The following is a 57671-nucleotide window of genomic DNA, read 5'->3' on the forward strand; positions in this document are numbered from 1 at the left end:
GCCATCGTGGTGGTTGGCCTCGTGCTCACCGTGTTCGGCATCCGCGTCGACCATGCCGAGGAGATGCAGATGGTGGCCGCCGGCGGCGACGTCAAGCCGTGGGCCGGCCTCACGTCCTTGAACTCGTGGCTGCTCGTGATCGTGTTCGCCTGCTTCGCGTTCATCTTCTCGGTATGGTCGGCCATGGCGCCCACCTACCTGCAGACGCCGCTCGTGGGCATGGACATGGCCGCTGCGAACTCCGTGTCGTCCATCACCACCGTCACCGGCATCGTGGGCTCGCTCATCATCGGCGTGGTGCTCACGAAGGTGAGGAACCAGTCGCTCGTGCTCGTGGGCACCATGGTGCTCTGCACCGTGGCCGGCGTGATCCAGTTCGTGTTCACCGGCCAGGCGGCGATCATCGTGGTGGCCGTGCTCGTGGGCCTGTTCACGAACATCGTGCCACCCGCGCTGTTCTCGAACGCGCAGTGGGCCGCGAAGACCCCGGCCGGCGTGGCGCTGGTCATGGCCGCACTGCCCATCGGCTCGAACTTCGGCGGCATCCCCGCCGCCCCCATCGCCGGCGCCATCGTGGAGTCCACGGGCAGCTGGGCCATGGTGGCCGTGCCGCTGGGCATCGTGGGCGCCGTCGGACTGGTGTGCGCCGTCGTGTTCATGGCACGCTGCGGTAAGTACGCGATGGGCGCCGCGAAGTCCGGCAGCGACGCGCAGTAGGGCGACGGGCACCGGGGAGGCGCGAGGCGCCCCTTCCATCCCCGACGTTTCGCGGGTCCCGGCGCCTCCCCTGGACGCCGCAACCGCCGAAACCAGAGCGGGCCGCAGGTTCAACCTGCGGCCCGCTTGCGTTGGTAGGCTTTCAGTTCCGACCTTCGGAGTCCGCCTCCGCCTTGGTTCCCACCGGGGCGAAGGCGGAGGCGCCGCAGTCGCGGCAGATGCCGGTGGCGGGGTCGACGTCGCCGCCGCAGGCAAGGCAGGGTATGGTCGGGGGCGGAGTGTAGAGCGGGCTGTCCGGGTCGAACTTGCCGCAGCGGCCGCACATCGTACAGGGGTAGCACATGGAGCGCCGCCTATTCCAAACCCACGAGCTCGACCCAGTATTCAAGCGTTTTGCCCGCGTATGGATGGTTGAGGTCGATCTTCACGGCGTCCTCGGTCGCATCGACGATCGAGGCCGGCTTGGCCGCAAGGCCGTCGGCGCTTTGCCACATGACCATCGAGCCCTCCTTTAGGTCGTAACCATGGTCGAGCACCGAGCGCGGGTACCATTGCACGAGCTTCGGATCCGCCGCGCCGTAGCCCTCCTCCGGAGGAATCACGAGCGTGCAGCTCTCGCCCACTTCCAGCATGAGCAATGCCCGCTCGACCCCCTTCGGAACCCGGTGCCCACCGATGCGCACGGCGAGCGGCTCCCCGTCGGATCGGTCGTCGCAAGGGCGATCCCCTCGCACGCCGCCCCGGTAGCGGATGTAAGCCGTCCTGCCCAAACGATCAGTATCCTCCATGGTATCCCGCCTTTCATGCGTTGCCCCGTCAGCACCCCCTCCTCATGCGGCAAGGGCCGGCACAGCCCAGCCCGTGGCCGCCGGCCCGGAGGAACCCGGGCCGGCGGCGGGGATGCGTCGCCCTGACCTACAAGATATCCTCGATCACATCCGACTCGTCTATCTCGCCCACCTTGGCATCGTGGCGGTGTGCGCCGAACGCGGCCACGCCGGTGGCCTTCACCTCCACATGCGCCGCCTGGTGCGCATCGCCCTTGTCCACGTGCACGAACTCCCCGCGCGCCTCACGCGGGAGGTACTGCGGCACGATCAGCAGCTGCTTGGGCTTGTCGGCCAGCCGTTTCGCCAGCTCCTCCACCTCGCCGTAGTACATAACATTAGCCAGGCAGTGGTGCACGCAGATCGGCTCGCGGCCTCGCTCCGTGCGGTCGGCGCACAGGTCGCACAGATCGGTGGGCAGCGGGAAGTAGTTGAAGTTCCAGTTGTCCTCGTCAATGGCCCACGGCCCGTCCGCATGGACCGCGATGCCGGTCTTTCCCACCGGGTAGCCGTGCTCCTCTTTGCACGACACTTGGCATGAGCCGCAGTTCGTGCAGTACTCGTAGTCGATCAGAAGTCCGTACGTTGCCATATCACACCAGCTTTCCGAATTTTTCCCAGACGACGGCCATATCGGTGTCGTAGCTCTCAGAGACGGGCTCGATGTTGCATATCAGGCACTTGTTGGGCGCGCCGAATCCCAGCTTGCCCATATGCCCGTTGGGAAGCAGGTTGTTGATGTTGCAGCGGAAGTTGCCGTACAGGTTGGGCTCGTTGCCGTCCTCTTCGGGGAACCACCAGCCATGCTGCGCGTGCACGGTCTTCTCGTCGACGATCTCGGACACCCGCGCCTTCATGAAGCACTCGCCGAACATGTTCCACATGCGCACCCATTGCCCGTCGCTCACGCCGTAGCGCTGGGCTGTCACCGGGTTGATCTCCATGATGGGGTCGGGGTTCAACTCGCGCAGATAGGGGATCTGGCGATGCTCGGAATGGAAGAAGGCCGTGGTGCGGGCACCCGTCGTCAGGACGAGCGGGTACTCTTCGGCCAGCTCGGGCTTACTCACCGGGCTGAACTCCGGTTCAATGTAGAACGGCAGCGGGTCCTCGCCGAACTGGTTGTACGCGGTCGACCACAGCTCCACGCGCCCGGTGGGTGTGGCGAAGCCGGGCTGGCCGTCGGGGCGCAGCAACCCCTTCTCGTACTTGTAGTAGTCGATGGGCACCTGCGCCACCACGCACTGCGATACGCGGTCGAAGTACTCCCCGTGCTCTTCGACGCCTAAGCGGAACGCCTCCACCAGCTCGTGCTCGTTCGCCCACTTCTCGAAGCGCTCTGGATGCAGGTACTTGCCCAGACGGTACGCCAGTTCCATGTCGGAGGGCAGGTTGCCGCAGTCGATGGCCTTGTGCATGAACCCGGCCGTGACCGTGCAGGGCGCATAGTGCGTGAACACCGTGCCCTCACGCTCGGCCACCGTGGCGATGGGCAGGAACAGGTCGCAGGTCGCCTGGATCGACGCGTTCATGAACGTGTCGATGCCGATGCAGAACTCCAGCGACCGCAGCAGCGCGGCGCGCCAGCGCTTCGGCTCCATGGAGCAGTTCGTCAGCGCGTTGTCGCCCATGTAGAAGCCCATGCGGATAGGATACGGCTCGTCGGTCTCGAGCGTCTCGAGCATGCGGTCGACCTGCGAGTTCAAGATCATGTTGCAGTAGGCCGGGTACTCGGCCATGCCGATCATCTTCTGGAACAGCTCGTCGGGTATGCATTCCTTGTACCCGAAGCCCAGCTCGTTGTGGCCCGCGTCCGAGCCGGGCAGCAGCTGGCCGCCGGGGCGGTCCAGATTGCCGGTGATAGCCTGCAACGAGATGATGCACTGGCTGTTCTGCATGCCGTCGGTCTTCTGGTCGACGGCAAGGCCCCACAGGATGGCGGCCGGCTTGGCCGTGGCATACATGCGGGCGGCAGCGTAGATCTTCTCCACCGGCACCTGGCAGATCTCGGCGGCCTTCTCGGGCGGCATTGTGCGCACGCGCTCGGCCAGCTGGTCGAAGCCGTAGCACCAGTACTCCACGAAGTCGTGGTCGTAGAGGTCCTCCTCGATGATGATGTTCAGCATGGCCATGGCGAGCGCCGTGTCGGTGCCGCTGCGCAGCTGCAGGAGGATGTCGGCGCGGGCGGACAGCCAATTCACGCGCGGGTCGATCTGGATGATGCGCATGCCGCGGCGCATGGCGTCGACCACCGCGTGGCCGAAGAAGCCGTCGGGGTTCGACTCGAGCGGCGCCTTGCCCCATATGACCAGGCATTCCGTTAGCTCGTAGCGCTCGTCGTCCCAGCGCCCGGGCAGCGCGCCGGAATAATCCCATTCGGCGTACGTCGTTCCCGTGATGTAGGCCGCCGCCGCCAAGCGCGGGGTGTAGCAGGCGTAGCCCGACTGCATGTAGCAGTAGTTCGGGGTGCCGAACACCATGGTGGGGTACAGCGACATCGTGCCGCCCTCGCGACCAGTGCCCGACATGCCGATGATGGATTCGGGACCGTACTCGGCGCAGATGCGCTCGTAATTCTCCTTCACGATGCCGAAGGCCTCGTCCCACGAGCACTCTTCCCAGGCATCGGCCTTGCCGCGGTCGGCGCGGTCGCGTTTGAGCGGCACGAGGATGCGCGCCGGATGGTACACGTAGTCCTTCAGCGCGATGCACCGCGGGCACAAACGTCCCTGTGTGACCGGATGGTTCTCGTCCCCCTCGACCTTGACCAGGCGGCCTTCGTCGTTCACATAAAGCTTGAGGCCGCATCCCACCGGATGGCACCCGGGGGGCGACCACGGGCAGGTGCGCGTCACGGTGAGCCCATCCTCCTCGTAGCGCCATGGCTTGCCGACGTCGTTCACCTCGCCCAGCGTGTCAAGCTTCACAACCGCCGCGGCTTTGTAATCTTCTTCCCGCATCTCACTCTCACTCTCCTTCTCGTTTGCCTTGATGCCGTAGCCGGCCCGCAGGGCGGGAGGCCGGGTCGAGCCGAGCCGGGGCGGAGGACAAGAGAACCGTCCCACTGTCCCGTCCCACTGTCCCGTCCCACTGTCCCGCCCGCAGGCCGCGCGCAAGCCCTAGTACCGATAGGGCTTCGGCGCGAACAGCACCTGGTTGGGTTTCTCCGCAAGCTCCCGCGCCAGCTCCTCCACCGGCCCGTACTGCATGACGCCGGCCAGACAGTGGTGCACGCAGCTGGGCTGCTTGCCCTTGGCCGTGCGTTCGGCGCACAGGTCGCACAGGCGGGTGGGAACGGGGATCTTGTTCCAGTTGAACTTCCCGTCCGAGCACTCCCACGGCCCGTCGTCGATCAGGTGGATGCCCCACTGCCCCACGGGGATGCGGTGCTCTTCCTTGCAGGCGACCTCGCACGACTGGCATCCCGTGCAGAACTCGTAGTCGATCAGCAAACCGTAGGCGCCCATCTATTTCACCAACTTTCCGAATCGATCCCACACCTCTTGCAGGTCGGTGTCGTAGTTCCTCTCTGCCGGCTTCACGCTGCACAGCAGGCACTTGAACGGCGAGCCGAAACCCAGCTTGCCAATGTACTTGTGCGGCACGAGCTCGTTGATGTTAGAGCGCCACACCTCGTAGAGGCTCGGCTCCTCGCCGTCCTTCTCGGGGAACCAGAAGCCATGCTGGGCATGCACCACGCCGGGCTTCACGATCTGCGAAACCTTGGCCTTGAGCACGCACTTCCCGAAGGGGTTCTCCACCTCGACCCACTGACCGTCGGCCACGCCGAAGCGCAGGGCGTCGTCGGGGTTGATCTCGATGAGGGGATCCGGGTTCATCTCGCGCAGGTAGGGAATCTGCTTGCCCTCGGAGTGGAAGTAGCAGTACGTGCGCGCACCGGTGGTCAGCACGAGCGGGAATTGCTCGGCGAGCTCGGGCGTGGACACGGGACTTAGCTGGGGCTCCTCGTAATAGGGCAGCGGGTCCTCGCCGAACTGGCGGAACATCGTCGAGTACAGCTCCACGCGGCCCGTCGGCGTGTTGAAGCCCGGCTTGCCGTCGGGGCGCAGCTTGCCCGACTCGTACTTGCGGTAGGACAGCGTCTCCACTTTCTGGTGCACCACTTCCTCGCGCAGCTCCGCGAACGTCTGCTTGTTGTTCAGGCGGTAGTACTCGAGGAAGTCGTAGTAGTCTTCGAAGCGCTCGTAGTTCTCGGGCATGCAGCGCTTGCCGATCTCGTACATGATCTCGCAGTCGCCCTTGCCCTCGCCCACCGTGATCGACTTGTTCACGGCACCGGCCATGATGGGCGACGCGCCGTAGTGCGTGTACACTACGGTGTCGTGCTCGACCGTGGTCGAAAGCGGAAGGAACAGCTCGCAGCACGCCTGGATGGTGGGCGTCATCCACACGTCGATGCCGAAGCACCACTCCAGGTTCTTCACCATGGCGTCGTGCCAGCGCTTGGGCTGCGCGGCGCAGGTGCCGGCGAGGAAGTTCGTGTCCTCGAAGCCGCCCATCTTGAACGCGTACGGCTCGCCTGTCTCCAGCGCATCGAGCACCATGTCGCATTGGGCGTTAAGCACGAGCCCCACGTAGGCCGGGTACTCCTTGATGCCCATGATCTTGCCCTGCAGCTCCGGGCCCAGGTTGTTCCAGCCGAAGCCGAGCTCCAGCCCGTCGTTCACATCGCCGATGAGCTGCCCGCCCGGCACGTCGATGTTGCCGGTGATAGCCTCGAGCGCCAACACGCAGTGGCCGGCCTGCACGCCGTTGGACTTCTGGTCGATGGCCAGGCCCCAGGCGATCTGCGCGGGCTTCGACGTGGCGTACACGCGCGCCGCCTCGCGGATGAGGTCGGCATCGATGCCGCAGATCCCGGCGGCCTTCTCCACCGGCATGTCCCGCACGCGCTCGGCCAGCTGGTCGAAGCCGTAGCACCACTTGTCCACGAAGTCGTGGTCGTAGAGGTCCTCGGAGATGATGACGTTCAGCATGGCCATGCCGAGCGCGGCATCGGTGCCGGGACGTAGGCGCAGGTGCCAATCGGCGCGCGTGGCCACCCAGTTCACACGCGGATCGATGCTCATGAGCTTCGCGCCGCGGCGTATCATGTCAATGGCCGCATGGCCGAACAGGCCGTCGCCGTTGGACGGCAGCGGCTCCTTGCCCCAGAACACGATGAGCTCCGGCAACGTGAACGCCGGATCGTCGTAGCGGCCGGGCAGTCCGCCGGCGTAGTCCATCTCAGGGTAGGTTGCGCCCAGCACGTAGGTGGTGCCGGCCACGCGCGGAATGTAGCACGAGTAGCCCGATTGCGTGTAGCATGCGTTCGGCGTGCCGAGCGCTGAATGGGCGTATGCCGGCAGCATGGGGCCGCCCTCGCGGCCAGTGCCGCCCATGAGCAGGATGGACTCGGCGCCATAGGTCTCCTTGTAGTAAGCAACCTTCTCCGCAATCAGGTCGAATGCCTCGTCCCACGAGATGCGCTCCCATTTGTCCTTGCCGCGGTCCTCGCGGGCGCGCTTCATCGGGTAGCGCATGCGGTCGGGGTTGTACACGTAGTCGGGGATCGTCAGGCACCGTACGCACAGGCGTCCGTTCGTGATCGGATGGTTCTCGTCGCCTTCCACCTTCACCAGCTCGCCCGCATCGTTCACGTAGGTTTTGATGCCGCAGCCGGTAGGATGGCAGCCCGGTGGCGACCAGGCACAGCCGCGTATGACGGTGAGGCCGTCCTCCTCGTAGCGCCACGGCTTGCCGAGGTCGGACGTTCCCTGGCCTTTGAAAATCTTCATGCCCTCTCCTCTTCTCGTCTTTGCATGTCGGCCGTCGGCCGACGCTCCGGCCTACGGGCCGGGCGCGGCGCGAAGCGGCCACGCGCGCCTTCCGGCAGGGGGAGCCCCGGCCGAGCCGCAGCCGGGCATGCCGTCAAGGCTTCGATGATGCTCCTTTCCTTGTCTCGAGCGCCGACGGGCGCGACGCCCCGCTCGGCACAGCGCGCCCCCGCACGATCCGGCTCGCGGCAACGCTGCCTGCATGGCCCCTGCGATGGGGAACATGGCACTGACTGCAATCTAGGCCGCAAACACCCGGCTGGGAATCGTACGCGAATTGCGAAAAACGCCGATACGGCGGGAAACCCCTCGTACTCCACGTCCGAATGACGGTATGGCGACAACGTCTTACCTGATCAGATCGCTGAAAAAGAAACGGTCCCTCGAAAGGGACCGTTTCCGCCGTGCAGCGCCTCGATGCGGCTAGCGCAGCTTGCGCAGGCCGATGAAGAAGATGACGATGCAGATGAGGTAGCATGGCACGAGCACGGCATACGATGCCGTCGCCCATCCGAACGCCGCAACGGCGTTGCCCATGAACATGGCGCCCACGAACATGCCGAGGTTCTGCGTGGTGGCCACGAGCCCGTTCGCCACGGGGACGTCGTCGGGGTCTACCGTGTCGGGCGTGGCCGCCCAGATGATCGAGGGCACGAAGCCGCCCGCGATGCCTGCGAGGATCATGATGCCCCAGTACAGCTCAGGCACCTGGCAGGTGAACACCACGGCGGTGTACGCCACGCCGCCGATGAGAGCGAACAGCAGCACCCACTTGCGCGTCTTCAGCCAGTCGGAGATCTTGCCGCACAGCGGCGCGCAGATAGCGCCCGCCACGCCGAACGCTGAGGCGATGCCCGTGGCCCACACCAGCGTCGTCGCCAGCTGCTCGGTCAGGTACGTGGTCAAGAAGCCGTTGATGGCCATGAACGCAGCCTCGTCGAAGAAGAAGATCATGCCGAGCGCCCAGAGCATCGGGTTCTTGAGGGCGCGCTTGAAGTCGGCCTTGCCGGATACCTGATCCTCCTCGGTCTGATAAGGCCTTTCCGGCTCGCGGTAGAATACGACGAACACGATGCCCACCACGATGTCGAACACGAACGTGCCCCACCACACGGTCTGCCAGGGCAGGGCGAGCGTGTCCACCACGTAGCCGTAGAGCACCGGGCAGATGCACATGGCAAGCGCCACCCACATGGCCCAGATGCCCAGCGGGAAGCCGCGCTTCTCGGGGGCGAACCACGGGGCGATGGCCGAGGCGCCCGCCACGCCCATGACGCCCATGCCGGCGCCCTCGAGGAACCGGCTGACCATGAACACGGTCACGTTTTCGGTGAGCGCGCCCATCGCCGAACCTACTGCGGCGCAGCCGATGGCTATGAGCACGACGTTGCGTATGCCCAGCTTGTTGATGAGACCCGCCGTGGGGAACGCCATGACGAAGCCGAGCACGTAGAACAGGGCGATTACCCATCCCAAGGTGTCGGGACCGAACCCGAACGTCTGCATGACGACCGGCGCGAGCGCGGTCACCTTGGCCATGTTGGCCGGGGCGGTGAAGCCGGCCAAAAACGTCACGGCCAGCACGACCCAGCCGTAACTTGAGTCCGTACTCTTGGTTTTTACTGCCATAAGAGCCCTCCTTCGAGAATGACCGCCATGTCTCCCCTTCGTTTATGGCTCCCCCATAAACAAGATCGCCTCCAGGGCCGCAGAGCCCGGAGCACAGCGCGATTATTCCGCGCAGGAAGGTCGCCTGTGAATTGGCCGCAAATGAGGAAAAGACGCTCGCCGCGGGTAATGAGGCGGCTCTTCGCGGTCTCATGCCGCCCGTACGAGGCCTCGCACCAACGTCACAACGCGCTTGAGGCGGAGGCCTGCTCGGACAGACCGCCCGAGGCCTCCTCGTCGGCAGGCACCTCGATATCCTCGATGAAGTCGAGCAGCTCTTGGCGCGAGTGGATGCCGAACTTGCGGTAGATGTTGTAGATGTGCGTCTTGGCGGTGGACTGCGAGATGTAGAACGTGTCCGTGATGTACTTGGCGTCACGCCCCTTGAGCAAGATCTGCAGTATCTCCCGCTCGCGCGGGGAAAGTCCGTAGCGCTCGCAGGCGATCGCCCTCTTCTGCTGCCACAGCGTCTTGCGCTGGCCCTCGTACTCGAGGTGCGCGCGCGTCTCGTCGTCGAGCCCTGTCTCGATGACCGGCTCGAACGGGTATATCTGGTAGTTCACGCGTATCTGTATCCAGGCGCACACCACGGCTGCCGCCACGCAGGTGGCGTACAGCGCCGAGGGGCTGCCTTCCGACGCCAGGCCGCCAACCGAGAAGAGGACGCCCCCGGCGAAGATGCCCGCGAAGAACACCGAGCCCTCCTGCCCGAACAGCCATACCGGCGAGATCATGTCGAAGCGCGACGTCTCCACCACCGCATTCAAGAGGACGATGACGTTGAGGCTGACGAAACAGGTGTAGAGGCAGACGAGCCCGAGCTGCACCTCGCTGGGAACGGCGGGCAGCGGAAGCAGCAGCAGGGCAGCCGCGAACGCAGGGCTCTTCTTCAGCGCCTCCTTGTAGGTGCGCTCGTCGGTCTGCTCCAAGAGCAGCGAGAAGATGCCCGCGAGCCCAACCGAGGCGCCAAGCGCCACGAGGGCGACGTCGGGGGGATAGCCGAGGAAGAACGCGAGCAGCGAGCCGCCGAGCATGAACCCCAGCATGAGCAGCGTGTGGTTGTTGCCCTTCACCTTGATGCTGCGCCGTTTGGAGTCCTCCGCGCCCACCAAGTCGCTGTAGCGGTAGGGCTTGCGGGAGAACAGGAGCGAGAGGGCGGCGCAGAGCGCCACGGCCACGAACAGCATGGCATAGGCGTACCAGAAGCCCATCTGCGAGAGCATCAGCAACATGACGCCCACGTACATGAACGCAAGGTCGAACACGAGCATGAGAGCCCGCCGTGCCAACCGCTCGAGGAAGCGCCCGTACAAGAAGGCCGTCGCCACGACCCCGACCCCGGCGAGCGAGGCCGCGGCAAGCGGGAGCCCGAAACCGAGCGCGCCCATGGCCGCGAGCGAGGCGACCGTCTGGACGGCGAGGGTCGCGCGCCTCCCCGCCCCGGACTGCAGCGCATCGCAGGCAAGCTGGCCCGCGCGGAGGGCCACGGCTGCAACGAGCGCCATGGACACGGCGACGACGCTGCCGTGTACGAGGCCAGGTGATGCGCACAGCGCCGCAACGAGGATCAGCGCGGCGTTGCCCACGCCCACGCCGAAGCCAAGGCAGCCGTCCACGAGCACGGCCTCGAAATCCCCGCCGTTCTCCCCGATGGGCTTGGCGGGCGCCTCGCAGACATCCTCGCAAGAATACGAAGTATCCATAGCGGTCCCCCTATCTGCGCGAAACTTATATACCAGCGGCAAGATCAGGTTAAAAGCCTGATCATTTGCCCTTTCACCTTACGGCATCGAACGTTTCAGCCACCGGAGAACAACGCGGTTTTTCGGCGGCGGCGCCCTCGAGGCACGCTCATTACGCTCACGCGGGCCTCATCCCCGCCTTCGACTTTACTATCCTGCGCCTGGTCAAACCATCGTACGCGAAGTATGAAACGATTTGCCCGCCTCCTAAGCGAGGTGCTAGCGCATGCGGCAGAGGGCAAGGAGGATCGTGCCCGCAAGCCCGAGCCCCATGAGCACGCCGCCCGCAAGGAACCAATGATCCAAGGACGGGCCGAGGAGCATCTGGACGAGGGACGTTCCCAGGAACTGGCCGACCCCTTGGACCGCGACCATGAGGCCCATGCCGACCGAGGCGAGCTCGGGACGCGGGACGAGCCCGACGAACCCCGATAAGAACAGCCCCACGCCGCCCATGCCGACCAAGCCCATCACCGCCACGGCAATCAACATGAGAGCGCCCGTATCGGTATACAGGAGGAAGGTGCACGGCCCCATCACGGCCGATGCCGCGACCAGCAGGGCCTTGCGCCGTCCCCTGCGATCCGAGATCGCCCCGAACAAGGGCGAGGACGCCACCGATAGCAGCATGGGAGCCGTGCTGACGAGCCCCGACCAGGTAGGGTCGACACCCTGCATCTGCAGGATCGTCGGAACGAAGGAGAGCACGGCCAGGAGGCAGACGTTGAACATCGCGAAACCTCCGAGAAAAAGCAGGATGTCGCGCGTCAGCAGCATCCGCCAAAGCCCCCACGCGGCGCAACCGCGGGATCGTCCGGACGCGGCACCGCTTTTTGCAGCCTTCGCCTCCTCGGCCGCCGTCCGGGCGCGCGGCATCCTGATGGCCGCCAGAACGAGCACGGCGGCCAGAACGGCGCCGATGGCGAACACCGTCCACACTCCCGCGAACCCCATCGCCTCGAACACGGTAGGCGTCACCACGGCGGCCGCCGTGGAGCCCACGCAACCCCAAACGCCCCAGATGCCCATGGCCGTGCCCACCTTGCCCGGATCCACGCACGCCCTGACTACCAAGGGCCCGCACGTGGTCAGAATCGTCAGGGCGACCCCTTCCACCGCACGCGAGGCGACGAGCGCCGCGCTCGAGCCCGCAGCCAGCCCGATACACGATCCGGTCACGGCGATGCCCAACGCCGCAACCATCATGTTCTTCGCGCCGAACCGCTGCGCCAGCAACCCGGACGGCAATGCCGCGAACACGCTCGCCAGCGTGAAGATCGACATGAGCCAGGAAGCCGCCTCGGCATCCATGTCAAAAAGCGCCATGAGAGAGCTTAGGATGGTGGGAACCTTGTATTGGATCATGGCAACCGCTACGCCGGCAGCCAGCAGCACCGTCCCAACCCGAACGGGACTTCGATAGACGCCCTTCTTCTCCCGACGGCCTGCTTCCCTGTCCACGCAGACTCCTCTCTCGATGGTTCGAGAACACGATAGGCGATCGCTCGGCCGCCCGCTATCGAAAGGGAAGTCCGATATCGGCTGGTCGTCTCATACTTCACATACGATAGGCATGCCGTGCGCTTACGTTTACCATCTGATCCAAGCGGAACCGGGATACCAACCGTTGTCGTTCGGGACGGCCGCCCGGCTTCCCCGTGCAACCCCCGCGACAAGGAGGAGAAAACATGGCAGACGAGAAGAAGCCCGTTCAAGACGAGACGGCCGAAAAGAACAAGGAGGCGAAGGCTCCCGTCAGCGAGATCTGCGGGAATGCGGAAGAGGGCGCAGCGGCGCTCGTGGACGACGACAGCGAGATCAGGCCCGTCGAGGGATTCTTCCTCACGTCGCAGCGCTGGCATTAGACGCAGGGCAGCGGATGGCCGCGAGTCGAGAAGGGCCACGTGTCCGGAACAAGGAGGCTTCACCATGCCGAGCAAAGGGCAACGCGTCCGATTCCTGTACCGGGGGAGCTTCCCCGACGGGAGGACGTTCGACGACTGCAAGGGCGTGCCGCACGAGATCGTGCTCGGGCGCAGGCAGGTCATGAAGGCGCTCGAGGAGACGCTTTCCGCCATGGAGCCGGGCGAGGAGCGCATCTTGGAGCTCTCCCCCGCCGAGGCGTACGGCGCCTACGACGAATCGGCGCTGCAGCGCGTGCCCACCTACCGTATTCCGAACGGGGAGAACCTGCCCGTGGGGCAGATGATCGCCTGGAAGACGCCGCGCAGCGCCGAGCCGGTGCCCGCCACCGTCGTGAGCGTAGAGAACCAAGTGGCGACGCTCGACTTCAATCATCCCCTCGCCGGGAAGGACCTCGTCTACTGGGTCAAGCTCATCGACGTTGTGCCGGCGGCGGGCGAACCGACCGCCTGACGATGCACAAGGGCGGTAGCCCGCACTCCGAGGGCCGAGCGGCATCTCGTACGCAAGGGCCAAACGGCCCTCCACCGGCCCTTCCACGCAACAGGGCCCGCTGCTTTCGCGGCGGGCCCCGTTGCTTGCGCGCGGGCGGCGGTCGGCGCTACGCCAGCGCCTGCTCCACGAAGGCGCGGGAGAGCTCGGCGCCCGGCTCTCCCTCGTACTGCGTCATGAGGAAGTGCGTGGCCTTGCGGATCATCGTGGGCGTCTGGCCCAGGTCGTGCGCGATGTAGGCGATGGCCTCCGGGGCGAGCACGGGGCTCTTCCCCTCCTCGGTGTAGTCCTCCATGAGGCCGCGCACGTACTCCTCGAGGCCGGCGTCGTCGAGGGCCTCCATGGTCACTTCCTCGAAGTCGCCCAGCATGCCGCCGAAATCAGACAGGTCGTACTCGGACAGCGGCTTGGTGGAGGTGATGACGGTGTCCAGGCGCCGCTTCAGGCGCTCGCCCAGCAGCAGCTTGCACATCATGGGCCCCATCTCGGGATCGTCGAAGAAGCCCTCGAAGTCGTCCAGGAACAGCACCTCGTAGGTGCCCAGATCCTCGAAGTAGCCGTCGTAGACCTCGGCGCGCATGGCCTCGGGCAGCTCCGAGCAGGGGCGGTAGAGCACCTTCTTCGTGGACAGCAGGTCCTTGTCCAGCTGACGCCCGCGCACGAGCGTCGTCTTGCCGGACTCCTTCGGGCCCACGAGGAATATCTTCTCGGGCTTGTCGTGCGGCTGGGTGATGTTCGCGATGCGCTCGAACGCCTCGCGGTTGCCGTCGGTCTTGACGAACTCGTCCAGTGGCATTCTCATGGTGATGGCTCCCCTTTCGCCTTCTTTGCCTGACCGGCCGCGAAGCCGCGCCGCCGGGGCGCGCTCCGCTGCGATGTACCGCCATTCATAGTAGCAAGGCCGCCGACCCAAGGCGAGTATGAAGGCCGCAACTCATACCAGAAGAGGTATGCCGCTGCGTATGAGCTTCGCCTCCTCCCCCTCCTCCGCTGTCAAATTCCATTTGTCATCCCGCACATTTTCGGCGGCTACTCGCGGCGGGCGGCCGCCCGCACAATGGAGGCGCACCGAGGGGGAAACCCGACATCGTGCGTTCCATCGTTTTACCGACGAGTGAGAGGAGAAGCACATGACCGAGTGGAAGCGGCAAGAGGGCGAGGAGACCATCTTCAGGACCTGCGCGTGGTCGCCTCCGGGATGCCATCCGGTGGGATGCGGTTTGCAGGTGCACGTCAAGGACGGCAAGGTGGTGAAGGTGGAGGGCGATCCGGAGCACCCCATCACCAAGGGGTCGCTCTGCACGCGCTGCCTGGCGCTGCCGGAGTACATCTACCATCCCGACCGCATCACGCACCCGCTGAAGCGCGCCCGCGAGGACCGCGGCAAGGACAAGTGGGAGCAGTGCACCTGGGACGAGGCCACCGACCTCATCGCCGACAACGCCAAGAGGATCACGGAGCAGTACGGCGCCGAGGCCATCTGCGTGTTCGGCGGTACGGGCCGCGAGGGCAACAACTGGTACCCGCAGTGGGCCAACCTCGTGTTCGGCACGCCGAACTCCGTGTACGCCCAGGCCGGCTGGTCGTGCTACGGCCCGCGCATGACGAACACCGCGTTCATGATCGGCGGCGGCTACCCCGAGATCGACTACGCCCAGAAGTTCGAGGACCGCTACGAGCACGAGGGCTGGGTGGCCCCCGAGTGTATCCTCATCTGGGGCAAGGAGCCGCTGCGCTCCAACCCGGACGGCCTGTACGGCCACGCCGTCATCGAGATGGTGCGGCAGTTCGGCACGAAGCTCATCTGCGTCGACCCGCGCGTGACCTGGCTCGGCACGCGCTCCGAGGAAGTGCTGCAGCTGCGCCCCGGCACCGACACGGCGCTGGCCATGGCCTTCATCTACGTCATGGCACACGACGACCTCGTGGACCACGACTTCATCGACAAGTGGTGCTACGGCTACGAGCAGCTCGTCGAGCGCGTGCAGGACATGCCGCCTGCGAAGGCCGCCGAGATCTGCGGCGTGCCCGAGGAGCAGATCTGGCGCGCCGCCCGCCTGTACGGCAACGCCAAGCCCAGCAGCGTGGCCTGGGGCCTCGCCGTGGACGAGAACCCCAACGGCACCCAGCTCGGCCAGTGCCTCATCGCGCTCATGGCCATCACCGGCTTCATCGACGCGCCCGGCGGCACCACGCTCGGCATGGGCGACGACCAGGGCAACGTCGTGCGCGACGGCGGCTCCATCTCGGCCGACGAGAAGGTGGACGACGCCACCGATTCCACGCTGGAGCTGGCCTTCAAGAACGGCATCATGACCGAGGAGACTTGGGGCCGTCGCATCGGCATCGACAAGTACCCGGCTATGGGCTCCATTCTCTGGACCGTCATGCCCGACGAGTTCCTGAAGGCGCTCGAGACCGAGAAGCCCTACAAGATACACATGGCGCACTTCATCTCGTCGAACCCCATCGGCACCGCCATATCCGCCGAGCCGCAGCGCTGGTACGAGGCGCTGAAGAAGCTTGACTTCTGCTGCGCCGCCGACCTGTTCATGAACCCCACTACCATGGCCTGCTGCGACGTGTTCCTGCCCATCGCCACCACCGTCGAGCACGACGGCATGGTGGTCACGCACTACGGCCTGAACTCGTCGTTCTACGGCGCTCAGAACAAGTGCGTGCAGGTGGGCGAATGCAAGTCCGACGTAGAGGCCATGATGGCCGTGGGCAAGAAGATGTACCCCGACTTCTGGAACCGCTTCGAGACGCAGACCGACTACGACAACTTCCACGTCATGCGCTCGTGGCTGCCCTACGAGGAGCTGCGCGAGAAGGTCACGGTCATGTCCAACGAGCCGTACTACAAGTACGAGGTGGGCAAGCTGCGCCCCGACGGCCAGGTGGGCTTCCCCACGAGCACCGGCCGCGTGGAGCTGTACTCCTACATGTACGAGCAGTTCGGCGAGAACCCCCTGCCCTACTACGAGGACCCGGCCTACGGCCCCGAGCGCACGCCCGAGCTCATGGAGAAGTACCCTTACATCCTCACCACAGGCGCCCGCCGGCAGGAGTTCTTCCACTCCGAGCACAAGCAGGTCCCGAGCCTCCGCCAGATCACGCCGTACCCGCAGATCGACCTCAACCCCGCCGACGCCGCGCGCCTCGGCATCGAGGAGGACGACTGGGTGGAGATCGCCTCGCCCTACGGCGCCGTGCGCCAGCGCGCCCACGTGGTGCCCACCATCAAGGAGGGCGTGTGCCATGCCATGCACGGCTGGTGGTACCCCGAGGAGGACGGCGAGGAGCCGAACCTGTTCGGCAACTGGAAGTCGAACATCAACGTGCTCATGCCCAACAGCGTGAACGGCGTCATGGGCTTCGGCAACACGTTCAAGCAGATGATCTGCTCGCTCAAGAAGGTCGAGGGAGAAGGGGGCCCGAACGACCCGGACAGCACCGGCATCTTCCTGGAACCCAGCCGCCAGGCCGAGTTCACCTACCAGCAGGTGTGGCGTCCCACCGACGAGACGCAGCAAGGCTAACCGACAAGACGAAAAGGAGGTAGTGAAAATGACGCAGAAGGCCCTGTACATCGATTACGAGTTCTGCTCCGGCTGCCACAGCTGCGAGGTGGCCTGCCGCAACGAGATCGAATGCGGCATAGACGACTGGGGCATCAAGGTGCTGGAGGACAAGCCCCGCCAGCACGCCGACGGCACCTGGCATTGGGACTACATCGCCCTGCCCGGCGAGCTGTGCGATATGTGCGAGGAGCGCACCGCCGCCGGCAAGCTGCCCGCATGCGTGCAGTCCTGCCAGGCCAAGTGCCTGGAGATCGGCACGATCGAGGAATGCGCCGCCAAGCTCGCGGCCAAGGGCAAGAAAGCCGCGATCCTCGTCCCGTAAGGGGATCGGCCGGCACGGCTTACGGTGACGGGATGCGGGCCCGGCGCAGGGCGGCGGACGCGCATCCCTGCTGACGAGGGAGGTGAAAGCACATGGGGAGCTGTGGAGCGTTCTGCTCGTTCTGCGGGAGGTGCGGCAAGACTGTCGAGAAATCGTTCTCCGGCCCGCGGCCGACCGACGCGGCGCCGCCAGGCGTCTCGGCCCGAAGCGCTTCGACGGGTTCCCCGCAGCGTGCGACCGCCGAGTACGCCGTCGGCGACGTGGCCTCCGACAGGCACGTGCCGACCGAACCGAAGGGGGATTACCGAAGCTCTACCATCCATAACGAAGGAGGGGATACTCTTGAGCGAAAACGCAGCCGCGCTGTCCCGGAGCACCATGGACGGCAAGCAGGTGAAGAAACTCGTCGCCATCGTCGTGGCGGCGCTGGTCTTCCTGTTCTTCCAGTTCGCATGCCCGGTTCCCGCAGGGCTGGAGCGCACCGCCATGTCGGCGGTGGGCATCCTTCTGGCCTGCATCATCCTCTGGGTCACGGAGGCGCTGCCGTTCATCGTCACGGTGGTGCTGATATTCTTCCTCATACCCGTGACCGGCATCCTGCCCTATGCGGCAACCGACACGCAGGCGAGCGTGTTCAACTCGTCCAGCCTACTCGTGCCCATCTACTGCCTGTTCGTGTTCACGGTGTCCGGCGCCGTCATGTCCACGCCCATCCCGTACCGCGTGGCCAGCGCCGCGCTCAAGTTCGCCGGCAACAGCACCACGAAGCTCATCGTGGGCTTCTCGGTGGCCACCTCGGTGCTGTCCATGTTCGTGTCCGACCTGGCCGCGTCCGCCATCTTCATCGGCATCGGCCTGTCCATCGTGGAGGCGAACGGCGGGGTGAAGGGCAAGTCGGGCCTTGCCAAAGCCCTCACCGTGTCCGTTGCCGCGGCAGCTGCCATCGGCGGCATCGGCACACCCATCGGCAACTCGCTGAACATCCTGTGCATGACGCTGGTTGAGACCTACATGGGCGTGCGCGTGACCTTCCTCGCCTGGTGCGCCGTCAACATCCCGCTGGCGCTCGTGGTGTCGGTCATCTCCGGCCTGTGGTGCGCCAAGGCGTTCAAGATCGAGGAGATCAAGCCCGAGGCCCTGTCCGTCGTGTCCGCGAAGCTCGCCGACTACGGCAAGATGACCGCCATCGAGATCAAGCTCATCACCTGGTTCGTCATCGCCTTCGGCCTCATGATCATGAGCACGTGGTTCCCGCAGATCAACTCCATGCTCGTGGCCTTCGCGTTCACCATCATCGCGTTCGTGCCCGGTATCAACCTGTTGAGCAAGGAGCAGTACTACAAGAACATACCGTGGGAGATCATCATGATGATCATCGGCGTGCAGGCGCTCGCCACGGGCCTCGTGGGCACCGGCGTGGCCGCGTGGTTCGTGAACACCGTGCTCGCCGGCGCGTCCTCCTGGCCGCTCCTGCTCGTGGTTCTGGTCATGTGCGTCATCACCATGATCCTGCACATCTGCATCCCTGTGGGCCCGCCCACGGTGTCCGTCGCCGTCCCGCTCATGATAGCGCTCGCCGCCACCACCGGAGTGAACGGCGCCGTCATCGCCTGCATCGGCGGCATCCTGGGCGGCGTGACCACCTGGCTGCCCATCGACTCCATCATGATGATCTGCTACGAGAAGGGCTGGATCAGCATGACGGAGTGGCTGAAGAAGGCGTGGGTGCCCACCGCCGTGCTCTGCGTGCTAAGCGCGCTGTACCTGCCCGCCATGACCGGCCTCATGGGCTACTAGCCCCGCCCCCTCCCGACGGCCCCTCCGGCCGTCGGGAGGCTCCCAATCTGCTGAAACCGTTTTCGCCGTCCGCCCGCGAAAGGAGGCAGCAATGGTCGATTCCGGCTTTGTCGGCACGATCATCGTCGGCATCGCGTTCCTCGCGATGGCCGCGATCGTCGGCAGAAGGCTCAACAAGGGCAAGACGCGGGAGCAGCGGATGCGCGAGCGGTTCGAGGAGTACGACCGCAAGATGGACGAGTTCCGCCGCTAGCCCCCGCTCTTCCGCGAGCCCGACGCGCTTGTTTTCTACCCACACGAAAGAAGGAGAACCGCCATGTGCTTCAGACCAGCCACCACCTCGACGCCCGTTCCCGGAGCGGGGGCACCCGGCGCCCCTGCCGCCCCCGCAGCCCCGGGGGCACCCGGCTCGCCCGCTGCTCCCGGCGCTCCCGCAGCCCCCGGAGCACCCGGCACGCCGAACGCCCCCGGCGCCCCTGCCATCCCCGGCAAAACCGCCCCCGAGAATCCCGACAACTGAGCCGTTCCACGGCAAGCCCCAAGGAGAGGCCCGATGACCACCCCGCAGATAATCTCAATCGCCGTGTTCGCCGCCGTCATGGCCCTGGTCGTGTCCGAGAAGATCCATCGCGCGCTCGCGGCCCTGCTCGGCGCCGTGGTGCTGTTCTGCATCGGCATCGTCGACTTCGATGCCGGCATGGGCTCCATCGACTTCAACACCCTCGGCGTGCTGTGCGGCATGATGATGTTCGTGGCGGTGGTGCGCAAGTCGGGCCTGTTCGAGTACGTGGCCATACGCTCGGCGAAGCTCTGCAAGGGTGACCCGTGGAAGATCATGGCCGCGTTCGTCGTCATCACCGCCCTGTTCTCGGCGCTGCTCGACAACGTGACCACCATCCTGCTCATCGGCCCCATGACCATCATGCTGTGCCGTACGCTCAAGATCGATGCCGTGCCCTTCCTCGTCGCAGAGATCGTGGCGTCGAACGTCGGCGGCACGGCCACGCTCATCGGCGACCCGCCCAACATCATGATCGGTTCGGCGGCTGGGCTCACGTTCTTCGACTTCATCCGCTACGACGCCCCCGTGGTCGTGGCCATCCTCGCCGTGCTGCTGATCGTGTTCAAGGTGCTGTACGGCCGGAAGCTGTCGGTGGGCGCAGACGCCGTGCGCGGGGTCATGGCCCTCTCCGAGCAGGACGCCGTGAAGGATCGCCCCCTGTTCGTCAAGAGCATCGCCATGATCGTGGCCGTCACCGCCGCTTTCATGCTCCACGGCGCACTGCATCTCGAGTCGGCGGTCATCGCCCTGGGGGCGGCCGGCATCATGCTGCTCATCTCGGGAGGAGATCTGGAGGGCGCCCTCGAGGGAGTGGAGTGGGGCACGATCGGCTTCTTCCTCGGGCTGTTCGTGGTGGTGGGAGCCATGGAGCACACGGGTGTCATCGCGCTCGTGGGAGAAGGTCTCGTCTCGCTCACGGGCGGCGATACGGTGCTGCTCATGCTGGCGCTGCTGTGGGGGTCGGCGCTGCTCTCCGCCGTGCTGGACAACATCCCCTTCGTGGCCACCATGATCCCCATCATCACGGTCATGGCGTCCGCGGGCGTCGACGTGTTCCCGCTGTGGTGGGCAATCTCTCTTGGCGCGTGCCTCGGCGGCAACGGATCGCTCGTGGGGGCGTCGGCCAACGTCGTGCTCTCCGGCATCGCCAACAAGGAGGGCTACCCCGTGAGCTTCATCGGGTTCACCAAGGTGGGGTTCCCCATCATGGTGCTGACGGTGGCCATCGCAACCGGGTACCTGCTGATCCTTTTCTGAACTGCCAAACGCCTGCGAAACGATGGTTTTCGCGCAAGGCCGGGCCGCTACGGGCCCGGCCTTGCTTTGATCCAAGGTCAGAACGTGCCCTGTATGCCTTGGGCGAACTTCGCAATAGAGCTGAACGAGCCCGAGTTCTTGTGAAAAAGAACGTAGAACCGCCAGTTCAGACGTGGATCGGAAAAGGGGACGGCGCAAAAACCCGCCGGCGGCGCTGCCGAGAACTTGTCGGAGACGATTCCCGTGCCCCCGCGCCTCTTCACCACGTGGATCATCGAGCTGGTGCTGGGAATGACGCTGACGTTCGCCCGATCGAAGCCGAGAGCGTCGAGCTGGGCGAACAACGGCTCGTACTGGAAGGCGGGTTCCGACATGAGCAGCAGCTTCTGATCCTTCAGATCCGCCGCCGACAACCCCGCCTTCCGCCCCAGGGGCGACGACGAGCACATGAGCGCAAACGATGCCGACTCCCCCACCTCGAGCACGTCGCAGTCGGGAAACCGGCGTCCCATGCACATGACGACGGCGACGTCCGACCGTCCGGAGCATACCGACTGATAGCAGTCCTCGCAGCTCATCTCTGCTATCCTCAGCCGATCGGCATGCTGCGCGATGAACTCGTCGGTGCTCGGCGGTATCCCCGCAAACAGGTTGGTGCTCACCGCAAGGTTCAGCACCTCGTCGGGCGCATCGGGATTGGCGAAGGCCACGTGCAAGCCGTCCACCTTCGCCACGATCTCGCCCGCCTCGCCAACCAGCTGCCGCCCCGCGGGCGTGAGCACCATCTCGTTGCCCCGCCGCTCGAACAGCACGATGCCGAGCTCGTTCTCGAGCGCCTTGACGGAATGGGCGATGTTCTGCCGGCTGGTGAAGCACCGCTTCGCCGCCTGCGCATAGCTGGAATGCTCTGCTGCAGCCAGCATGTGGCGGAGTTGGTGGATCTCCATATGTGCCACCCCCTGACCCTCCGGGTGCCCGCCGTCTCCCCACGCCGTTGCGGCACCGCTCAGTCGAGTCCTTCCGGGCGGAAACCCTCGCGCCGCCCGCTTCGGAAGCCCGCGCAACGCGCCTCTTCGCTCCCGCCGGTTCGATTATAACCGAATAGTGCGCCGCTGTAACGGACGGGCGCTCGGAGGCCCCCGGGCACGCGCTGGCGCCCGGCTACGGATAGCTGCGCTGACCAGTCATCATATTCGGGAATTGTCGATCTTTTTGCCGACTGTTCGGATATATCCGTCCTTCCAAGGCGCAGCTTAGATAGCCTTCACCGTATGGATTATTTCGACAAAAGAAGGCAGTTGGGCCAGCACATCGTGGAGATGCGCAAGGCCCAGCGCATCTCGCAGAAGCAGCTCGCCCTCATGTCGGACATCAACAAGGGGTACCTCTCGGAAATAGAGAACGGCATCAGCAACATCAGCGTCAACAAGCTCTTCCGAATAGCCGATGCCCTCGGCGTGCCGCCCATGGACTTGTTCGCCGGCATCGAGGGCGAGGAAGAGGGAGACTGCGCCACCATCTAGCGCCGCAGGGGTCGCCGCCCGGCACGATGCCCACATTCGGCCGAACACGGCAGCCATGAGCCGCGCGCAAAAAGAGGAACCGGCCGAAGCCGGTTCCCTTCGTTCGTCCTCCTATCACGCAAGGCCTTCTCTCCGGGTGCTTGCGACCCTTCGAACGGCCGCGCGGAACCTTCACATCCCTCACGCATCGGGCCGGCCAGGCGGCTCCGGGAACGGCGGCGGCAGGATAGCGCCGCATGCGGGGCACGTGGGCCGCCCGGGATCGGGCTCCTCCCTGCCGCACGACGGGCAGAGCCTGTGCCCCAGCCGGTCCTTCATCTCGTCGGCGCGCCCGCACCGGTTGCACAGGGTGCAGCAGTAGCACACGGATTCCTCGCCCCCTTTCCCGCGGAGGCGACGCGCAGCATCCGGCGCCGCCTCCGTCCGTACCGTCCTAGGCGCAGGGCGCCCAGAGCACCTGCTTGGGCTTGCCCGCCAACTCTGCGGCCAGCTCCTCGACGCGGCCGAACCTCATGCAGAACGCCTGGCAGTGGTGCACGCACGTCGGCTCCTTGCCCGCCGCCACGCGGTCGGCGCACAGGTCGCACAGGTCGGTTGGCACAGGGATCTTGTTCCAGTTGAAGCAGTTGCCGCCCTCGCCCGAATCGTCCTTCTGCCACGGCCCGTCGTCCAGCACGCGGATGCCCCACTTGCCCACGGGGAAGCCATGCTCCTCCTTGCAGGCCACCACGCACGTCTCGCAGCCCGTGCAGTACTCGTAGTCGATCAAAAGCCCGTATTCAGCCATCTCTACACCAACTCTCCGAATTTCTCGACGACCAGGTTCATGTCCGTGTCGTAGCTCTCCTGCAAGGGCGTCACGCTGCAGCAGTTGCACTTGTAGGGCCCGCCGTAGCCCAAGCGCGAGTTGTAGTGGTTCGACACGAGGTCGTTCACGTTCGACTGCCACACGCCGTAGAGGCCTTGCTCGTCGGCATGGTCGGTCTTCACGAAGCCGTCCTTGATCTCCTTGCCGTTGATGACGGCCTGCACCTCGTGGTCCTCCACGATCTGGCCCACCGGCACGATGCGCTCGCGCGCGTCGTCGTCGGCCTGGCGCTCGGGGAACCACCAGCCGTGGTCGGTCTGCACCACGCCCTTCTTCACGATGGGCGACACGACGGCTTTGAACTTCGCGCGGCCGTAATCGTTCTTGATCTCGACCCACTGGCCGTCCGCCACGCCCAGCTGCGCCGCGTCCTCGGGGTTGATCTCGATGATCGGGTCGGGGTGCAGCTCGCGGAGCACGGGGATCTGCCGGTGCTCGGCGTGGAACGACGCGTAGTTGCGCGCTCCCGTGGTCAGGATGAACGGGTACTTCGCCGCGAGCTCGGGGTCCTTGTGAGGACTGAACGCCGGCTCCTGGTAGTACGGCAGCGGGTCCTCGCCGTAATGCGCGTACGCCGTCGACCACAGCTCCACGCGGCCGGTGGGCGTGAGGAAGCCGGGCTTGCGGTCAGGACGCAGCTTGCCCGTCTCGTACTTGCGGTAGTTCACGCCGCGCTGGAACACCACCTGGTCGCGCAGCTCCTCGAAGGGCATCTTGACGGGACGCGCGCGGCGCTGCGTGAGGAAGTCGGCCTCGTCCTTGAACAGGCGCCCGCCGTCCTCGTCCTTCAGGCAGTCCATCTCCAGGTACTCGCCCAGCTCGATGAGTATCTGGATGTCGGACTTCACCTCGCCCACGTCCACGGCCTTGTTCACCGAGCCCAGCGTCACCGGCGATCCCGCGTAGTGCGTCATGACCACGTCGTCCTTCTCGGCGCACGAGGCCAAGGGCAGCACGAGGTCGGCGAACGCCTCGATGGCGGGCGTGATGAAGCAGTCGGTTGCCATGCACCACTCCAGGTTCTTGCAGCCCTCGTACCAGCCGGTCGGCTGGGCGCAGCACGTGGGGGTGAGCAGCGCCGTGGACTGTATCCAGCCCATGCGGATGCGGTACGGCTCGCCCTTCGTCACCGCGTCGAACATCATGTCGGCCTGCGCGTTGCGGATGTTGTCCACGTAGAGCGGGTACTCGTCGTAGCCGATGGTCTTGCCTTTGAGGTCGTCGGGAAGCGAGTCCCAGCCGATGCGGCGCTGCGGGCGCGCGGCGTCCTCGGCCGAAGTGTCGTCGGCCTTGTCGATGTCGAGCGTGGAGCCCTCCACCGCCGCGGCCTCGGCGGCCGCCTGCGCCTCCGCGTCGTCCTCCACGCCGGGCGCCGGGTCGATCTCGGCGATGATCTGGCCGCCGGGAACGTCGATGTTGCCGCAGATGGCCATCAGCGCCAGCACGCAGTGGGCCGCCTGGTTGCCGTTCTGGTTCTGGTCGAACGCAAGGCCCCAGGCGATGGACGCGGGCTTCGCGGCGGCGTACAGGCGGGCCGCACGGTAGATGTCCTCCACCGGCACCTCGCAGATCTCCGCGGCCCTCTCGGGCGTCATGCCCTTGTCGGGGTCGTTGATGCGCGCGGAGAACTCCTCGAATCCGTACGTCCACTTCTCCACGAAGTCGTGGTCGTAGAGGTCCTCGTTGATGATGATGGACAGCCACGCCATGGCGAGCGCGGTGTCGGTGCCGGGTCGCACCCGCAGGTGCACCTCGGCGCGCGTGGCCAGCCAGTTCACGCGCGGGTCGACGCTGATGAGCTTCGCGCCGCGCTTCATGAGGTCGATGACCGCATGGCCCCAGAGGCCATCGCCGTTGGACGCGAGCGCCATCTTGCCCCACATGACGATGACCTCCGGCACCCGGTACACGGGGTTGTCGTAGGTTCCCTCCAGGCCGCCGGCGTAGTCCATCTCGGGATAGTACGCGCCCAGCACGTGCGAGCAGGACATGGAGCGCGGCTGGTAGCAGGCGTAGCCCGACTGGGTGTAGCAGGCGTTCGGCGTGCCGAGCACGGCCTGCGCCATGTCGGCCACCAGGATGCCGCCCGAGCGCCCCGTGCCCGAGAACACGGCCATGCTCTCGGGGCCGTAGGTGTCGCGGAAGTAGTCGCGCTTCTCCTTCACCAGGGCATAGGCCTCGTCCCACGTGATGCGCTCCCACTTGTCGTGCCGGCCGCGGTCCTTCGGATCGCGCTTCATCGGGTAGATCACGCGGCTCGGGTTGTACACGTAGTCCTTGAGCGCCAGGCACCGCGCGCACAAACGGCCCTTCGTGATGGGGTTGTTCTCGTCGCCCTCCACATGGTCGAGGCGCCCCTCCGCATCGACGTAGAGCTTCAAGCCGCATCCCACCGGATGGCAGCCCGGCGGCGACCACATGGACGTGCGCACGACAGTGAAGTCCCCGTCCTCGTACTTCCAGGGCTTGCCCAGGTCGTTCTTGAATTCCATACCGTTACCTCTCTCTTATGCTAGTTGCTTGCCTGCGTGTCGAGCGCATCTCCGGCCTCCGCCCACGCAAGCTTCCCACGGCGCGCATAGGCAAGGCGGACCGTCGCGAAGCCCAGGGCCGTGATGCCGATCCCCAGCGCGAACGCCGGCACGAAGCTGCCCGTGGCGTCGAAGATGGCGGCCACCGTCACCGGGCCCAGGCACCCGATGACGCCGGTGCCGATACGGGCGTAGGTGAAGATGGCCGGGAAGTCGCGCTCCCCGAACAGCTGGCGCACGAGCAGCGGGGTCGACACCGACACGAGCGAGTTCTGCGCCCCGAACAGGAAGGCCGACGCATACAGCAGCACCAGGTTGTCGCCCGCGAACATGAAGCCCGCAAACCCCAACGCCACCATGGCAAGCTGTATGTTCACCGTGAACTGCACGCCCACCCGGTCGTTGAGCCAGCCCACCAGCAGCTTCTCCACCACGTTGCCCACCATGACAGCCGTGAGCAGCGACGATCCGACCAAGGCGGAGAACCCGATGGACTGCGCATAGCCCGGCAGGTGGGAGTTGAAGCCCGCAAAGTACGCGATCAGCCCCGAGAACAGGAACATGCACACGAACGGCACCGTCTTAAGCGCCTTGGCCAGCGGCACGCCGGGCGCCCCCGCAAGCGCGCCCGCGCGCCGCCGCTCATCCTGCTCGTCTTGCTCGGTCCACCCGTAGGGCTTCATCCCCACATCCTCGGGACGCAGCTTGAACACGAACAACGTCCACGGCAGCACGAGAAGCGCCATGACGGCAGCCGCCACGAAGTAGGCCTCGCGCCATCCGAGTCCTTGGATCAGCAGGGTGAACACCGGACCGAGGACGGCGCCGCCAATGCCGGAGAACGACATGGCCACGCCCAGCGCCAAACCCTTGTGCGCATGGAACCAGTTGCCTATGAGGATGGGTGCGGGCACGACGAATATGAAGCTGCCCGCCAGGCCGAACACGATGCCCGATATCCACCACTGCCAAGGTTCGGAATAGAGCCCCATGGCCGCCACCGCGGCAACGACCAGCGCGAACGACACGCTCAGCACGCGGTTCACGTTGTATTTCGTGATCCACCTCCCCACTACGGGCATGGCGAACACCGTGGCGATGAAGTAGAACGTCAGGTACATCGAGAGCTCCGAACGCGAGAAGCCCAGGTCCTCGCACACCGGCACGAAGAACACCCCCGCAGCGTCCAGCACCGCACCCAGGCCGCCCGCCTGCACGAAACAGCACCCTATCAGTATCAGCCATGCGTAGTGAAACCGTGGTCTCGCCGCCGTCATGAGCTACCACCTCTCCTTTGCCGGGAAGCCCGTTACGAGCGGCTCTGCTCGGGCTCCCCTTCTTCCGTCCACTTGCCGCGGAACTTCTTGGCCGTAGTCGCGGCCACCACGATGGCGATCGCGATGACCACCTCGAAGGCGATGCCGCAGCCGTAGGCCGCCTGGAACCCGCCCGCCATGGAGGCCACGAGGGCCACGAACGTCGCACCCAGGCCGCCGAGCACGGCGATGCCCATGTTCAGGTAGGAGTAGATCTTCGCGTAGTCGCGGTCGCCGTAGCAGTGCCGCGTGAGCAGCGGCAGGCCCACCGACATCATGGCGTCGCCCGTGCCGATGCAGAAGCCGGCCGCGAGCATGGGCACCTGGTTGTCGCCCATCATGAACACCATGAGCGCGAAGCCCACGATGCTCACCGCGGCGAAGGCTACCATAGAGTTCATGATGCCTATCTTATCGGAGAGCGTCCCCAGCGTGATCTTGCCCAGGATGTTGCCGACGGCCGCGGCCGAGATCATGGACGCGCCCAGAAGCGCGAGCTCGGTGCCGCCGACGGACTGCACGGCCGTGGGCATCATGGACTTGTAGCCGCCGCCGAGCGAGATGAGGCACGCCGCCACGAAGATGCAGTAGAATGCCACCGTGCCGAGGGCGAACCTGCCGGACACACCGCTCTTCTTCGCCGGTTCCTCGCCTGCAGCCGTCTCCTTCTCGATGCCGAACTGCGCGAGCCCCACGTCCTCGGGTCGCGTGCGGAAGAAGAACACGGCCGGCACGAGGATGAGCACGGCAGCGATGCCGGCCTCCACGAAGAACGCGGGCTGGTAGCCCATCGACTTGATGAGCCCGGCGAATAGCGGCGACCATACAAATGTGCCCACGCCGGTGAACGCCGAGGCGATGCCGAGGAACTTGCCGGCCTGCTTCGGGGCGAACCAGTTGTTGATCAGCACCGACGGCCCCACGAGGAAGATGATCGGGCCGGCAAGGCCGAGCAGCACGCCCGAGAGGTAGATCTGCCACACCTCGCCCCACACGCCGAGCAGCGCCACGGCCGCCACGACGCACACGCCGCCGGCGCCGAACAGAACCCGCGCGTCCACCTTGTCGAACAGGCGGCCGGCGAACGGCAGCCATACGAGCATGACGTAGGAGTAAACGGTCATCAGCAGCGTCACCTGCGTCACGTCGGGCTTGCCCTCCGGCGTGACCAGGCCGAACTGCAGCGCCATCGGCACGAAGAAGTTGCCCATGACGTTGAGCACCAAACCCATGCCGCCGGCCATCATCATGCACACGCCGATGAAGACGAGCCAAGCGCGATGGAACCCCTTCTTTTCTTCTACCATTTCAGTTACCTTTCCCTTGCAGATTACGAGTAGAACACCGAAGATCCCCGCGCATCACCCCCTTCCCGCACCTGGGGCTGTATCAAAAGTTTCGCCTCGCCGTCTCTCCCGAGTCGAGCGTAGGGCAAGGGCTCTGCCCTTGCCGTCGGGCGGGATCGCCCGCAGGTTGCGGCAAGGGCAGAGCCCTTGCCCTACGAGGCGATCCCATGGCGGGCTTGCGTTCTGGGGCTTTTGATACAGCACCCTCCGAGGGACTCAGCGCGTGAACAGCGCGCAGCGCGACGAGCCGTCCATCTTGGCAGCAAGCTCCTCCACCTCGCCGTGGTACAGACACCACGCCTGGCAGTGCTGCACGCACATGGGCAGCTTGCCCGCCTCCACGCGATCGGCGCACATATCGCACGCCTTCGTGAGCACGGGGAGCCAGGTCCACTCCCAACGGTCCTTGTTGCCCTCGGCGCCCTCGTACTCGAACGGCCCCGTCTCGGTGAGCTTGATGCCGAACTCCCCCGCCGGCAGGCCCAGGTGTTTCTTGCAGGCCACCTCGCAGGAGTGGCAGCCCGTGCAGTACTCGTAGTTGACCAGAATGCCCTTCACTAGAATCTCCCTCCCTCGCGCGTCGTGTTGTCGGTCGTCCAAGCGAACGGCTGCCCGGCCACGTAGTCGCCGCGGAAGCCGCCCAGCTTCGTGACCACCTCGCCCGGCGCAGGCTCGTCAACGTCCTCGGTGCACTTGTAGATCTTGCAGACGATGCTCTTGAGCGGGTTGCCGATACCGCCGTAACCCGTCTCGTAGGAGGCGGTGAGGTTGTTGATGTTGCTCTCGAACGCTCCGAACAGGTGCGGAAATGCCGGCTCCTCCTCGGGGAACCACCAACCGTGCTCGGCATGGATGTAGTTGGGGTTGAGCACCGGGTCGATGGTCACCTTCTGACGGCAACGTCCCTCGGTGTTCTCGATCCATATCCACTCGCCCTCGGCCAGGCCGTATTCCTCAGCCGTCTGAGGCGACACCTTCACGAGCGGCATCGGGTGGAACTCGCGCATGGTTGCCTGCTGGCGGTTCTCCGAATGGAAGAACTCGTAGGAGCGCGAGCCGTTGATGCAGATGAACGGGTACTCTTTCTTGAACTCGGGGTCGGTGAGCCACCGCTTGGCCGTAAGCGACTCCACGTGCTCGGCCAAGGGCGGGATGCCCCAGGCGCCGAACGTGGCGTACGGCACGAGCTCGATGCGCCCGGTGGGCGTCGCGAAGCCGGGCTGGCCGTCGGCGCGCAGCAGGCCCTTCTCGTACTTGCGGTATGTGGCGCAGAAGTCGTCGTACTCGTAGCCTCCCTTGCGCACGAGCGCGTCGAACGAGCATTCGCCGTCGGCATAGTGCTTCTTCCAGAAATCGGTGTGCACGTCCTCCACTTCCACCATGCCCGCCTTCGAGCGGCCGGCGCTCTTGTAGCTCTTGCCGGTCTCGGGGTCGTAGAGGTTGAAGCCCACGTCCAGGTAATCCTGCAGCAGCGCCTCCAACGTGGGCCAGCGCTTCTGGAACAGCTCCGGGTTGAGCTTGTTGCCCAAAGCCACGATGAGCTCCTCGTCGGACTTCGCCTCGTACCATTCGCTCACGGCCTTCATGGCGCGCAGCGGCGTCCACCACACGCGCATCGAGTCGCGTTCGGCCGTGGTCTTGAGCGGCAGGAAGATGTCGGCGTAGGCCACTGCCGTGGGCGTCATATACGGGTCGGCCACCACGCAGAACTCCACGTTCTGCAGCATCTTGTGCACGCGCGGCGCCGCCGTGGCCGAGCAGGCGATGCCGTTGGAGCCCTGCGACCAGAACATCTTGATGGGGTACGGCTCGCCCGTCTCGAACGCGCGGTTCACCGCGTCGCAGTCGGCCATGCCGATGAACTGCACGCACCCGGGATGCACGAGGTCCACCGTGAGCTTCTTCGCGAACGTGTCAGGATCGCAGTAGAGCTGGGCCGTGGCGTAACCGGGATTGATCTCGAAGCCGTTGCGCACGAGGATGTTCGTGCCCGGCTTGTCGATGTTGCCGCACACGCTCATGAGGTTCGACACTGTCTGACACAGCTGAATGGAGTCGACCTGCGTGTCGAAGGCGAGGCCCCACTGGATGGCACCGCGCTCGGCTCCCGCGTAGAAGCGCGCGGCCGCGGCGATGTCCTCCGCCGGCACCTGGCAGATCTCGGCGGCCCAGTCGGGCGTGAACTGCGCCACATGCTCCTTGAGCTCGTCGTAGTAGGCGCACCAGCAGTCAACGAACTCGTGGTCGATCAGGTCCTCGGTCGTGATCACGTTGAGCCACGCGAGCGCGAGCGCCAAGTCGGTGGCCGGGCGCAGCGGCAGCCAGTACGCCGCGCGGGCTCCCCACCAGGTGAGCTGCGGGTCGATGGAGATGAACTCCGTGCCCATCTGCATGCACACGTTCAGCCAATGGCCCAGGTATCCATCCGCGTTTGAGCGCAGCGGCTCGCAGCCCCACACCACCACGACGTCGGGACGCTCCCATTCGGGGTTCGCGTAACGGTCGGCATGGCCTTCGGAGGCGTCCACGATGGGGAAGTCGCCGATGCCGGCGGCCGTGCCGCACGTGCGCGGCAGGTAGCACGAGTACCCCGAGAAGCCGATGGCGCCGATGTTCGGCGTGCCGAGGCACGCCCCGCCTAGGAACGGCACCCAGGACGAGATGTTGCGCCCCGTGCCATGGTTCACGAAGATCGACTCGCGGCCGAAGCCCGCCTCGTCGAGGTTCTCGTGTATCCAGTCGGCTATCTCGTCGAGCGCCTCCTCCCAGGTAATGCGCTCCCACTTGTTCTCGCCGCGCTCGCCGGCGCGCCGGAGCGGGTACTTGGGGCGCTCGGCATAGTTCACGCCCTCGGCCAAGTTCAGGCAGCGCATGCACAGGCGCCCGTTGGCACAAGGGTCGAGCGGGTCGCCCTCCACGCGCTCCAGCTTGCCGTCCTTCGTGTACATGAGCACGCCGCACGAATCGTGGCAGCCGGGCGCCGAGTACGTGTAGGTACGCGTGACGGTGTAGCCGTCCTCCTCCCACTGCCATTCGCCCTCATGGTAGGCTTTGCGATCGATGCCTTCGAGGAACGCTTCGTAGTCGAACAGCATAGGCCTTCTCTCCTCTCTCGTCTCGGGCCTTGCCCGGCGCACACCAGGCACCGGCCCTCGATGCGAACGATAGGAAAAAGCAGGGCGCCTTTCATGAGGTGGGAGACGCTAAACCGCGCAGTAAGGTCTGGGGGATTAGGCGAGGCTGGCAGCCGGCAGGGCAGGCCAGAACAGGTCATGCCCGGTCGTGAAGGATATCCTGCAGCATATCCCCGGCACCTGCCACGTCGGTGTTCTCCACCAGGTCCATGAGCTCCTGGCGCGAGTGGACGCCCGTCTTCTGGTAGATGTTGTAGATATGGGCCTTCGCGGTGTGCGACGATATGATGAGCTTCTCGGTAATGTAGTCGGCATTGCGCCCTTTCGCCAGCATGCCGAGCACCTCGCGCTGGCGGTTGGACAGGCCGTAGGTACGGGCTACGATCTCGCATTTTATGTGGAAGATACCCGGGCGGGCCACCGGCCCCTCGCTTGCTGCAGGCTCGACGCCACCCCCGTCCACCGTCTCGAGCTGGCGGATCGGCGTGCCGCCCTTCGCGGAACCGGCGTCCTCACCTGCCCCTTCTTCCTCGTTGCGCTTGATACGCGCCTCATCAGGGTAGTTGTCCTCGGTCATGACGAACGACGCCGAGAATATCACCAGCATCATGAACACCACCACGACGGCAGCAGAGGTCGTCTCGTAGGTCAAGCCGCCCATCCCCGCAGAGGCGAACCCGCAGAACGCCAACGCCATGCCCACCGCGATCCCTGCAAGGCAGACGAGGCGACCGAACGAGAACGCCCTGATGGGAGACAGATCGCACAACGCCACATGCTTGCACATGGCCGAAAGCGAGCACGTGATGGGAAACAACGACCCGCAAAGCAGCAGGGCGGCGAACACGAACTTGAGCGCCGGGGGCGCGAACATGAGCGGAAACGCCACCACGGCGGCGAACGGGAGGAAGAACCGCATGGTGATCGTCTCGTTCACGCGGTTCTTATGGCAGGCATCGACCAGGAGGAACACGCACGTGCCCACCACGAGCACCTCGGTGAGCGCGTAGGCCCCCGAATGCACGGATTCAGTCGAGAGCAGGCAGCCCAGCCCGAACCCGGCCGCCATGCCCGCCGTTGCCGTGGCCAGGTACGATCTCCACACCACGCGGTTGCGCGCGTCCGACGTCTTCCGGTCCACCACCGGCTGTCGGCCCAAGTGGAAGAACGAGAACACGCAGGCGTAGGCTGCGAACGCCACCACCGGGAACACGAGCGCAAAAGGGAATCCCATGTCGTCGCCGGCGAACAGCAGGCCGGCGCACGCAGCGAGCGCGCAGGAGAATATGCCCAGTACGTAGGTCTTGATGGACATGTGGAAATTCAGGCAGACGAACTCGCCGTACAGGCCGTAGATCAAACCGAACCCCGCTCCCAGCAGCATGGCAGGAAGCAACGTCCACGTGCCGGACGGGGAAAGCCACATCCCCGCCACCCCTGCCGCCGTGCAAGCGAGGGCCAAGACGTATTGCACCCGCTTGCGCGACGAGAAAAAATCCGAGAAGGCCCAGGTACAAGCCAGCGCCGCCATGGCACCCAGCACGAAGCAGAGATGCGGCCCGCCCGCCGCGCTCGCAGCGGAAGCGGGGGGGACGAAGGCCGACGTGCCCAACATGAGGAACGCCCATCCGTAGCAGGCGACGGTCCCCACCAACCCGATGAGCATGCGCGGGTTGACGAGCAGCCACTGCTCCTTGCTTCCGTCTCCCATAAGCTCGCGCACAAATTCTGTACCGTTATCCTGCTTCAACGATTTCAACCCCCTGAAACCATCGCCGAAATACCACTCCGACCCCTCGCGCCTTCGGGCTTAGAAGGTGCCCGAAGGCGTCCGCACGTTATATCATGACCTCGCAATCCTCCGCAAACCGCTCATAATGGCACCTTCCTCGCCGCCACCCTCCGTCGTGCCCAGCATAAACCACCTAGGCCTTGCACCCGCGAAGATAAGGCATGGGGTATTAGGCTCGTGCCGAAGATAAGGCGCGCCTTCGCATGGCGACCTGCCACCACCGCGCCTTCCGCGTGCGCCCTCTTCCGCGCGTCTGCGGGCCCAGCACCGCGCTTGGGGAAATCAGGCGCCACGCCCCACGGCACCGCAGCCGGCCGTGCCGAAATAGGAAGCCCGACGGCATGTCGCCTGCGGGCGTCCTCCCTAGAATCTCGGGTATGCGACAAGCTCGCGAGGCCGCGGGCCGCATGGGACGAGAAAGGAGCACCATGGCCGACTACCGAGAGTTTCTGGAAAAGCTCGACCGCAAGGCCTACCACGAAGGGGAATGGCAGTGGCAGGAGGACGGCTACACCGTCACCCGCACGACGCACTGGTCGCCACCGGGCTGCCACATGGGCTGCGGCGTGCTGCTGTACACGAAGGACGGCAAGCTCGAACGCGTTGAGGGCGATCCGCTGAACGCCGTTGCCAACGGCAAGCTGTGCATGCGCTGCCTCGACCTTCCCGAGGCGGTGAACCACCCCGACCGCCTGAAGTACCCCCTGCGCCGCTCCGGCGAGCGCGGCCAGGACCGGTGGGAGCGCATCAGCTGGGACGAGGCCTACGATGAGATCACCGAGCGCGTACTCGCCATCAAAAAGGAGCACGGACCGGAATCCATCGTGGTCGTGCATGGCACCGGCCGCAATATTGGCTGGCAGGTCCCCTACTTCGCGTCGGCCTGCATGGAGACGCCGAATGTCTCCACGTTCGGGTTCACCGGCTTCGCCTGCTACCTGCCGCGCATGATCGGCACGTCGGCGAAGTACGGCGACATGATCATCGTGGACGCCTCGCAGGCCCACCCCGACCGCTACGCGAACCCCGACTGGCAGGCGCCCGGCGTCGTCCTGGTGTGGGGCAACGAGCCCATCAAGTCGAACGCCGACGGCTTTTTGGGCCATTGGCTCGTGCAGTGCGTGCAGATGGGCTCTAAGATCGTCTCCGTCGATCCGCGCCTCACCTGGTGGGGGGCCCGCGCGGCGTACTGGCTGCCCGTGCGGCCCGGCACCGACGCCGTGGCGGCCATGGCGCTGCTCAACGTGATCATCGAAGAGGACCTCTACGACCATGACTTCGTGGACCGCTGGTGCTACGGCTTCGAGGCGCTCGCCGAGCGCGTGGCCGACAAGACGCCCGAGTGGGCCGCGCCTATCTGCGAGGTGGACGCCGACGCGCTGCGCGGCGCCGCCCGCCTCATCGCCACGTCGTCGAGCTGCGCCTGCCAGTGGGGCCTCGCCTTCGAGCAGCAGATCGCCGCGCTCGGCGTGACCGAGGCCGTGGCGGACCTCATGGCCATCACCGGCAACATCGACAACCCCGGCGGCAACGCGCTGTACCGCTGCGCCTTCCTCATCGAGAAGCGCTACGGCCTGGGCGACGAGTACATCGATCCGGAGGTGTACGCCAAGAAGCTCATACCCGCCACCTCGGGCATCAACGAGTCAAACATCGTTTCGTGCGCCGACACCGACGCCATCCTGGCAGCCATCGAGACGGGCGAGCCCTACCCCATCCAGATGTTCTGGATCCAGAGCTCCAACGCGCTGGCCTGCGCCTCCATGGACCCGGCCCGCACGCGCGCAGCCCTCATGAAGGTGCCGTTCATCGTGGTGGCGGACCCGTTCATGACGCCCACGGCCCAAGCGGTTGCCGACATCGTGCTGCCCGTGGCCATGAGCTGCGAGCGCAATTCCTGCCGCACCTGGTGGACGCCCGTGCGCACCATGGTGAAGGTGACCGACTACTACGAGGCGAAGTCAGACGAGCAGATCTGCCTCGAACTGGGAAAGCGCATCAAACCCGAGCACTGGCCGTGGGCCGACGACAAGGAATGGTGCACCTGGTACCTCACCGACCAGCTGGCGCCCGGCGGCACCGAGTACGACCGCACCTGGGAGGACACGGTGCAGAACCCGAGCGAGAACAGCTGCAACGGCACGGCGTACTGGGACTGGGACGCCACGTACCATAAGTACGAGAAGGGCATGCTGCGCCCCGACGGCCAGCCGGGCTTCAACACGCCTACCGGGCGCATCGAGCTGTGGTCGTTCGGCTACGACCACTGGGGCGTCGACCCGCTGCCCTACCACATCGAACCGCCCGAGAGCCCGCTCTCCACGCCCAAGACCTTCGAGGAGTTCCCGCTCATCCTCTCCGGCGGAGGGCGCTCCTTCGAGTTCTTCCATTCGGAGCACCGCCAGCTGCCCACCATGCGCGAGTTCCACCCCGACCCGCTCATCATGGTGAGCCCGGAGGACTGCAAGCGCTTCGGCGTGCGCGACGGCGCGTGGATTTGGGTCGAGAACAGCCGCGGTGCCCGTTTCAAGCAGAAGGTGAAGGAGACCATCGAGGTCATGCCCGGACGCGTGCATGCCGAGCACGGCTGGTGGTTCCCCGAGCAGGACGGCGCCGAGCCCAACTTCTACGGCGCGTACGACTCGAACCTCAACAACATGACCGAGGCGTTCCGCACGGGACAGGGCGGCATTGGGTCCGCCATCAAGAGCATGCTCTGCAAGATCTACCCCGTGCAGGAAGGCGACGTGCTCCCGCACGAGGTCATCGCCGAGAAGGGCGACTTCGCACCCTACGAGCCCGGCAAGCCCTACGAGCCGGTCGAAGAGCCCGTCGTCACGGTTATGAGCTAGGAGGCTCGCATGGAAGGCATACTGGTCAACTACGAATACTGCACGGGCTGCCACTCCTGCGAGGTGGCCTGCCGCAACGCCCGCGGCCTCGCGGCCGGGGAGTTCGGCATCAAGCTCGCCGAGGTGGGCCCCTACCGCTACGAGACGCCCATCGACGCCGACACGCCGTACGAATGGGTGTACAACCCCACCCTCACAAAGGCGTGCGATATGTGCGCGGAGCGCACTGCCACAGGCAAGATGCCCGCCTGCGTGCAGGCCTGCCAAGCATGGTGCCTGTACCACGGCGAGGTGGAGGAGCTCGTGCGGAAGATGGACGGCAAAACCCGCTGGGCGCTCTACACCCCTGCAGGCAAGTAACGGCAATCGATCGCCGGCCCCCTTGCCCCGGCGGCAAGGGGGCCGCACGCAAGGAGGGATACCATGGAGATCAACGTGACCATCAGGGGCGAGGAGAAGTTCCGCGCGTTCGTCGAGGAGCACGCCCTTATCGGCTACGACGCCGCGAGAAGCGACCTCGAGGAGCAGTTCCTCGCCGACGAGAAGGCCGGCCGCTACGTCCTGGCGCCCGAGAAGGCCAAGGACGGCCAAGAGCACGTGAAGCCCTGCATGGGCGTGTGCCTGGCCTACGACGCCCAGGGAACGCAGCTCGGCGGCGGCAAGGCCTACCTCGACAAGGGCCAGGAACCGGCCCGCAAGGACCTCACGATCGTGTTCATGTAGGAGCATCGCGGCTCCCTGCCGGGCATTCCGCATGCCGAACACCCAAACGTACGACGGCCGCCGTCCCCTCCGGGACGGCGGCCGTCGCCTTTCTCCCGCTAAATGGGCACGGCGCTACGAGGGCCGCTGCCCCGCCTCCAAAATCGGGTGCTCCTGCGCCCATCGCCGGCCGTACTTCTCCAGCTCGTCGTTCACGATGGCATCGTTCCACGCGCGGAAGCACTTGCCGCTCGGGATGGAAGGGTAGAAGCGCCCTGCCGGGCAGTACGCGTCGATGGCGCGGCGCACCTCGGCCCTGATCTCCTCCTCGCCGATGTGCTCGATGTCCACCGCCGGGGCGTCGATGCCGCCGATGATGGCCAGCTCGCCTCCCGTCCTCTCCTGAATGGCGGGGAGATCGTTCTGCGGTATGGCGCCCTGCCAGATGTCGATGCCCATCTCCACCATGTCCTCCACTATGGGCTCGCAGATGCAGTCGGCGTGGTGCACGAACAGCATGCCGCACTCGTGCGCCGCCGCCACGATCTCGGCATGCAGGGGCTTGATCAGCTCACGCCACACGGTGGGCGGCAGGAACAGGTTCTGCTTCGATCCCCAGTCGTCCTGGAAGAACACCACGTCGGGCTGGAACTGGCGCGCCGCCTCTCGCAGGACGGCTATCTTGTAATCGGCTATCGCGCGCAGCATGTCCGCCATGTCCTCGGGCTCCTCCAAGTAGGCGCAGAACGCGTCCTCCATGCCCATGAGGAAATGGGAGCGCTCGAACAGCCCCTGTGCCGAGAAGAGCCCCACGAACCGCTCGCTGCGGTCCGCACCGGCGGCGAATTCCCTCGCCGCGCTCCAGTCGAGCCCCTCGAGCGCGGGCACCTTCAGCTGCTCGCGCCACGCCGTGACGTCCTTCACCACGGCGTTCTCCGGCGTGACGTGGGGGTGCTTGCCGGGAGAGCCGGGCAGCTTCACGCATACCGTGCCCCAGCTGTCCCGATGCTCTAAACCGTCGTCGGGCACGCTGTCCGCCGCGAAGACGGGGTCTGGCGCGAAGTCGAGCGCCGCCATGAAATCGCCGTAGTAGTCCGGCTGCTCCCGGTTGAATATCGCCATCATGTTCTCTCTGGGTTTCACGTATCCTCCTCGTTTCGAAATGCAGCATCTTCCGGTTACGCGCAAGAACCTCCCCGAAGCCCTGTCGTCCCGCCCTACCGCGCGTAGAACTCGTCGACGGCGGCGAAGAACGCGTCGATGTTCTCCAAGGGCGCCATCGGCGGCACGTCGCAGCCGGTGGATATAACGAAGTTGGGGTAGCCCGCGCACGTCTCCAGCACCTCGATCGTCGCCGCGCGCACAGAGTCCGGGGTGCCGTTGCGCAGCTGCTCGGCAGGGGCCACGTTGCCCATGGCCACGCGGTCGGCAGGAACGAGGGGCATCACGTCGACCATGGAGATGGCGTTGCCGAAGTGGAAGGCGGCGGCGCCGGTGGCCACGATGGAGTCCATCATCTTGGGGACCCCGCCGCCGCAGTTGTGGTAGACCACGGCGAAGGAGTCGGTTTGCACCTCTTCCACGATGCGGCGCACGTAGGCAGAGGAGAACTCCTCGGCGAGATCGGGCGACAGAAGGCCCGCCAACGGCTCGGCCAAGACCACGCCGTCGGCTCCCGCTGCGCGGAAGGCGGCCGCGTAGGCGGCGACGAACCCGGCAGCCTTGCCGAGCACGGCATGCACGAGCTCGGGCTCCTCGTAGCACAGGACCATGACCTCGGACACGTCCATGAGCCGCCCTGCCAGCGAGAACGGCCCTATCGCGCCGGCAAGCACCGGGCGGTCGCCGATCAAGGGGGCCACCTTGGCGATGGCCTCCACGTACAGCCCCGTGCGCCCTGCTCCCACCGCGGGCACCGCGATGTCGTCGGGATCGGTGTCCTCGTCAACCAGCGCGCCCACCACCGTGGGAACCTCGTCGTCGCTCACGACCGTCTCCGCCCCGAACGCCTCCGCCTCCACGGACAGGTCCATGAACGACACCGAGGCCGCTGTCGGGTACTTCTGGGCGATGAGTCGCATGGCCTCGGCCTGGTAGTCCGACGATCCGATGAGGTCGCGCACCGTGATGCCCATCAGCTGCACGGCAGGAAACGACAACACCGGCAGCGCCTTCTTGTTTTCCGACATGATGACGTCGGCGAACCACTTCCTCATATCCATGGGGTGCTCCTCCTTCCGGGCGTGCCGCCCACCCCTTACGCTCCCACCAGCTCGGCAGCCTTGACGGCGGCCGCGCCCGCGTCGGGCGTGTACGCATCGGCGCCAACCTCGTCGGCATACGCCTGCGTCACCGGGGCGCCGCCTATCATGACCTTCACCTTGTCGCGCAAACCCGCCTCCTCGATAGCCCTGATCGTTGCACCGATCTCGGGCATCGTGGTGGTGAGCAGCGCCGAGCAGCACACAATGTCGATGTCGTCGTGCTCTTGCAGAAAGCTCACGAACTTCTCCGGCGCAACATCCACGCCGAGGTCCGTCACCTCGAAGCCTTTGCCCTCTATCATCATGCGCACGAGGTTCTTGCCGATGTCATGCATGTCGCCCTTGACCGTGCCGATGACGGCCTTGCCCAAGGGTTCGGCGCCCGCCTCGGCAAGATACGGCTTGAGTACCTCGGTGCCCGCGGACATGGCGCGCGCAGCCACCAGCATCTCGGGCACGAACGCCTCCCCGGCGCTGAAGCGGTCGCCGATGACGCCCATGGGGGCGATAAGCCCCTCGTCGAGGATAACCTGGGCCGCCACCCCCTCGTCGAGCGCCTGTTGCACCAACGGGCCGACTTCCTTCCTCTTGCCGCGCATCACCGCACTGGCGATCTCCTCGGTCGTTGCCATGGGTACCTCTCTTCCTCTCGCGGTCGACAGCCAATCGCACCAGTTTAGGAAGGCTCGTCGAAAAGAGCATGGGGCGGGAATGCTTATTTTCCCCGCATGCGCACACGGCGCCGGCAGGCACGTCAGGTACGGCACCCGAAGTTGACCGGGTGGGTCATGCGGGAGTGCTGATCTTGCACGGCAGGCCCCCAAGCCCGCCGCCGATGCGCTACCATGGCGCTTCCCCGAGAGGAAACGGAGGGCTCATGGACGTGACCGTGCAAAGCAGGGGCGGCGGCATCAGGCATATCGAGGCAGAGGCGGGGCAAACCCTGCTCGAGGCCCTGCGCAAAGGCGGCGTGACGGCGTTCGCCCCCTGCGGCGGCGCCGGTACCTGCGGAGGGTGCCGCATCCTCGTGCATGATCGGTCGGGCGCAGGATACCGCCTTGCCTGCCAGACCATCGTGGAAGACGGCATGGTGGCCGTGGCTGACGACCTGGGGACCCTGGCGGTGGCAGGCGGCGATGCCGCGGCCGCTTCGGGGCAGGCGACATCAGGCACAGACGCGCGGTTCGGATTAGCCGTCGACATTGGAACCACCACGCTGGCGCTGCACTTAGTGGACCTCGGCTCCCGAAGCATCGTGGCCAGTATCGGCAGGGTGAACCCCCAGGTTGCTTTCGGCGGCGACGTGGTCGCGCGCATCGGGGCCGCCTCGTCGGCGGAGGGGATGGAGGCGCTCTGCTCCGCCTTGCGCGGCGGGCTCGACGATGCGCTCGCCGCCCTCGGCCGCAGCGCGGGGCGGAGCATCGGTTGGGAGGACCTCGAGCGCGTGGCCGTGGCGGGCAACACCGTCATGGAGCACTTCGCGGCGGGCATCGACCCCAAGCCCATCGGCGCCTACCCCTTCACGCCATCTGCGCTCTTCGGTGGCGAGCGCAGGCTGTGGCAGGCAGACGGCCGCGCAGGCCGTCCCGTGCGCGCGTACCTGGCGCCCGCCGTGGCAGGATACGTGGGCGGAGACGTGACAGCCGGGCTCCACGTCGCAGGGCTGGCGCGCTCGCCCGAGCTCCAGCTGTACCTCGACATCGGCACGAACGGCGAGATGGCGCTTGGCAGCAGCGGGCGCATCGCGTGCTGCGCGACGGCGGCCGGCCCCGCGTTCGAGGGCGCCAACATAGCGTTGGGCATGCCGGCGTTAAGGGGTGCCGTGAGCGCCGTCTCGATCGAAGACGGCGAGCTCGCCGTCACGACCGTGGGCGGCGCCGAGCCGGTCGGCATCTGCGGGTCCGGGCTCTTGGACGCCGTCGCCTGCTTGCTCGACCTGGGCATCGTCGACGAGACCGGGCGCCTGCTCGAAGCCGGGGAAGCCAACCGGGACCTCGCGCATCGCCTGAGCCGGGAGCAGGGCCAACGGGCATGCTACCTCGACGCCGAAAGGCGCGTATACCTCACCCAGGCCGACGTGCGCAGCGTGCAGCTGGCGAAGGCTGCCCTACGGGCGGGCATCGGCGCGCTTATGGACGAGATGCACGTCTCATGTGACGATGTGAGCCGCGTCGCACTGGCCGGCGGGTTCGGGTCTCACCTCAGCGCGGCGAGCGCAGCCCGCATCGGCCTGATACCCGCAGCCCTCGAGCCCAAGGTCGACCCGCTGGGAAACGCGGCAGGGGAAGGGGCAGCAGCGGCCCTCTTCCCGGAAGGCCGGACAGCCTTGGAGCGCATCGCCGCCTCATGCTCGTACCTCGAGCTCTCGACGAGCGCGGCGTTCGCCGCCCACTATCTCGATGCGATGGGCTTCGAGCCATGATGTGCGCAGCATGCACCTGCCGTGATGCAGGCTGCGCAGGTGAAATGGACGCCCGCAGGGGCGCCTTCGTCTGCGAGCTGGCGGCGCGGGCCCGCAACCGGGGGTTCGCCCACTACGGATGCACTCCTGCAACAAGCCTGTCCGTGAACCCCGCAGTCCGCTCCCTGTGCGCGGAGAACCGCTGCCGATCCTACGGACGGAACTGGACGTGCCCGCCCGCGTGCGGAACCCTGGACGATTTCTCGGCAGCCCTGGCAAGCCGCTCCGTCGCACTCGTCGTGCAAACGGTCGGGCAGCTGGAGGACGAGTTCGATGTCGAAGGAATGATGGCGGCGGAACGGGTGCACAAGGAGCGGTTCAAGGCGCTTGCACAAGATGCCCTCGATGGCTTCGACACCGGCAGACAGGGGCTGCGATCAGGCATCCCACGTCCCCTGCCCCTGTCTGCCGGCGCATGCACGCTCTGCACCGCATGCAGCTGTCCCGACGCACCCTGCCGCCACCCCGATCGCGCGCTCGTCTCGATGGAGGCGGCGGGCCTGATGGTCTCCGAAGCATGCGAGGCGGCCGGCCTGCCCTACTACCACGGCCCAGGCACCATCTCCTACACCAGCTGCATCCTGCTCTAAGCACTTTCGCCAACCAGCCGCCCTACGCCCACCCCCTCTTCGCCCAACCCAAGACGCGAACGAGGGGAGTCGTACCGGCGCATACAGCCAGCCTCCGAGAACCGCGCACCCATCCCAAGCCGACAAAAAGCGCGCTCGAAAAGCAAAGGAACCGGCCCAAGAGCCGGTTCCTCCCTCATAAACGATGCTGCCCTGCCGCTACTCGGCCGCGGGGGCCTCGTTCGGGTCCTTCACGGTGATGTCCGCGTGCTCGAGGAGCCACTTGTTCGCCTTGATGCGCTCGGCCGCCTCGCGCAGCGCGAAGCCGCGGCCCGACTCCTCCATCTGGCGACGCACGCCCTGGGGGTTCTGCGGGTTCATGGCAGCGCAGGCCTCCTGCACGTCCTCGTCGCTCACCACCAGGCCCTCGTGGCGGAACAGGGCGTCCAGCGCGTAGCCCTGCACGAGCATCTGGCGCGTCTGCATCATCATCATCATGTTGAACTGCTGCTCGCCGCCCTGCTGCTCGACGAACTGGTCCCACGTCATGTTCTGCTGCTCCACCTCGGCGCGCATGTTGTTCATGAGGTTGCGGGACATGGACTCGTACACCTCGTCGGCGATGCTGCCCTTGAAGCGCTTCGCCAGCTCGCCGGCGGCCATGTTGCGCTTGTAGTTCTCGTACTCGCCCGACAGCTGGCGGTTCAGGCCGCGGCGGATGTCGTCGCGCATGGCGGCCACGTCCTTGTACATGGGCATGAACTTCGCCACCCAGGCGTCGTCGATGACGGGGGCAACCTTCTTCTGGATCTCCTTGACCGTGACGGTGCACTCGATGGTCTCGACGATCTCGTTGCCCTCGTCGTCGATGCCGGGGCCCTCGAACGTGAAGGTCTTCGTCTCGCCCACGTCCATGCCGATGATGTTCTCGTCGAAGCCGTCGGGCATGAGGCCGGCGCCGGCGGAGTACGTGCGCGCGTCGGTGGTCAGGCCGGGCAGCTTCTCGCCGTTCTCATAGGACTCCATGGCCAAAAGGCAGCTGTCGCCCTTGCGCACGGGGTGCGGGTCGTCGGCCACGAACTCGGCGTAGCGCTCGGCAACCTGGTTGATCTGCTCGTCCACCTGGCGCTCGTCGATCGACACCTCCTGGATGGTGATGGAGACCGGCTCGTAGGACGTCAGCTCGTAGTCCGGCTTCGGCGTGAGGTGCAGGCCGAACTGGAACGTCTGGCCGCGCTTGAGCGCCGTCTTGGGCTCGGGCTGCGGCGGGAACGCAGGGATGACGCCGACCTTGTCGATGGCGAACGGCACGAGGGCCTCGACCGCCTGGTTCATGACGACCGAGTCCAAATCCTTGATGCCCATGCGCTCCTCGGCGGCCTGGGCCACCGTCTTGTCCTTCTCGGGGCGCATGCCCATCTGCTGGGCGAACGCGAGGTGCGCGTTGTTGAGCGCGTTGCTCACCTCGGCCGTCGAGGCAACGGCGTCGATCAGCAGGCGGCCGTCGTCGAGCTTCTTCTGAGTGACTTTCATCTTGGTTCCGTCTCCTTCTTACGAGCACTGCGGCGCATGGCGCCGGATGGAGGCGGAAACGGCGTGCCGACCGCAATGCGATACGTGCAGAAACCGTGCACGGACGTTCCCCTCCAATACCTTGCTAGCTTGCAATTGTAGCGCACATCGCCGCCCACCGCGACGAGATGCCCGCAAATATAAGGCGATGTCCAACCGGCTGTACTCCGGGGAAAAGAGACTGCACGGCATGCGTTCCGCGAAGCCCAAGAAGGGCGAACGAGGTGCGGGAGGTCTATTCAGGGGGTTCAACCTCCGCGCCCGCGCGGCGCATACCGTGCAGCACGCCCTGTACTATACGGAAAGGCCGCTCAAAGTGCATTATACCAAGGGGCCTATTTTGCACCCCGGCCTCATACCAGACGTACCAGATTCCCGGCCGCTAACGGGAAACACGCGCCATAGGGTCCCTTGGAAAACCGCATCCGGCTCCGTCACGCCTTAGAACCGCGTTACCACTGATCCCCTCCCCCCTTCCCGCACGCCGCCCGCCTCCACAGCGCCCGATACGACAAGACCCCCGGCAAAGAGAGGCCGGGGGTCTGCGCTCGCCGTCGAAGAGGAGGTCGGCGAAAAGGGATAGCTACTTGCCGGGGGTGCCGGGGGCGGCAGGGGGCTTCGGGGCGCCCGGGGCGCCGGGGGCCTTCGGGGCGCCGGGCACGCCGGGGGCGCCCGGGGCGCCGGGCATACCCGGGGCCTTCGTCGCCTTGGCGCCGCAGCTCGGGCACGCGTCCAGGCTGGGGTCCACTTCCGCGCCGCACTTGGGGCACTTGATGGGGCCGTTCAGGTCAACCGCTGCTGGTCTGAAGCACATGAGGAGATCCTTTCTCTTTTATGGTCCGATCGGTCCGTCGCGAAACCCCGGGCCCTGCTCGGGCTTGCGTGGTCTTCGAGGATCGGCCCGGAGCGTGCAGGGGGGCTTGCGCCGGGCCGATCCTCGAAGCGAACTCGACCTCTCGCAGACTACTCTAGCGTTCAGTACCGTGGCCGAGCATCCCCTATAAGCGCTTAAATAGTTGAAAAGCCGTAATACCTATGGTCTGATTCATTTCCGCGACCTGCGGTTTTGTCCACAGCGAGAGTTTTGGGAAATCCTTCACGGAAGCGAGCCCTACAAAAACACACCCACTCGCAGGTCGCCCCTCTCGCCTGCCGAACGTCAAGCGAGTCGCGCTTGCGGAGAGCGCCTCGGGGCGGCGCTTGATGCGAGTTCCGCACGAGCCGAACGCCCCAGCGGGGCGTTCGTGCGAGCCAGGACTGCCCGAGCAGCAAGCGCCGCCCCGAGGCGCTCCTGGAAGGCTTACTCGTTGGACTTCAGGCTCTCCACCATGTCCACCCGTGCGAGCTTGCGGCGCATGGCCAGCATGACCAGCACGGTGAACAGCATGGTGAGCAGAAACGCTATCACGAAGCTCGCCGCATGGATGGTGCGGCCGAACATCACCTGGTCCACTTCCGCCGTCACCACCACGAAGCTCTCCATGAACACGCCGAGCACGAGCCCGACCGCGCACCCGATGACCGACAGCAGCATGGTCTCGCGGTAGATGTAGGCGCTCACCTCGCGCGGCGTGAAGCCCAGCACCTTGAGCGTGGCTATCTCGCGCTGCCGCTCGGTGATGTTGATGTTCGTGAGGTTGTACAGCACGATGAACGCGAGCGCCGCCGCGGCCACCACGAGCACGATCACGATGAGCCCCACGCTCTTGAGCATGGACTTGTACGCGTCGATCACCTCGTCGTTGTAGGCCACGGTCTTCACCCCGTCGATGGCGCGCACCGCGTCGTTGAACTGCGCGCGCTCCCCGGCGTCGGAGCTCGTCACGGCGTAGTACGTGGAGAACGCCGGCTGGCCGCCCTCCATGCGCGCGTACTCGCCCGGGCCGATGAACACGTAGTTGTAGATGTAGTTCTCCATGACGCCCGTGACCGTGAGGTCGAACGTCTTGTCCGTGGCGTTGCCCATCTCGTCCTGCTCGGCCAGGCGCACCGTGTCGCCCACGCCCACCCCCAGCTCGTTCGCCAGCTTCTCGGCCAGCACCACGCCGTCGTCGCCGATGGACAGCGGCTCATGCCCCACGCGCGTGCGCACGGTGAGGAAGTCGGCGAGCCCGCCCGGGTCCTCGGGCACCACCACGGACGCATGAACGTCGGCCTTGTCCGGCCCGCTGGCCACCATGCTCGCGCTCTGCACGCGCGTGGAGGACTCCACGGCGCCGCCTGCACCCAGCAGGTCGTCCAGCTCCTGCTGCGACGCGGCCGGCAGGTCGTCCTCCGTGGTCACGACGGCGTTGTAGTGCACGATCTCGCCGTACTGCTTGTCGATGATGTCGTTGATGGCGTCCTGCAGGCCCAGGCCCGTGAGCAAGAGCGCCGTGCAGCCGGCGATGCCGATAACCGTCATCACGAACCGCTTCTTGTAGCGGAACAGGTTGCGGAACGTGACCTTCCACGAGAACGACAGCCGCCGCCACAGCGGGGCGATGCGCTCGAGCAGGATGCGCTTGCCGGCCTTCGGCGCACGCGGCAGCATGAGGGTGGCCGGACGCTCGCGCAGCGTGGCGAACACGGCCGCCCAGGTGGCGACAAGCGTCACGCCCACGCCGAGACCGGCCGCCAAACCCGCGAGCCCCAGGTCGATGGGCAGCGGCCCGTGTGGCACGAAGTAGATGATGGCGTAGGCCTCGGAGATCACGGCGGGCAGCACCTGCGACAGCACCGCGATGCCCAGCACGCTGCCCGTCACGCTGGCCACGGCAGCGTACAGCAGGTACTTCGAGGCGATGCGCGCGCGGCTGTACCCGAGCGCCTTGAACGTGCCGATGAGAACGCGCTCCTCCTCCACCATGCGCGTCATGGTGGTGAGCGCCACGAGCGCCGCCACGAGGAAGAAGATGAACGGGAACACCTGCGCGATGGAGTCCACGCGGTTCGCGTCGGACTCGAAGCTCGCCACGCCGTAGTTCTGGTCGCGGTCCATGACGAGCCACGACGGGTTCTCCAAGTCGTCGATCTTCTGCTGTGCGTCGGCTATTTGCCGCTCGGCATCGGCGAACTGCGCGTCGGCGTCGGCCTTCTGAAGCTCGTACTCGGCCAGGCCGCTCTCGTAGTCGGCCCTGCCCTGCTCGAGCTGAGAGCGCCCGCTCGCTATCTGCCCCGCCGCCTCGTCAAGCTGCTGCTGCGCCGCCGCGATCTGCGCGTCGGCCTGCGAGCGTGCGGACGCCAGGTCGGCGGTGCCCTGCTCGACCTGCGCGACGGCGGCGTCGAACTGCGCCTTCTGGGCGTCGAACGCGTCCTGCTGGGCGTCGAGCTCCCCACGCGCCGCATTGACCGCCTGCTGCTGCGTTTCGAGCTCGACGCGAGCTTCGTCGAGAGCCGCCTGCCCTCGGTCGATCTCCACCTTGCCCGCATCGAGGACCTGCTTCTGGGCTTCCAGCCTCGCCCTGTTCTCGGCGTAATCGGGATTTTCGGAGTGAGCCTCGTTCGCATCCCACGCCGCCTGCCAAAGCGCCATGTTCTGCTGCCACTCGGCCGCCTTCGCCGACAGGGCGTCCTGCCGGCCCTGCCACTCGCCCCACCCCGCCGCCAGCGCGTCGGCTCCCTGCTGCCACTGCGCCCAGGCGTCGGCCAGCTGGGCCTGCCCCTGCTCGATGGCGGGGCGGGCGGCGTCGGTCTGGGCGCGGCCGTCGGCGAGCTGCCGTTCGGCCTCCGCAAGCTGCGCCTCGGCGCTCGCGCGCTGGCTCGCCAGCTCGTCCGCGCCGCGGTCGTAGGAAGCTTGCGCGTCGGCGAGCTTCTGCTCGTTCTCGGCGATGGCCGCAGCCGCCTCGTCCAGCTGGCGCTGCGCGTCGTCCAGCTGCTGCTCGGCATCCGCCCGCTCGCGCTCGTAGTCGGCGCGCTTCTCGTCGAGCTCCTTCTGGGCGTCGGCACGCAGCCCGTCAACGCGGGCCTGCTCGCGCGCGGGGGCGAGGGCCTCTATGCGGTCCTCCACCTCGTGCACGCGCTCGAAGTAGGCGTCGCTTCCCGAGAACTCGTCCGCCGCCCCCGCCACCGTGACGAAGGCCTCCGTGTAGGGCAGATCCTTCGAGAAATCTGATTCCGGCACGAACATGAACTGCTGCACCGAGCCCGACCCGAGCGAGGTGGTGCCCATGGACGTGGATGACACGTAGTACGACGAGTGCACGTAGCCCACCACCTGGTACGTGCGCGTGGCCAGCACGTCGTCCACGTCCTGCGAGCCCTCGGTGATCTGCACCGTGTCGCCGATCTTCGTGGGGGTGTTCATCACCTTGTCGGCCGACAGCACGCACTCGCCCTCGCGCACCGGCCACGAGCCCTCCACGAGGACGGGCCGGTTCAGGTAGTCGACGGCGTCGGAGACCGCGTTCACGCCGTCGCCCGTGTTGCTTTCCGCAGCGGCGGCGGGCAGCGAGTGCACGCGGATGGCGTACTGCTCGTCGTTCACCGTGGCCATGACGTCCGTCTCGTAGGCGCCCATGACCTGCGCGACACCCTCCACGCCGCGCAGGGCGGCCAGGTCGCCGTCGGTCAGGCCGAGCGTCGACACCACGCGGATGTCCATGAGGTTCGTGCCGTCGTAGAACTGGTCGGCCGCGAGCTTCATGTCGGGGGCCGTCATGCGCAGCCCCGCGTAGAAGCCCGTGCCCAGCGCCACGATGCCGGCGATGGCCAGGAAGCGCCCGAGCGAGTGCGTGACGGAACGGAGGACGTCCTTGTTGAATGCGCCCCTCAAGCCCTCTCTCCTACCACTCCAAGACGTCGGCCGACAGCGGGGCCTCGTTGATCTCCACGCCGGCCACGCGCCCCTCGCGGATATGGATGACGCGGTCGGCTATGGCCGTGAACGCCGAGTTGTGCGTGATGAGCACGACGGTCTTGCCGGTGTCGTAGCACGTGTCCTGCAACAGCCGCAGGATGGCCTTGCCGGTATGGTAGTCGAGCGCGCCGGTGGGCTCGTCGCATAGCAGGAGCTTCGGGTTCTTCGCCAGCGCGCGGGCGATGGCCACGCGCTGCTGCTCGCCGCCGGAGAGCTGCGCGGGGAAGTTGTCCAGCCGATGCCCCAGCCCCACCTGGGCAAGCACCTCGGCCGCATCGAGCGGGTCCTTGCAGATCTGGCTCGCCAGCTCCACGTTCTCCAACGCCGTGAGGTTCTGCACGAGGTTGTAGAACTGGAACACGAAGCCTATGTCGTAGCGGCGGTAGTAGGTGAGCTCCTTGCTGTTGAACGCGCTGATGGCGCGCCCGTCCAGCATGATGGTGCCCGACGAGCACCCGTCCATGCCGCCCAGCATGTTCAAAAGCGTGGTCTTGCCGGCGCCCGAGGGCCCCACCACCACCACGAGCTCGCCGCGCTCGATGTCGAACGTCATCCCGTCGACGGCCGCGACCTCCACCTCGCCCATCGTGTACACCTTGCGCACATCGCGGAACTCCACGAACGCCAAATCGATCCCTCTCTTCACCCTCGCGCTGCGTTTGCCCCCACCATACACCAACCGTCCCGCTCGCGCACGCGAGCATACAAACTCGCCATGCGCCGCGGCTCGCCCCCAACACGAAAAGCGCCCCGCAGATGCGGGGCGCTCCAAAGCTTCGGGCGGATGGGCCGCCTTAGCTGGCGAACAGCTCGATCGTGTCGCCTTCCTTCAGCGTGACCATGGCCTTCTTCCAGGCGCGGGTCTGGCCCAGCTGGTAGCGGACGCGCTTGGGCTTAGGCTTCACGTTCAGCGTGTTCACCTTCACGACCTTCACGTTGAAGATGGCCTCGACGGCCTGGGCGATCTCCACCTTGTTGGAGTCCTTCGCCACCTCGAACGTGTACGTGTTCTTCTCCATCATGTCGTAGCTATGCTCCGTGATGATGGGGCGGATGATAACCTCGCGGGGATCCTTCATTATGCGAGCACCTCCTCGATGTACTTGAGGGCGTCGGCCGTCACCACGAGCTTCTTGTTGTCGATGAGCTCGTAGGTGTTGATGTCGGACACCGGGATGATGTTCACCTTCGGGATGTTGCGGAACGACAGGTACGTGTTCACCGCGTCGTCGGCGATGACGAGCGCCACGCGGCCCTCGAGGCCGAGCGCCTTCATCGCGGCCACGGCGGCCTTCGTGGAGGGCTTCTCGAACTCGAAGTCCTTCACCACCACCAGCTCGCCGTCGGCCAGCTTGGCGGACAGCGCGGAGCGCATCGCCAGCTTGACCTCCTTGTTGTTCACGCGGAACGCGTAGCTGCGCGGATGCGGGCCGAACACGGTGCCGCCGCCGGCCCACTGGGGGGCGCGGATGGTGCCCTGGCGGGCACGGCCGGTGCCCTTCTGGCGCCACGGCTTCTTGCCGCCGCCGCGCACCTGGCCGCGGGTGAGCGTGTTGCTCGTGCCCTGGCGCCAGGCCGCGCGCTGCGAGCGAACGACCGTGTGCATGACGGTCATGTTCGGCTCGATGCCGAAAACGGTAGCGGCGAGGTCGGCGGAACCGGCCTTCTTCCCGCTCGCGTCTTTGATCTCAATCGTGGTCATTTAAACTCCTTATTACTTTCGATCCACGTTTACGCCATGCGGACGCGAACGATGCCATTCTTGCCGCCGGGGACGGCGCCCTTCACGAGGATGAGGTTCTGGTCCTCGTCGACGCGCACGACCTCGAGGTTCCTCACCGTCACGGTGTCGCAGCCCATGTGGCCCGGGAGCTTGAGGCCCTTGAACACGCGGGACGGCGTGGCGCACTGGCCCACCGAGCCGGGAGCGCGATGGAAGTGCGCGCCGTGGCCGCCCGGGCCGCCGCGGAAGCCGTAGCGCTTCATGACGCCGGCGAAGCCCTTGCCCTTGGACGTGCCGGTCACGTCGACCTTCTTCGTCTCGGCGAACGCGGCGACCGTCTGCTCGTCGCCCACGTTGTACTCGCCGGCATTCTCCACGCGCACCTCGCGCAGGTAGCGCACGGGAGCCGCGCCCTGCTTCTCGAAGTGGCCCTTCATGGGCTTGTTGACCTTCTTCTCCTTGATGGCGCCGAAGCCCATCTGAACGGCCTCGTAGCCGTCGGTGGCCTTCGTCTTCACCTGGCAGACCTTGTTGGGCTCGGCCTGGATGACCGTCACCGGGATGACGCGGTCGTCCTCGCCGAAGATCTGGGTCATGCCGATCTTCTTACCGTAGATTGCGTTGATCATTATCGCCTGACCCCCTTTACAGCTTGATTTCGATGTCGACGCCAGCGGGGAGATCGAGACGCATCAGGGAATCCACCGTGTTCGGGGTGGGCTCCAGGATGTCGATGAGGCGCTTGTGCGTGCGCATCTCGAACTGCTCGCGCGAATCCTTGTCGACGTGCGGGCCCTTGACGACGCAGTACAGGTTGCGCTCCGTCGGCAGCGGGATGGGACCGGACACCTTGGCACCCGTCTTCTGCGCGGTATCGACGATGAGCTTCGTGGACTGGTCCACGATCTCATGGTCGTACCCCTTCAAGCGGATGCGAATCTTCTGATTAGCCACTTACTTACCTCCGTTATGCTTCAGGTCGCGCGCGCTTACGCGTTCCCGCCGGCCTTGCTGATAATTTCCTCCGCCACGCTCTTGGGCACCGGCTCGTAGGAGTCGAACTGCATGGTGTACACAGCCCGGCCCTGCGTGCCGCTGCGCAGGTCGGTGGCGTAGCCGAACATGTTGCCCAGCGGCACCTTCGCGCTGACCACGATGGCGTTGCCGCGCTTCTCCTGACCCTGGATCATGCCGCGGCGGGAGGGGATGTCGCCCATGACGAAGCCCGTGTACTCCTCCGGCGTCTCGATCTCCACGGCCATGACCGGCTCGAGGATGACCGGGCTGGACTTGCGGAGCGCTTCCTTGATGGCCATGGAGCCCGCCACCTTGAACGCCGCCTCGGAGGAGTCGACGTCGTGGTACGAGCCGTCGACGAGCTCCACGCGCACGTCCTCGACCGGGTAGCCCGCGAGCACGCCGGAGTTCAGCGCCTCCTGGATGCCCTTGTCGATGGAGGGGATGTACTCCTTCGGCACCACGCCGCCCACGATCTTGTTCTCGAACAGGTAGCCTTCGCCGGCCTCCTGCGGGTACATGTTGATGACCGCATGGCCGTACTGGCCGCGACCGCCGGTCTGGCGCACGAACTTGCCCTCGGCGTTCATGACCTCCTTGCCGGGACGCTCGCGGTAGGCAACCTGGGGCTTGCCCACGTTGGCCTCGACCTTGAACTCGCGCAGCAGGCGGTCGATGATGATCTCGAGGTGCAGCTCGCCCATGCCGGCGATGATGGTCTGGCCGGTCTCGTGGTTCGTGGACACGCGGAACGTCGGGTCCTCCTCGGCGAGCTTCTGCAGCGCCACGCCCATCTTGTCCTGCTCGGCCTTCGTCTTCGGCTCGACGGCGATGTCGATGACCGGGTCGGCGAACTCCATGGACTCCAGGATGATGGGGTGCTTCTCGTCGCAGAGCGTGTCGCCCGTGGACACGTCCTTCAGGCCCACCACGGCCACGATGTCGCCCGCCTGGCAGGCATCGATGTCGACGCGCTGGTTCGAGTGCATCTGCAGAAGGCGGCCGATGCGCTCCTTCTTGTCCTTCGACGCGTTCAGGATGTAGGAGCCGGAATCCAGGCTGCCCGAGTACACGCGCAGGTAGGTGAGCTTGCCCACGAACGGGTCGGTCATGATCTTGAAGGCGAGCGCGGAGAACGGGGCCTTCACGTCGGAGGGACGCTCGTCCTCGGCACCCGTGTCGGGGTTCGTGCCCTTGATGGCCGGGATGTCCACCGGGGAGGGCATGTAGTCCACCACGGCGTCGAGCAGCTCCTGCACGCCCTTGTTCTTGTAGGACGAGCCCACGAACACGGGGTGGATCTGGCAGGCGATGGTGCCCTTGCGCAGGGCGGCCTTCAGCTCCTCGACCGTGACCTCCTCCTCCATGAGCACCTTCTCCATGAGGTCGTCGTCGCAGTCGGCGGCGGCTTCGAGCAGCTCCTGACGGCGCAGCTCGGCCTCCTCGGCGAACTCGGCCGGGATGGCGTCCATGGGCTCGGGGTAGGTCATGCCCTTGTCGTCGGCCTTGAAGTCCCAGGCCGTCATCGTCACGAGGTCGATGACGCCCCAGAAGTTGTCCTCGGCGCCCATGGGAACCTGCGCGGCCACGGCCGGCGCGCCCAGGCGGTCCTTCATGGTCTGGATGGCGTTGAAGAAGTCGGCGCCCACGCGGTCGTACTTGTTGATGTAGGCGATGCGGGGCACGCCGTACTTGCTGGCCTGGCGCCACACGGTCTCGGACTGCGGCTGCACGCCGGCCACGGCGTCGAACACCGCGACCGCGCCGTCGAGCACGCGCAGCGAGCGCTCGACCTCGGCCGTGAAGTCAACGTGGCCGGGCGTGTCGATGATCTGGAAGCGGTACTCCTTGCCGTTGTCGGCACCGCCGGGGTACTTCCAGAAGCACGTGGTGGCGGCGGCCGTGATGGTCACGCCGCGCTCCTGCTCCTGCACCATCCAGTCCATCGTCGCGGCGCCGTCGTGCACCTCGCCGATCTTGTGGGTCTTGCCCGTGTAGTAGAGGATGCGCTCGGTCGTCGTCGTCTTGCCCGCGTCGATGTGGGCCATGATGCCGATGTTGCGCGTGTCTTGTAGAGACGTTTTAGCCATAGACTGGGTCCCCCTTAGAAGCGGTAGTGCGAGAACGCACGGTTGGACTCGGCCATCTTGTACAGGTCCTCGCGCTTCTTCACCGACGCGCCGGTGTTCTCGGCGGCGTCCATGATCTCGGCGGCGAGGCGCTCCTTCATCGTGTGCTCCTTGCGCTTGCGCGAGAAGTCCACGATCCAGCGGATGGCGAGCGTCGTCGAACGGCGGGAGTTGACCTCCATCGGCACCTGGTAGGTGGCGCCGCCGACGCGCTTGGGCTTGACCTCGAGGGTCGGGCGGACGTTGTCCATGGCCTTCTTGAACACGGCCAGCGGGTCGCCGCCGGTCTTCTGCTCCACGATGGCGAACGCACCGTAGACGATGCCCTCGGCGGTGGCCTTCTTGCCATCGAGGAGGACCTTGTTGATCAGCTGCGTGACCAAACGGTTGTTGTACTGTGCGTCCGGCTGAACTTCACGACGGACTGCTGCTGCACGACGCGGCATGTATTTCTCCTTCTGGTTCCTGCGCGCTTCCGGGCGGCTCTTCGTCCCGCCCATTAGGCCGCCGCCCCACGCTCCCTTTGGGCGGAAGCGGCCTTAGCGGCCCGCGCGTCTTATCGGTTGCTTACTTGGGGCGCTTGGCGCCGTAACGGCTGCGGGCCTGCTTGCGGTTGTCCACGGCGGCGCAGTCGAGCGCAGCGCGGATGACCTTGTAGCGGACGCCGGGGAGGTCCTTCACGCGGCCGCCGCGCAGCAGCACCATGGAGTGCTCCTGCAGGTTATGGCCGACGCCCGGGATGTAGGCCGTCACTTCCATGCCGTTGACGAGGCGCACGCGGCAGACCTTGCGGAGAGCCGAGTTCGGCTTCTTCGGCGTGGTCGTGAACACGCGGGTGCACACGCCGCGCTTCTGCGGGTTGCCCTTCAGGGCCGGTGTCTTGCTCTTGTCGACCGTCTTTTTGCGGCCCTTGCGGACCAGCTGGTTGATAGTAGGCAAAGCTTCTCTCCTTTTACCTCTTGCTTGTTCCGATTACCTTTATATAGATAGGGAATCGCTTCTGCGGTGCCTCCCTGTGCGCTCAGCTGATTCGCACAGGAAAACATACGCCCACATGGGACGCGAACGAGAACTTTATCATCGCCCCCGCAGCTTGTCAAACGCCACGCACCCGGGAGTATCTATAGTCTTGCTCTGCGTTTCGCCTGATGGAACGCCTGATAGGCGATTCGATGGGCGGGAGCCTCCACGTAATCTCGAATTTATTCCGCGTCGGCCGCCGCGGCACGGGCGCGAAGGAGCGCGCGCATGTCGGCCGGGTCGAGGCAGGCCACGGGTGCATGGCGCAGCAGCGCCCGGTCCGACGTGACCACGTAGTCGGCATCGACGCGCGCGGCGGCGGCCAGCAGCAGGTCGCCCTCGAAGTCGTCGTGGAGGTCGCGGTAGGTCATGGCGCGCAGGGCCTCGTTCTGCCCCACGGGCACGATCAACGAGAGCCCCATGACGTTGCGCACGCTCGACCACGCCGATTCGCGTACCGCCGCGGCAAAACGCTCGTCAACAGGCTTGCCGTGCTCCTGCAGATACCGCTTCGTCTCCTGGCAGAGCAGGAAGAAAAGGTCGGGCATCGTTGCCGACGAGGTGTAAAGCGCGGCATCGGCCGCCGTCGCCTCCGCCACGAATCCCATCGCCTCCTCGTGCGCCTCGGGCCTGCGCTCGAGGAAGTAATCGATCCATACGTTCGTATCGACGAGCAGCTTCAGCGGCAGGCTCATAGCAGGCCCCTCTCGCACGCCTTCTCGAGGTACGCCTCGTAGCGCAGATCGTCGTAGTAGGCCTCGTGGACCTCGTCGTCGTCGAGCTCCTCCTTCGGCTTGCCGAAGTACTCGTCCTCGCGCAGGTCCTCGGGCGTGATCTCGCGCGGCCCCGGCACGGGCAGCCCGTTGTCGATGAAGAACTTCCGCCAGATGCCGGCCCCCTCGCGCACGAGGGCCAGGCGGCGCTGCACCTCGGCGTCGTGCTCGGCGTCGAGCGCGGGGCGCATGAACGCGGGCGGCTCGCCCTTCTCCTCGGCGTACTTCCACACGGCGCGCACCACCTGCGAGGGCGTGAGCCCCCAGCGGGCGAACACCTCGTCGCCGCGGGCCTTCGTCTCCTCGTCGATGCGCACGTTCATCTGCACGGCGGGCATGGCGCCTCCTTTGCGGTCAGGCTGCTTGCTGCTATATAGTATAGCACAGAGAAGGACGCCGCCGGTAGAAGGATCCCGGCGGCGGACGCTACTCGGCGCCTTCCTTCACCAGCGCCTCCACGAGACGGGCGGTGCCCTCGAGGTCGGCCACGGAGATATGCTCCTTCGGCGAGTGGAAGGCCGTCATGCCCACGCCGAGCGTCACAGCGCGCACGCCGCGGGCCGCCAGGACGTTCGCGTCGGAGCCGCCGCCGTCGTGGCGGAAGCACGGTTCCAGGCCGGCGGCGCGCGCCGCGCGGGCGGCCGCCTGCACGAGCGCGTCGTCCTCGTCGTAGAGCACGGCGCCGTAGCTCGGCGTCCAGTCGATGTCCACCGTACCGCCGAAGCGCGCGGCAGCCTGCTCGAGGGCGACCGTCATGGCGGCCTTCTGCGCCTCGGCGCGCTCGGGGTAGAGCGAGCGGCACTCGCCGCGCAGCATGCACGCCTCGGGCACGACGTTCGTCTCGCGGCCGCCGGCGATCACGCCGATGTTGGCCGTGGTGGCCTCGTCGATGCGCCCGAGCGGCATGGCCTCGATGGCCGCCGCGACCATTTGGATGGCCGAGATGCCCGCCTCGGGCACCACGCCCGCGTGCGACGCGCGGCCGGCGAACGCGGCTTCCAGCGTCCAGTGGCAGGGCGCGCCCGTGATGACGGTGCCGGGCGCGCCGTCGGCGTCCAGAACGTAGCACGGCGCACCGGCGGGCAGCGCATCCGGCGCGAGCGCGCCGGAGCCCAGCAGGTGCAGTTCCTCGCAGGTGGTGAGGAGCACCGTGACGTCGGGGCGCGGCGCGCCCTCCTCCACCACCGAGCGCACGCCCTCCAGGATGGCCGCGACGCCGGCCTTGTCGTCGGCCGAGAGGATGGTGTCGCCGGCCGAGCGCACCACGCCGTCCTCCACCACCGGCTCGATGCCCACGCAGGGCTGCACCGTGTCCATATGCGCCGAGAGCACCACTTGCCCCGGCGCCGTGCCCGGCAGGTGCGCCACGAGGTTGCCCGTGTCCGCCCCCGTCTGCGCGGCCGAGTCGTCGAAACGCACGGAGAAGCCCAGGCCCCGCAGCTCGTCGGCGCAGCGCGCGGCCATGGCGGCCTCGTGGCGCGAGGGGCTCTCGATTCGGACGATCTCGCAGAACAGGTCAAGCAGGCGGGTGGGGTTCATAGGCTTTCTTCTCTCTTCCTCGATGGTTTCCGATTCAACGCGCTCGCACGGCGCGCAAGGGGCATGACGCTCGCGGCGGCAGGTTCCGGCAGCTGCGAGGCCGCATGTCTCCCGTCACGCTCCCAGGATCTTCGCGGCCACCTGCTTCTTGCGGCTCAAGACGCCCGGCATCCAGGCGCCGCCCTCGGCGGAGCAGTCGATGTTGAACACGCGGTTCACGGTGCGCGGGTTACCCTCGCACAGAAACTGGCTGCCCTCGGCCAGGATGTCCGTAACCATGAGCAGCACGAACTCGTAGCCGCGGTCGTCCTTCAGGCGGCGCATGTAGGCACGGATCTCGTCCTCGCGCCTCATGACGGCCGGCAGGTCCACCGTCTCGTGCTGCGCTATGAGCACGGTGGAGTCGCCCAGCTGGAACTCCTTGGAATCGGCGCCCACGAGCTTCGCGACGGGCATGTTGTCCTCGCCGCCGCGGCACTTGAACACGGCCAAGCCGAAAGCGGTGGGGTCGACGCCGGCCACGTCTGCCAGGAAGTCCACGATCTCGTGGTCGACGTAGGTGGCGGTGGGCGACTTCAAGATCACCGTGTCGGTCATGACGGCCGAGAGGAGCACGCTCGCGATGGCGGGGGGCATCTCCACGCAGTGGCGGCGGAACTCCATGGCCACGATGGTGGCCGTGGAGCCCACGGGCAGGTTCAGGAACTTGATGGGGTTGGCCGTCATGACGTCGGCGATGCGGTGGTGATCGACGATCTCCACGACCTCGGCCTCCTCGATGCCGTTGGCAGCCTGGCGCGTCTCGTTGTGGTCCACGAGCACCACCTTGCGCCGCGGGTGCACCGCCACGTCGGAGCGCGTGACGATGCCGATGGCGAACCCGTCGTCGTCCAGCACCACGGCCTCGCGCAGGGCGCTGGCCATGAGGTCCTCGACGGCCTCCTTCAGCAGGCCGTCCTTGGCCAGCTCCAGCAC

At 66.2% G+C, this 57671-nt stretch carries 52 protein-coding genes (2 of these 52 cut by a window edge); 15 read left to right on the forward strand and 37 right to left on the reverse strand.

Annotated elements, in window-relative coordinates:
- Positions 1–717, forward strand: the 3' portion of a protein-coding gene (locus LB310_RS08325; RefSeq protein WP_123674606.1) for a CynX/NimT family MFS transporter. Its footprint begins 525 nt before the window's first position; only the last 717 of its 1242 coding nucleotides appear in the window; its start codon lies off the left edge, out of view; the stop codon is at positions 715–717.
- Between the two features lie 142 nt (positions 718–859).
- On the opposite strand, the gene LB310_RS08330 is transcribed toward LB310_RS08325, so the two are convergent.
- The 9 genes from LB310_RS08330 to LB310_RS08370 all read right to left on the reverse strand — a co-directional run bounded on the left by LB310_RS08330 (position 860) and on the right by LB310_RS08370 (position 12252).
- Positions 860–1060 carry a hypothetical protein gene (locus tag LB310_RS08330; protein WP_041239816.1) on the reverse strand — a complete coding sequence of 67 codons (201 nt, stop codon included), beginning with the start codon at positions 1058–1060 and terminating at the stop codon, positions 860–862.
- A gap of 10 nt (positions 1061–1070) precedes the next feature.
- Positions 1071–1505, reverse strand: coding sequence for an FKBP-type peptidyl-prolyl cis-trans isomerase (locus tag LB310_RS08335; protein ID WP_041239815.1), 435 nt, complete (start codon positions 1503–1505; stop codon positions 1071–1073).
- 127 nt (positions 1506–1632) lie between these two features.
- Positions 1633–2136: a 4Fe-4S dicluster domain-containing protein gene (locus tag LB310_RS15335; protein WP_123674605.1), complete on the reverse strand. Its 504-nt coding sequence runs from the start codon at positions 2134–2136 to the stop codon at positions 1633–1635.
- Position 2137: 1 nt separating this feature from the next.
- A complete protein-coding gene (locus LB310_RS08345; protein ID WP_123674604.1) occupies positions 2138–4504 on the reverse strand; it encodes a molybdopterin-dependent oxidoreductase in 2367 nt (788 codons plus the stop codon).
- A gap of 159 nt (positions 4505–4663) precedes the next feature.
- The gene (locus LB310_RS08350; RefSeq protein ID WP_301154895.1) at positions 4664–5011 is read right to left on the reverse strand and encodes a 4Fe-4S dicluster domain-containing protein; all 348 of its coding nucleotides are present in this window, start codon (positions 5009–5011) and stop codon (positions 4664–4666) included.
- A complete protein-coding gene (locus tag LB310_RS08355) occupies positions 5012–7342 on the reverse strand; it encodes a molybdopterin-dependent oxidoreductase (RefSeq protein WP_123674603.1) in 2331 nt (776 codons plus the stop codon).
- A gap of 462 nt (positions 7343–7804) precedes the next feature.
- Complete coding sequence (locus tag LB310_RS08360) at positions 7805–9010, reverse strand: nitrate/nitrite transporter (protein ID WP_123674602.1); 1206 nt, start codon at positions 9008–9010, stop codon at positions 7805–7807.
- A 221-nt stretch (positions 9011–9231) separates the two neighbouring features.
- Positions 9232–10752 carry a LuxR C-terminal-related transcriptional regulator gene (locus tag LB310_RS08365; RefSeq protein WP_301154897.1) on the reverse strand — a complete coding sequence of 507 codons (1521 nt, stop codon included), beginning with the start codon at positions 10750–10752 and terminating at the stop codon, positions 9232–9234.
- A gap of 258 nt (positions 10753–11010) precedes the next feature.
- Positions 11011–12252 (reverse strand): CynX/NimT family MFS transporter, encoded by a 1242-nt coding sequence (locus LB310_RS08370; protein WP_123674600.1) that lies wholly within the window; start codon positions 12250–12252, stop codon positions 11011–11013.
- A gap of 227 nt (positions 12253–12479) precedes the next feature.
- On the opposite strand from LB310_RS08370, the gene LB310_RS08375 reads away from it, so the two are divergent.
- Together LB310_RS08375 and LB310_RS08380 are read left to right on the forward strand one after the other, a co-directional pair.
- The gene (locus LB310_RS08375; RefSeq protein WP_015540502.1) at positions 12480–12656 is read left to right on the forward strand and encodes a hypothetical protein; all 177 of its coding nucleotides are present in this window, start codon (positions 12480–12482) and stop codon (positions 12654–12656) included.
- A 64-nt stretch (positions 12657–12720) separates the two neighbouring features.
- Entirely contained in the window at positions 12721–13167 is a 447-nt protein-coding gene (locus LB310_RS08380; protein WP_161959791.1) for an FKBP-type peptidyl-prolyl cis-trans isomerase, read from the forward strand.
- Between the two features lie 148 nt (positions 13168–13315).
- Here LB310_RS08380 and LB310_RS08385 read toward each other — a convergent pair whose 3' ends face one another.
- Positions 13316–14008: a hypothetical protein gene (locus LB310_RS08385; protein WP_154270208.1), complete on the reverse strand. Its 693-nt coding sequence runs from the start codon at positions 14006–14008 to the stop codon at positions 13316–13318.
- A 328-nt stretch (positions 14009–14336) separates the two neighbouring features.
- Between LB310_RS08385 and LB310_RS08390 the strand changes: the two genes are divergently transcribed.
- The 6 genes from LB310_RS08390 to LB310_RS08415 all read left to right on the forward strand — a co-directional run bounded on the left by LB310_RS08390 (position 14337) and on the right by LB310_RS08415 (position 20728).
- Positions 14337–16748, forward strand: coding sequence for a molybdopterin-dependent oxidoreductase (locus tag LB310_RS08390; RefSeq protein WP_301154898.1), 2412 nt, complete (start codon positions 14337–14339; stop codon positions 16746–16748).
- Between the two features lie 28 nt (positions 16749–16776).
- Complete coding sequence (locus LB310_RS08395; protein WP_301154899.1) at positions 16777–17112, forward strand: 4Fe-4S dicluster domain-containing protein; 336 nt, start codon at positions 16777–16779, stop codon at positions 17110–17112.
- A 342-nt stretch (positions 17113–17454) separates the two neighbouring features.
- Positions 17455–18909, forward strand: a complete 1455-nt coding sequence (locus tag LB310_RS08400) for an SLC13 family permease (RefSeq protein WP_157004774.1) — start codon at positions 17455–17457, stop codon at positions 18907–18909.
- Positions 18910–19000: 91 nt separating this feature from the next.
- A complete protein-coding gene (locus LB310_RS08405; protein WP_301154900.1) occupies positions 19001–19162 on the forward strand; it encodes a hypothetical protein in 162 nt (53 codons plus the stop codon).
- Between the two features lie 63 nt (positions 19163–19225).
- Positions 19226–19429, forward strand: coding sequence for a hypothetical protein (locus tag LB310_RS08410; protein WP_301154901.1), 204 nt, complete (start codon positions 19226–19228; stop codon positions 19427–19429).
- Between the two features lie 33 nt (positions 19430–19462).
- Positions 19463–20728 carry an ArsB/NhaD family transporter gene (locus tag LB310_RS08415; RefSeq protein ID WP_301154902.1) on the forward strand — a complete coding sequence of 422 codons (1266 nt, stop codon included), beginning with the start codon at positions 19463–19465 and terminating at the stop codon, positions 20726–20728.
- A 77-nt stretch (positions 20729–20805) separates the two neighbouring features.
- Here the strand turns inward: LB310_RS08415 and LB310_RS08420 are convergent, their stop codons facing one another.
- The gene (locus tag LB310_RS08420; RefSeq protein WP_301154903.1) at positions 20806–21675 is read right to left on the reverse strand and encodes a LysR family transcriptional regulator; all 870 of its coding nucleotides are present in this window, start codon (positions 21673–21675) and stop codon (positions 20806–20808) included.
- Positions 21676–21999: 324 nt separating this feature from the next.
- Here LB310_RS08420 and LB310_RS08425 point away from each other — a divergent pair, with 324 nt between their 5' ends.
- Complete coding sequence (locus tag LB310_RS08425) at positions 22000–22251, forward strand: helix-turn-helix domain-containing protein (RefSeq protein ID WP_123674366.1); 252 nt, start codon at positions 22000–22002, stop codon at positions 22249–22251.
- A 180-nt stretch (positions 22252–22431) separates the two neighbouring features.
- Here LB310_RS08425 and LB310_RS08430 read toward each other — a convergent pair whose 3' ends face one another.
- The 8 genes from LB310_RS08430 to LB310_RS08465 all read right to left on the reverse strand — a co-directional run bounded on the left by LB310_RS08430 (position 22432) and on the right by LB310_RS08465 (position 33157).
- Complete coding sequence (locus LB310_RS08430; RefSeq protein WP_227155306.1) at positions 22432–22617, reverse strand: hypothetical protein; 186 nt, start codon at positions 22615–22617, stop codon at positions 22432–22434.
- Positions 22618–22684: 67 nt separating this feature from the next.
- On the reverse strand, positions 22685–23038 hold the full coding sequence (locus LB310_RS08435) for a 4Fe-4S binding protein (protein ID WP_123674365.1): 354 nt from the start codon (positions 23036–23038) through the stop codon (positions 22685–22687).
- A gap of 2 nt (positions 23039–23040) precedes the next feature.
- A complete protein-coding gene (locus tag LB310_RS08440; protein ID WP_301154904.1) occupies positions 23041–25611 on the reverse strand; it encodes a molybdopterin-dependent oxidoreductase in 2571 nt (856 codons plus the stop codon).
- Positions 25612–25631: 20 nt separating this feature from the next.
- Positions 25632–26927 carry an MFS transporter gene (locus LB310_RS08445; RefSeq protein WP_301154905.1) on the reverse strand — a complete coding sequence of 432 codons (1296 nt, stop codon included), beginning with the start codon at positions 26925–26927 and terminating at the stop codon, positions 25632–25634.
- A 32-nt stretch (positions 26928–26959) separates the two neighbouring features.
- Positions 26960–28273 (reverse strand): MFS transporter, encoded by a 1314-nt coding sequence (locus LB310_RS08450; RefSeq protein WP_157004780.1) that lies wholly within the window; start codon positions 28271–28273, stop codon positions 26960–26962.
- Positions 28274–28528: 255 nt separating this feature from the next.
- Positions 28529–28870: a 4Fe-4S dicluster domain-containing protein gene (locus LB310_RS08455; RefSeq protein WP_087191834.1), complete on the reverse strand. Its 342-nt coding sequence runs from the start codon at positions 28868–28870 to the stop codon at positions 28529–28531.
- On the reverse strand, positions 28870–31407 hold the full coding sequence (locus tag LB310_RS08460; RefSeq protein ID WP_087191835.1) for a molybdopterin-dependent oxidoreductase: 2538 nt from the start codon (positions 31405–31407) through the stop codon (positions 28870–28872). Before LB310_RS08460 ends, LB310_RS08455 begins: the two co-directional genes overlap by 1 nt.
- Before the next feature lie 175 nt (positions 31408–31582).
- Positions 31583–33157 carry a LuxR C-terminal-related transcriptional regulator gene (locus LB310_RS08465; protein WP_278805642.1) on the reverse strand — a complete coding sequence of 525 codons (1575 nt, stop codon included), beginning with the start codon at positions 33155–33157 and terminating at the stop codon, positions 31583–31585.
- A gap of 509 nt (positions 33158–33666) precedes the next feature.
- Here LB310_RS08465 and LB310_RS08470 point away from each other — a divergent pair.
- The 3 genes from LB310_RS08470 to LB310_RS08480 all read left to right on the forward strand — a co-directional run bounded on the left by LB310_RS08470 (position 33667) and on the right by LB310_RS08480 (position 36813).
- Positions 33667–36090, forward strand: a complete 2424-nt coding sequence (locus tag LB310_RS08470; RefSeq protein ID WP_278805643.1) for a molybdopterin-dependent oxidoreductase — start codon at positions 33667–33669, stop codon at positions 36088–36090.
- A gap of 9 nt (positions 36091–36099) precedes the next feature.
- Entirely contained in the window at positions 36100–36450 is a 351-nt protein-coding gene (locus LB310_RS08475) for a 4Fe-4S dicluster domain-containing protein (RefSeq protein WP_087191838.1), read from the forward strand.
- 63 nt (positions 36451–36513) lie between these two features.
- Positions 36514–36813 (forward strand): hypothetical protein, encoded by a 300-nt coding sequence (locus LB310_RS08480; RefSeq protein ID WP_087191839.1) that lies wholly within the window; start codon positions 36514–36516, stop codon positions 36811–36813.
- Positions 36814–36927: 114 nt separating this feature from the next.
- Here LB310_RS08480 and LB310_RS08485 read toward each other — a convergent pair whose 3' ends face one another.
- The 3 genes from LB310_RS08485 to LB310_RS08495 all read right to left on the reverse strand — a co-directional run bounded on the left by LB310_RS08485 (position 36928) and on the right by LB310_RS08495 (position 39688).
- Complete coding sequence (locus LB310_RS08485) at positions 36928–37935, reverse strand: uroporphyrinogen decarboxylase family protein (RefSeq protein WP_239441087.1); 1008 nt, start codon at positions 37933–37935, stop codon at positions 36928–36930.
- Positions 37936–38009: 74 nt separating this feature from the next.
- The gene (locus LB310_RS08490) at positions 38010–39014 is read right to left on the reverse strand and encodes a uroporphyrinogen decarboxylase family protein (protein ID WP_278805644.1); all 1005 of its coding nucleotides are present in this window, start codon (positions 39012–39014) and stop codon (positions 38010–38012) included.
- Between the two features lie 35 nt (positions 39015–39049).
- Positions 39050–39688: a corrinoid protein gene (locus LB310_RS08495; protein ID WP_157004785.1), complete on the reverse strand. Its 639-nt coding sequence runs from the start codon at positions 39686–39688 to the stop codon at positions 39050–39052.
- Between the two features lie 245 nt (positions 39689–39933).
- Between LB310_RS08495 and LB310_RS08500 the strand changes: the two genes are divergently transcribed.
- Together LB310_RS08500 and LB310_RS08505 are read left to right on the forward strand one after the other, a co-directional pair.
- A complete protein-coding gene (locus LB310_RS08500) occupies positions 39934–41478 on the forward strand; it encodes an ASKHA domain-containing protein (RefSeq protein WP_278805645.1) in 1545 nt (514 codons plus the stop codon).
- Positions 41479–41522: 44 nt separating this feature from the next.
- On the forward strand, positions 41523–42107 hold the full coding sequence (locus LB310_RS08505; RefSeq protein WP_087191844.1) for a DUF2284 domain-containing protein: 585 nt from the start codon (positions 41523–41525) through the stop codon (positions 42105–42107).
- A 198-nt stretch (positions 42108–42305) separates the two neighbouring features.
- Here the strand turns inward: LB310_RS08505 and tig are convergent, their stop codons facing one another.
- From tig to LB310_RS08580, 15 genes are all read right to left on the reverse strand, one after another.
- Positions 42306–43619 carry a trigger factor gene (gene tig / locus LB310_RS08510; RefSeq protein WP_096226996.1) on the reverse strand — a complete coding sequence of 438 codons (1314 nt, stop codon included), beginning with the start codon at positions 43617–43619 and terminating at the stop codon, positions 42306–42308.
- 622 nt (positions 43620–44241) lie between these two features.
- Positions 44242–44472, reverse strand: coding sequence for a hypothetical protein (locus tag LB310_RS08515; protein ID WP_278805646.1), 231 nt, complete (start codon positions 44470–44472; stop codon positions 44242–44244).
- Positions 44473–44958: 486 nt separating this feature from the next.
- A complete protein-coding gene (locus LB310_RS08520) occupies positions 44959–48411 on the reverse strand; it encodes an FtsX-like permease family protein (RefSeq protein ID WP_301154906.1) in 3453 nt (1150 codons plus the stop codon).
- Positions 48412–48421: 10 nt separating this feature from the next.
- The gene (locus tag LB310_RS08525; protein WP_087190460.1) at positions 48422–49123 is read right to left on the reverse strand and encodes an ABC transporter ATP-binding protein; all 702 of its coding nucleotides are present in this window, start codon (positions 49121–49123) and stop codon (positions 48422–48424) included.
- Between the two features lie 166 nt (positions 49124–49289).
- Positions 49290–49574: a 50S ribosomal protein L23 gene (gene rplW / locus LB310_RS08530; protein WP_087190459.1), complete on the reverse strand. Its 285-nt coding sequence runs from the start codon at positions 49572–49574 to the stop codon at positions 49290–49292.
- On the reverse strand, positions 49574–50197 hold the full coding sequence (gene rplD / locus LB310_RS08535) for a 50S ribosomal protein L4 (RefSeq protein WP_087190458.1): 624 nt from the start codon (positions 50195–50197) through the stop codon (positions 49574–49576). Before rplD ends, rplW begins: the two co-directional genes overlap by 1 nt.
- Positions 50198–50226: 29 nt before the next feature.
- A complete protein-coding gene (gene rplC / locus LB310_RS08540; RefSeq protein ID WP_087190457.1) occupies positions 50227–50847 on the reverse strand; it encodes a 50S ribosomal protein L3 in 621 nt (206 codons plus the stop codon).
- A 16-nt stretch (positions 50848–50863) separates the two neighbouring features.
- Entirely contained in the window at positions 50864–51172 is a 309-nt protein-coding gene (gene rpsJ / locus LB310_RS08545) for a 30S ribosomal protein S10 (protein ID WP_009304899.1), read from the reverse strand.
- A 35-nt stretch (positions 51173–51207) separates the two neighbouring features.
- Entirely contained in the window at positions 51208–53325 is a 2118-nt protein-coding gene (fusA, locus tag LB310_RS08550; protein ID WP_301154908.1) for an elongation factor G, read from the reverse strand.
- A 14-nt stretch (positions 53326–53339) separates the two neighbouring features.
- On the reverse strand, positions 53340–53810 hold the full coding sequence (gene rpsG / locus LB310_RS08555; RefSeq protein ID WP_041240690.1) for a 30S ribosomal protein S7: 471 nt from the start codon (positions 53808–53810) through the stop codon (positions 53340–53342).
- 121 nt (positions 53811–53931) lie between these two features.
- On the reverse strand, positions 53932–54303 hold the full coding sequence (gene rpsL / locus LB310_RS08560; RefSeq protein WP_041239796.1) for a 30S ribosomal protein S12: 372 nt from the start codon (positions 54301–54303) through the stop codon (positions 53932–53934).
- Positions 54304–54566: 263 nt separating this feature from the next.
- A complete protein-coding gene (locus LB310_RS08565) occupies positions 54567–55079 on the reverse strand; it encodes a PIN domain-containing protein (RefSeq protein WP_301154909.1) in 513 nt (170 codons plus the stop codon).
- Positions 55076–55495 carry a type II toxin-antitoxin system RelB/DinJ family antitoxin gene (locus tag LB310_RS08570; RefSeq protein WP_301154910.1) on the reverse strand — a complete coding sequence of 140 codons (420 nt, stop codon included), beginning with the start codon at positions 55493–55495 and terminating at the stop codon, positions 55076–55078. The genes LB310_RS08565 and LB310_RS08570 overlap by 4 nt, the downstream gene beginning before the upstream one ends.
- Before the next feature lie 88 nt (positions 55496–55583).
- Complete coding sequence (locus LB310_RS08575; RefSeq protein WP_301154911.1) at positions 55584–56696, reverse strand: M20/M25/M40 family metallo-hydrolase; 1113 nt, start codon at positions 56694–56696, stop codon at positions 55584–55586.
- 114 nt (positions 56697–56810) lie between these two features.
- Positions 56811–57671 carry the 3' portion of a putative manganese-dependent inorganic diphosphatase gene (locus LB310_RS08580; RefSeq protein WP_278806024.1) on the reverse strand. Its footprint extends 513 nt past the window's final position, so the window shows 861 of its 1374 coding nt (coding positions 514–1374); its start codon lies beyond the right edge, outside the window — the gene reads right to left on this strand; its stop codon occupies positions 56811–56813.

Source organism: Gordonibacter sp. RACS_AR49, from assembly GCF_030418435.1.
GTDB lineage: Bacteria > Actinomycetota > Coriobacteriia > Coriobacteriales > Eggerthellaceae > Gordonibacter > Gordonibacter urolithinfaciens.

Bases quoted from the DNA above. Each gene is read 5' to 3' on its own strand.
- LB310_RS08360 (WP_123674602.1), bottom strand. From the start codon at position 9,010: ATGGCAGTAAAAACCAAGAGTACGGACTCAAGTTACGGCTGGGTCGTG.
- LB310_RS08390 (WP_301154898.1), top strand. From the start codon at position 14,337: ATGACCGAGTGGAAGCGGCAAGAGGGCGAGGAGACCATCTTCAGGACC.
- rplC (WP_087190457.1), bottom strand. From the start codon at position 50,847: ATGATCAACGCAATCTACGGTAAGAAGATCGGCATGACCCAGATCTTC.
- LB310_RS08500 (WP_278805645.1), top strand. From the start codon at position 39,934: ATGGACGTGACCGTGCAAAGCAGGGGCGGCGGCATCAGGCATATCGAG.
- LB310_RS08450 (WP_157004780.1), bottom strand. From the start codon at position 28,273: ATGGTAGAAGAAAAGAAGGGGTTCCATCGCGCTTGGCTCGTCTTCATC.
- LB310_RS08490 (WP_278805644.1), bottom strand. From the start codon at position 39,014: ATGGATATGAGGAAGTGGTTCGCCGACGTCATCATGTCGGAAAACAAG.
- LB310_RS08410 (WP_301154901.1), top strand. From the start codon at position 19,226: ATGTGCTTCAGACCAGCCACCACCTCGACGCCCGTTCCCGGAGCGGGG.
- LB310_RS08330 (WP_041239816.1), bottom strand. From the start codon at position 1,060: ATGTGCTACCCCTGTACGATGTGCGGCCGCTGCGGCAAGTTCGACCCG.
- LB310_RS08465 (WP_278805642.1), bottom strand. From the start codon at position 33,157: ATGGGAGACGGAAGCAAGGAGCAGTGGCTGCTCGTCAACCCGCGCATG.
- LB310_RS08335 (WP_041239815.1), bottom strand. From the start codon at position 1,505: ATGGAGGATACTGATCGTTTGGGCAGGACGGCTTACATCCGCTACCGG.
- LB310_RS08395 (WP_301154899.1), top strand. From the start codon at position 16,777: ATGACGCAGAAGGCCCTGTACATCGATTACGAGTTCTGCTCCGGCTGC.
- LB310_RS15335 (WP_123674605.1), bottom strand. From the start codon at position 2,136: ATGGCAACGTACGGACTTCTGATCGACTACGAGTACTGCACGAACTGC.
- LB310_RS08385 (WP_154270208.1), bottom strand. From the start codon at position 14,008: ATGAGAATGCCACTGGACGAGTTCGTCAAGACCGACGGCAACCGCGAG.
- LB310_RS08380 (WP_161959791.1), top strand. From the start codon at position 12,721: ATGCCGAGCAAAGGGCAACGCGTCCGATTCCTGTACCGGGGGAGCTTC.
- tig (WP_096226996.1), bottom strand. From the start codon at position 43,619: ATGAAAGTCACTCAGAAGAAGCTCGACGACGGCCGCCTGCTGATCGAC.
- LB310_RS08375 (WP_015540502.1), top strand. From the start codon at position 12,480: ATGGCAGACGAGAAGAAGCCCGTTCAAGACGAGACGGCCGAAAAGAAC.
- rplD (WP_087190458.1), bottom strand. From the start codon at position 50,197: ATGACCACGATTGAGATCAAAGACGCGAGCGGGAAGAAGGCCGGTTCC.
- LB310_RS08480 (WP_087191839.1), top strand. From the start codon at position 36,514: ATGGAGATCAACGTGACCATCAGGGGCGAGGAGAAGTTCCGCGCGTTC.
- LB310_RS08355 (WP_123674603.1), bottom strand. From the start codon at position 7,342: ATGAAGATTTTCAAAGGCCAGGGAACGTCCGACCTCGGCAAGCCGTGG.
- LB310_RS08365 (WP_301154897.1), bottom strand. From the start codon at position 10,752: ATGGATACTTCGTATTCTTGCGAGGATGTCTGCGAGGCGCCCGCCAAG.
- LB310_RS08445 (WP_301154905.1), bottom strand. From the start codon at position 26,927: ATGACGGCGGCGAGACCACGGTTTCACTACGCATGGCTGATACTGATA.
- LB310_RS08420 (WP_301154903.1), bottom strand. From the start codon at position 21,675: ATGGAGATCCACCAACTCCGCCACATGCTGGCTGCAGCAGAGCATTCC.
- LB310_RS08440 (WP_301154904.1), bottom strand. From the start codon at position 25,611: ATGGAATTCAAGAACGACCTGGGCAAGCCCTGGAAGTACGAGGACGGG.
- LB310_RS08565 (WP_301154909.1), bottom strand. From the start codon at position 55,079: ATGAGCCTGCCGCTGAAGCTGCTCGTCGATACGAACGTATGGATCGAT.
- LB310_RS08515 (WP_278805646.1), bottom strand. From the start codon at position 44,472: ATGTGCTTCAGACCAGCAGCGGTTGACCTGAACGGCCCCATCAAGTGC.
- LB310_RS08575 (WP_301154911.1), bottom strand. From the start codon at position 56,696: ATGAACCCCACCCGCCTGCTTGACCTGTTCTGCGAGATCGTCCGAATC.
- LB310_RS08345 (WP_123674604.1), bottom strand. From the start codon at position 4,504: ATGCGGGAAGAAGATTACAAAGCCGCGGCGGTTGTGAAGCTTGACACG.
- LB310_RS08415 (WP_301154902.1), top strand. From the start codon at position 19,463: ATGACCACCCCGCAGATAATCTCAATCGCCGTGTTCGCCGCCGTCATG.
- LB310_RS08470 (WP_278805643.1), top strand. From the start codon at position 33,667: ATGGCCGACTACCGAGAGTTTCTGGAAAAGCTCGACCGCAAGGCCTAC.
- LB310_RS08505 (WP_087191844.1), top strand. From the start codon at position 41,523: ATGGACGCCCGCAGGGGCGCCTTCGTCTGCGAGCTGGCGGCGCGGGCC.
- LB310_RS08460 (WP_087191835.1), bottom strand. From the start codon at position 31,407: ATGCTGTTCGACTACGAAGCGTTCCTCGAAGGCATCGATCGCAAAGCC.
- LB310_RS08495 (WP_157004785.1), bottom strand. From the start codon at position 39,688: ATGGCAACGACCGAGGAGATCGCCAGTGCGGTGATGCGCGGCAAGAGG.
- LB310_RS08435 (WP_123674365.1), bottom strand. From the start codon at position 23,038: ATGGCTGAATACGGGCTTTTGATCGACTACGAGTACTGCACGGGCTGC.
- LB310_RS08475 (WP_087191838.1), top strand. From the start codon at position 36,100: ATGGAAGGCATACTGGTCAACTACGAATACTGCACGGGCTGCCACTCC.
- LB310_RS08405 (WP_301154900.1), top strand. From the start codon at position 19,001: ATGGTCGATTCCGGCTTTGTCGGCACGATCATCGTCGGCATCGCGTTC.
- LB310_RS08570 (WP_301154910.1), bottom strand. From the start codon at position 55,495: ATGCCCGCCGTGCAGATGAACGTGCGCATCGACGAGGAGACGAAGGCC.
- fusA (WP_301154908.1), bottom strand. From the start codon at position 53,325: ATGGCTAAAACGTCTCTACAAGACACGCGCAACATCGGCATCATGGCC.
- LB310_RS08350 (WP_301154895.1), bottom strand. From the start codon at position 5,011: ATGGGCGCCTACGGTTTGCTGATCGACTACGAGTTCTGCACGGGATGC.
- rplW (WP_087190459.1), bottom strand. From the start codon at position 49,574: ATGAAGGATCCCCGCGAGGTTATCATCCGCCCCATCATCACGGAGCAT.
- rpsG (WP_041240690.1), bottom strand. From the start codon at position 53,810: ATGCCGCGTCGTGCAGCAGCAGTCCGTCGTGAAGTTCAGCCGGACGCA.
- LB310_RS08425 (WP_123674366.1), top strand. From the start codon at position 22,000: ATGGATTATTTCGACAAAAGAAGGCAGTTGGGCCAGCACATCGTGGAG.